Raw genomic sequence first — 57,671 nt, forward strand, 5'->3', positions numbered from 1 at the left:
CGCGAGCCCCGCGACCGTCTGCGGTGACTTCCGCGTCACCCTCGAACGTCCGCGCAATGTCGAAGAGGTGCGCCTCACCGAGGAGTTCCGCGACCTCTACAGGGAAATCTGGGAAACGCTGCGCGATCAGGTCGAGGCGGCTCGCACGAAGGGAGCGACCCGTGTCGCTTGAGACGATGACCAAGACAGCGGCCACCGCGCCGGAGGTCGAAGCCGAATCCGAGGAACAGATCCTCGCCAGGGTCAAGACGAAGAATCGCAAGTCCAAGCTGCGGGTATGGGGCCTGCGGGCCGCGCTGATCGTGCTGTGGCTGGGTTCGTGGGAGCTGGTCGCCAGCGTCTGGATCGACCCGTTCTTCTACTCCAAGCCCTCCTTGATCTGGGATCGGCTGGTCGAATGGTTCACCGAGGGAACGCAGTTCGGGTCGATCTGGCTGCAGATCTTCACGACTGTGCAGGAAGCCGTGCTCGGTTTCGTGATCGGCACCGTCGCCGGCGTCGTGCTGGGCACCCTGCTCGGTCGCAGCCGCTACTGGGCCGACGTGCTCGCCCCGTTCATCAAGGCGCTCAACGCCGTGCCCCGCATCGTGCTGGCCTCGCTGTTCATCATCTGGTTCGGCTTGGGTCTGAGTTCCAAGGTCGCGACCGTGGTGGTGCTGGTGTTCTTCGCCGTGTTCTTCAACGCCTTCACCGGCGCGAGGGAAGTCGACGGCAATGTCATCAACAACGCCCGCATCCTGGGTGCGAGTAAGCGGCAGATCCTCGGCTCCATCGTGCTGCCCAGCGCCACGACCTGGATCCTGTCCAGCCTGCACACCGCCTTCGGGTTCGCGCTGATCGGTGCGGTCGTCGGTGAATATGCCGGTGCCAGTAAAGGTTTGGGCCTGCTGATCTCCAACGCCCAGGGCACCTTCGACGCGGCAGGTATCTACGCGGGCATGATCATCATCACCGTGGTCGCCCTGATCGCGGAATCGCTCATCGGCTTCGCGGAAGGGCGCCTGCTGAAATGGCGTCCCTCGCAGGCGCAGTCGGGTCACGGGGTGTAGACGATGAGATACCGCAAGCCCTTCGCCCTGGCTCTGCTCGCGATCAGTTCGCTGCTGCTGGCCACCGGATGCCGCGATTCGCGGTCCATCCCGATGGCCGACGGCAGACCCCAGATCACCATCATGGTCGGCGGTCTGGAGAAGGTGATCTACCTGCCCGCGATGCTCGCCCAGCAGCTCGGCGCGTTCGAGGCCAACGACATCGACGTGAAGCTGCTCGGCGAACAGTCCGGCGCCAGCGCAGAAACCGCGTTGCTCACCGGTGACGTCCAGGCCGTGGTCGGCTTCTACGACCACACCATCGACCTCCAGGCCAAGGACCAGTGCCTACAGACAGTGGTCCAATTCGCCGACGTGCCAGGCGAAGTGGAACTGGTCTCCACCGCCGACGCCGACACCATCCGCTCGCCCGCCGACTTCCGCGGCCGCAACCTCGGCGTCACCTCGCTCGGCTCGTCGACCGACTTCCTCACCCAGGCGCTGGCCGGCCAGGAGGGCCTGAGCACCTCCGACTACACCAGGGTGAAAGTCGGTGCGGGACAGACCTTCATCGCGGGCATGAACCACGACGGCATCGACGCGGGCATGACCACCGACCCCACCGTGGCGAAAATGGTCCAGTCCGGTGATGCGAAGATCCTCACCGACATGCGCAACGAGGAAGGCACCCGCGCCGCACTCGGCGGCCTGTATCCCGCCTCCTCGCTGTACATGAAGTGCGACACCGTCTCCGCCCACCCGGAGATCGTCCAGAAACTGGCCAACGCCTTCGTTCAGACCCTGCGATGGATCGACATCCACAACCCCGATGAGATCGCCGCGAAGATGCCGTCCCAATACGCGGGCAGCGACCCGGCCCTCTACGCGAAATCCATTCGCGACTCGATCGGCATGTTCAACGGCGACGGCCTGATGAAACCCGAAGGCGCCCAGAACGTCCTTCGTATCCTGGGCCGATACTCCCGCAACGTGGCCCCCGTCCGGGACCGCATCGACCTCGAAGCCACCTACACCAACCAATTCGTCGAACAAGCGCACCGAACTCCGGCCCAGTAGCACCATCGACCCCTGCCGCGACTCATGGCAGGGGTCGATGCGTGTCTATCGGTAGGCGGGCTCGTTGTCTTCGCGATAGATCGCGATGGCCGATTTCATCAACCGCACCAACGACCCTCGGGCATCGCCGGTATCACCCGGTCGCGCCTCGATCACAGAGCCTCGTTCGGTGACCAGGTAGCGCCCATCCGGGAAATCCATCACATGGAAGCCCTGTCCGGGTTGTGGCCGGTTGTCCGTCGCGGCGCCCGGATAGCCCGCCACGTATACCAGCGTCGACCGGGGCCGCCCGAAGAAATCATCCGCCTTCTGCTGCGGCGTGCGCCGGTCGGCCGCCCACGGATCGTAGGCCGCTTCCTCGTCGAAGTCGTTGCTGTTCATCGAGAACACGTCCCCGCCTGCCGCCCCCGTCTTCGGCAGCCGGGCAAGGAGCTTGTCGGGCAACTGTTCGAGCTCGAGCATGCTCATCCGGATGTCACCGCCCTCGTGGTCGAGCGGCACCCGCTGCTGTTCCACCAGCACCGCCTGCTGCCCTCGCACCGCCGCGAACGACCGCAACTTCTCCCCGTCGCCGTACCCTGCGAGCTCGAATCGCGCTTCCGGCTCGAGCAGAATTTGCAGCGCCGCGTCCAGCGAGTGGTCGAACATCGGCAGAATCCGCTGGGCCTCGTCCTGCCACAGCCGGTCGTAGTCGTCCACGGTCACCGCGTCCGCCTGCGTCTGCAGCGGATAGGGGAGCACATCGCGATCCGCCGCACGCCACAGCACCGTGAATCCGAGCGCACTGAACTGCCACTGTCCCCGGCTCATGCGCCGATCACCGGCGGCACCGTCTTGGCCCGCTGATCCTCACTGAGCCCCGTGAGTTCTTCACCGTTCTCCTGATTGATCAGATAGTCCTTCGTCCCGGATTCCTTCTCGTCATCGCCCTTCCCGCCCTTCCCGCCACCGGCACCCATACCGCCCATGCCCGACATCCCGCGGCCCGAAGCGGCGGAACCCGCGCCTCCCGCACCGGCACCGCCCTTTCCCGCAGCGGCGCCACCCGGTGTGCCCGGAACGGCCGCTCCTGGAACGCCGGAACCCGGTGTCCCAGCACCGGGCGAACCGCCACCCGGAGAGCCACCGGTCCCCATCGGTGTCGTCGACCCGGGGGTGGTGCCTGTCGGCGTGGTCGGCACGGTGGACTGCGGTGTCGTCGCCGCAGGCTCCGTGCTCGACGGTGTGGTGTCGTCCCCGGTGTCGTCGTCGGACGGGTCCTCCGTCGTCGGCGTCTCGGTGGTCGGCTGTTCGGTCGTGGGCTGTTCGGTGGTGGGTTGTTGTGTGGTGGGCTGTTGCGTGGTCGGCTTCGTGCCCTCGGTGTCGCCCTTGCTGCCGTCGTCGTCGCCAGGCTTCGAGCCGGTGTCCAAGGGGTTGTACGGCTGGGGGACGAGTGGAACGTCGGTGTCCGCGATCTTGATCGCCTCGTAATAGATTCCCTTGACCACCTCCGCCCCTTCGGATTTCGCGGTATCGGCGTTATGGCTGTCCATCTTCCAGGTGGGTCCGGGGATGTAGCTCGCGATCCCGCTGAGCGTGGAGCCTTCGTGCGGCTGAACCCGATCCTTGGCGATCTGCATCGCCGACTCGACCACCTTCACCTTCTCGGCCATCATCTGCGCCGACGCCAGCAGGTTTCCCGACTTCTCGACGTAGTCCTTGATGCCCGCACCGGCGCTGGCTCCCGCGTTACCGGTCCACTTCTCCCCGATCGCTTTCCCGATTTCGGCGTCGTAGGTCTTGAAACCCTGTTCGAGCTTGTTACGCAGGGTCTCCCAGCGGGTGTGCAGCGTGTTGACATCGGTCATCGACATCGCGGAGACCCGCTCGTACAGATCCGACATCTGACTCGGTTCGTCATACGAGACGACCTGCGGTTTCTGGTAGGCGCCGTCGAATTCGTTTTTCAACTCCGCCAACCGATTCCGTGCGATATGCGCATCGGGGCTCTCGTCCGTCGAACGGGTCGGCTTGCTGCCGTCGGCGTAGTCCTTCAACGAGAGGTATGTGCTACCTCCCGGAATGGAGTTGACGACCGCCCTGCCGACCACATTGTCCAAGAATGACATTATTGACCACCATTGGGAAGGTTGGCGCCCTGTGAAGTCAGCGCTTGCGCTTGGGCTACCTGCTGGTCTTGGTACTTCTTCACCGAGATCTCGATGGTGTCGCGGATCAGTGTGAGAACCTGTATGTGTTCTTCAAAGGCTGTATTGAAATCACGTTCCCCGCCAATGGCTTTCATTCCGAGCATCTTGGACAGCTCGTCCGCTGCGTTGAAGCGACCCAAGCCGGACACCGACGAGAGAGAGCTCAGGCTCTGTTTCAGCTCACTGAACAGTGTTATCTGCCTATTGCACGCGTCACGACAACTCGTCGATACAGACGGATCCAAGTAGAGATTCCCGGACTCTGCATTGGATTTCAGAGTCTCCCAACGAGACTTCTCGTCTGCCATTCACCCCACCCTTCTGTATATGTATTTCGCTATCTACTTCGGGAAAAGCGGAACAATCGCCGCGGCCATCGGCTGCAGCCGTTCGCACGGTGGAGTTTTCCGCTCTTTGACGCCGGTGTTGAGCATGTCTAGCTGAGCAAACCCGCTAGTTGTCTGGAACACCAGCGAGCAATCCTCATCGGCATCGTGATGGCTCTGACGGAATTGAATGCCCTGACGTCCGGCGACCGTTACATCCTTGAACTCGATGTTCGTCGACTTCTGGCGCACTTCATCGACTGTGTGAATCGTCGTATAAACAGTGAGGCCGTAGCCAGGTGGGTAGGCCGAGGCGCTCCATGCGCAGATTTTCCAACCAGGCTCCTCGGCACCGAGGATGCCCGACCGCTTCGACGCCACATCCAGCCCCAGGCTGGTCAAAGTGGAATCCGGGATCTGGCTGCACGGGTCCCACAAGGCCGCAGTAGCCGCCGCCTGATCGGTGGTCGCACTTGGCTGCGCCTTCCCGCTCTCGGTAGTGGAACACCCCGCCGCCGCAAGCACCCCACACAACACCGCGCTCACCAACACAGACCGTCGCCGCACGAGCATCCTCCGTCTTCCCCGATCACCGAGCCACACCGTCCGGCCGAGCCCGCACCAACCCACGGCCGCCCGCATGCTCCCCGCACCCGGCCACCCCGTCGTTCCGCACAGCCTACGACACCATTCCACCCGATTCACCTCACCGCCCCCGCCCCATGAAACCTCCGCAACTCCAACGAGTTCCGCCGTGCGCGGGTGCTACAACCCTCGACAACCACCCACGGCGACGCCCGACGGTCACGAGTCACGCGGTCGGACATTCGTCCTCACCACCCCGCCGCATCACACTCAATCATCACTGAGATGGCACTGCTCTACACCCTTAGACGCACTGAAGCCCCTTCCGGTTCCATCGATTTCACCGCACATACCAACCCTGTCGTATCCGCTACGCTCGGCGATTGGCACTGCGTGCCGCAGGTCTGACGTACTGGTATTTCCGGTGGATGGGACCTGTTCGATCAGGTTCGACATCGCAGGTCGCGGGCAGCTATGCCCGCGGTCCTGGGGTGGTATCACACGAGGGGCGGGGCATCGAATATGACAAGCGCGGGCGGGGAACTCAGCATCTCCCCGGATAAGATCAAAACCCACGCCACCAACGTCACCTCAGCCGGTTCAGGGTTGACCGAAGCCCTCGAAGCAGCCCAGGCGGTCTCGGCGCCCTCGGACGCGTTCGGGAAATTGTGTGCCTTCCTGGGGCCGTTGTTCGTTGATTCGGTCGAGACCGATGGCATCGACGCGATCCAGGCCGCGATCGATGCTTTCGGGAACACCAGCTCGAACCTGACCGCGGTCGCGGACGCGTTCACGACCCGCGACACCACCAACGCCGCAGCACTCAAGACCCAAGAGTCCGGTCTGTAATGGCCGCCAACCCGCTCATCGCTGCGAAGGAAGACACCACCGACTGGTCCACCGGCATCAGCCTGGTCAGCTCGGTTACCGATCTGTCCGACGCGATCTCGGGTGGTTCCTGGATCGAAGTCGGCCTCGGCGTCGTCGGTCTCGGCGCCGAGGCAGTCTCCCTTGTCGTCGACCCCCTCGGGACGCTGGCCGGTTACGGCGTGGGGTGGCTCATCGAACACTGCCAACCATTGCAAGACGCCCTGGACTGGATCGCCGGCGACCCCGCGCAGATCGAGGCCTACGCCAAAACCTGGGACAACGTCGCCGCCCGGATCACCGAAGTAGCGACCGCCCAAAACGCCGCAGTTACAGCAGACGTCACGGACTGGACCGGCCAAACCGCCACCGCCTACAAATCCGCGGCGTCGAACACCACCAACCTGCTCACCGCGGCCAACACCGCCGCGACCGCGGCAGCTTCAGCGATCCGCATGGCAGGCGGGATCGTCGCCGCGGTCCGCGAAACCGTCCGTGACCTGGTCGCCCAAACCGTCGGTCGCCTTGCGGTGTGGGCGGCGGAGCTGGTGTTCTCGGTTGGTCTGGCGACTCCGCTGGTCGCGGTCCAGGCCACCGCCTACATCGCCAAAACTGTCGCGACGATCTCGAAGTTGTTCTCGAAGTTGGCCAAGACGATGTCGAAGCTGAAGCCGTTGCTCAAGCAGTTGAAGTCGGCGTTCGGTGATATCGCGAAAGCGTTCAAGAAGACCCCGTCGAAGACCTCGAAGAACGCCGACACCACCACCACGAGCCCTGCGGCTGCGAAGAACACCGATACCTCGACAACACCGTCGACCACGAAACAGCCTGACACGCCCACGAATCCGGCCAGCACACCCGACACACCGTCCAAAACGACCGACAACCCCGACACCCCGGGTAGCACGAAACCCGCGAACACTCCGAGCGATACCAGCAAGCTTCCCGACCAGTCCGGCTCCGAGAAGCCGGACCTGAACAAGACCGCGAAGCAAACCACCGACTGTGGTGACCCGGTCGACGTCGCGACCGGCGAATTCCTGCTCCCCGCAACCGATATCGAACTTCCCGGCGTACTGGCACTGGTCCTGACCCGCCGGCACCGCTCGTCGTATCGCTTCGGCCGATGGTTCGGGCCTTCCTGGGCCGCGACACTGGACATGCGCGTCGAAGTCGACCAGGTCGGAGTCCGCTTCGTCGGACCCGACGGTGAGCTGTGGCAGTTTCCCCACACCGCCCCCGACGTCCCAGTCCGGCCGGTCCACCAGGGCATCCGCGCAACCATGACCCGCACCGAAACAGGCGGATACTCAGTCCACGACCCAGACCGCGAACTCACCTGGAGCTTCCGGCCCACCGTGGCGGACGGGCCCGAAACCGCACTCGGCAACTATCCGATCACCGAGATCACCGACCGCCACCACAACCGAATCACCTTCCACTACAACAGCACCGGCCAACCCACCGAAGTCACCCACTCCGGCGGATACCGCGTCCGCATCGACACCACCGACGACCGCGTCACCGCCCTGACCGTGCTCGGAACCACCCCCACCGGCGAACCGCTGGAAACGACAGTTCGCGAGTTCGGCTACACAGCAGGTGATCTCACCACGGTCACCAACGGTGTGGGCGCGACCACGACCTTCCGCTACGACAACGAACACCGGATGTTGTCGTGGCGCGACTCCCGCGGCACCGAAATGCGCAACACCTATGACCGATCCGGTCGGGTCATCGAACAGGTCGGCACCGACAACATCCTCTCAGCCACATTCACGTATGAGGCGCTCCCGGACTTCCGCCGCTCGCGCACTCATCACACGAACTCCCTCGGCGCCACCACCACCTTCGAGTTCGACGAAGACCTCTGCCTGCGCAACATGATCGACCCACGCGGTGCGACGTCGATGACCGACTACAACGAGTACCGCCAACCGGTCCGCCACGTCGACGCCTACGCCAACACCACCGTCTACCTCTACAACGCCGACGGCGACCTGGTCCTACTCCGACGCCCCGACCAGGCAACCATCACCATCAGCTACGCCGCGCCCCACTGCCCCGCCACAATCACCGATGTCGATGGCACGACCACCACCCGCACCTACGACGACCATGGCAACCTCACCAGCGTCTCGGATGCCGACGGTGTCGCCACGGCCTACACCCATCATCGAGGTGGTGCGCCGGCCTCGATCAGTCTCTCAACAGGCGCCACCACCAGCATCGACGTCGATGCCGCCGGCCTACCTATCCGGATCATCGAGCCCAACAACGCGGTCACCATCGTCGAACGTGACACGTTCGGCCGACCCGTGACCATCACCGACCCTCTCCGCAACACCAGCACCAACCACTACTCGTCCGAGGGGCAGCTGCTCTCGCGCACCGATACCGACGGCAGCACCCAGTCGTGGACCTATGACGGCGAAGCGAACCTGCTCACCCACACCAACCAGATCGGTGCCATCACCCGCTACACCTACGGCACTTTCGACTTGGTCAGCACGCGCGAATCCGCCGATGGCACCGTGACCGCCTACACCCACGACACAGAGCGCCGTCTCACCTCGGTTACCAACCCCCTCGGGGACACCTGGACTTACGAATACGACCCGACCGGCAATGTCTGCACCGAAACCGACTACAACGGATCGGTCACCCACACCGAGCACGACCTGCTCAACCGCCCCACTACCATCACGACACCGACCGGCGTCCAACGTCGCCTCACCTACGATATTCTCGGCCGATTCATCGGCGTCAGCACAGACACGGGCGAATGGGTTGTCAACACCTACACCCCAACCGGGCTGCTCATCAACGCTAGAAATGGCGTGCACGACGACCCGATTCATTCGGTCACCTTTGTCCACTCGCCAGCCGGGCGGATACTGGCCCAGCGCGTCGACGGGCGCGCCACCACTTACGACTACGACCGTCACGGTCGCCGCACCGGGTACACAACGCCGAGTGAGGCGTCGACCACCTATGAACACACCTCGACTGGACAGGTCGCCACCCTCACCACCAACGGCCACCGATTCGACTTCACCCACGACCGCATCGGACGCGAAAACAGTTGGCACAGTGCTGGTATCGGACAGCACAACACCTATAGCGCTGGTGGATACACCCTCAGCCGTGAACTCGTACAGCTCGATCCGCACACCAGTGCGCCCATCCAACTGCTCGAGCGCGACGATTACACCTGGCGTCCGGATGGGTACGTCACGAGCCACACCACCACGACACCCACCGCAAACCGGCGCCGCGACTACACCCTCGATGCGATCGGTCGCATTACCCACATCGCAACCCCGAGCCCCGGTGCCACCGAGCAGTACGCCTACGACGCCCTGTCGAACCTCGCTACCGCCGAGATCCCCGCATCACCGGCACCATCCGATCCCATCGCAACCAACCAGAACACACCTGAACCCCCTCCCGAACAGCGCTTCGAGTACCGCAACAACCTCCTCGTCCGCGCCGGACGCACCCACTACCACTATGACACCGCCGGTCGCCTTACCCGCAAAGAGAAGACCCGGATCTCCCGTAAACCCGCCGTCTGGCATTACCGGTACAACGCCTTCGACCAACTGATCGAAGTCACGACCCCGGACAAGAACACCTGGTCCTACACCTACGACCCGTTCGGTCGCCGAACCGTCAAACGAAACGACACCAGCAACACGGTCACTGAATTCACTTGGGATGGAGTCCATCTCACCGAACAGTCAACCACCGACCATGCCGGTACCCGAACCCACACATGGACCAACCACCCAACAACCCACATCCCACTCACTGAATCCGTCGACGACCAATTCTGGGTAATAGTCACCAACCTCGAAGGCAGTCCGACCCACCTTGCCGACCCCGCCACCGGCAAAATTACCTCAACAGCCAACACTGTGCTGTGGGGCAAGACCACCTGGGCAGGTCCCGAGACACCCCACCGATTCCAAGGCCAACAATACGATCCCGAATCCGGCCTCCACTACAATCTGCACCGGTTCTATGATCCAGAAGTCGGCAGATTCCTGACTCAGGATCCGCTGGGATTGCCGCCCGCTGAAAACCCAAATTCTTACCCCAGGAATCCAATTTCTTGGTGTGACCCGCTCGGGCTGGCACCGGTTGGTTGCGCAAAGCGTGCGTGGGCGGACCGTGCGGACTTTAGTAGTCAAAAAGTTCTGGATAAGAAGTATGACGCGCATGCTTCAGTTTTCGGCCTCACCGGCAATAAGAACAATGCCAATAAGGCGGCGTTTGTCGAAGCGATGAAGCAGCACATGACGGCCCCGGATACGAAGATTTACCGATTCAATTACAGAAACCAAGGAACAGCCGTCGGATTCATCGACCCCAATACGAACAAGATGGTAATGTTGCGATCTGACGGCAAGTTCTGGTCGGCTTGGAAGCTGGGAGACCAGCAATTCGAGGGTATCGTTCAGAAGGGTTTTCTATGGTAGCTGGAACTGACGAATTCAACTTTTCCAAGCGCACTTGGCAGCGACCCCGAGATGTGGCACCGAATTCTGGCATTGGCGAGCAATTGGCACTGATGCGAAGGTTTGCCTGCTGCGAAATTGATGGTGCAGAGTTCGCGCGCAGCTGGTACGCCGCACGGAGTAGATCTCTGGAAGCGAGGGAGCGGGTGCGACCGCCTTTCGAATTCCTGCTGGATCGAGTCTTCTTTGCGCTCGAAGATTACCCGATCGATCCAGCAGATCGGGAAGACGGGGATATCACCGAGGATCAACTTCGCGCCGCAGTCCGCGATGCTCTGGTTCACCTCGATAAACTGTAGGTGCGAGGCATGGGCGCGGCGCGGATGTGACGGCGGCAGTGCTCCCGGTTGGTCTCCGTCCGGTCGGTAGTCCGAGATAGGAGCCGACATTCGACGGTACCGAAAACTGCGGCCGAGGCATTCCGGATGATGTCTCGAAAATATCTTCGAAGGAGTGCTGGAGGGTGAGCGAATAGCGCATGCACCGGCTAAGGAAAAGCTGGATTGCCGATGGATGCATTTGCGGAAGGGGTCATGATCGAAAGCAAATCTTCGCGAGCCTACTTTTGGAAACTGAATGACAAGTGGGTGCGCGGCATTCTTCCGCAGAAGGCTCGCGTCAGAGGAATTTGAGGCTGGGGAGGGTGGACCAGCGAGACTTTCGCGCAATCGAACCACGGACGCCCGGAATGCCCGCCGACCTCTGAACCCGCGCCGCGGTCAGGCCTGGTCGGCCGCGGGCGTGAGGGCCTTGGCCAGGGCAGGGACCGCGAGGGTGCGCTGCCACATGCGGGCGCCGCCGGCGAGGAGGAAGGTCTCGATCTTCGCGGACAGTTCCCCGTGCGTACCGACGTTCTTGTAGTCGGGGAGACCGTCCCAGCACAGTCGACGGACCAACTCGGGGGACAGGAGGTTCTCTACCGGGATGGAGTGTTCGGTGGAGAGTTCGCCCATGGCGCCGCGGGCGGTGGTGAGGCGGGCGGCGGCGATGGGGTCGCGGCGTTCCCAGCGGTTGACCGGGGGTGGGCCGTCGAAGGGGAGGGTGAGTGGGGGGAGTTGCTTGTCGGGGAGGGTGCGGCCTCGTTCGACGGCGGCCAGCCAGTCGCGGGAGTAGCGGCGTTGGCGGGGGCCACCGAAGACGGGGAGGGTGCGCAGTTGGGCGATCGAGCGGGGTTCGCTGGTGGCGGCGGTGACGATGGCCGAGTCGGGCAGGATGCGGGCGGGGGCGACGTCGCGGGCGCGGGCGAGTTCGTCGCGGGTGGTCCACAGTTCGCGCACGATCGCCAGTTGGCGGGTGCGGCGCAGGGTGTGGATGCCGGAGGTGCGGCGCCAGCGGTCGGCTTTCGGGGTGGGCGGGTCCATGGTGCGGACGTGCTCGAATTCCTCTGCGGCCCAGTCGAGTTTGCCCTGGGCGTTGAGGTCGGCGGCGACGGTGTCGCGGAGTTCGAGGAGTAGTTCGACGTCGAGGGCGGCGTAGTTGAGCCATTCGTCGGGCAGTGGGCGGCTCGACCAGTCGGCGGCGCCGTGGCCCTTGCGCAGGGAGCGGCCGAGGAGGTTTTCGACCATCGCGGCCAGGCCGACGCGTTCGTAGCCGGCGATGCGGCCGCCGAGTTCGGTGTCGAACAGCCGGGCGGGGCGCAAACCCAGTTCGGCGAGGCCGGGCAGGTCCTGGTCGGCGGAGTGCAGGACCCATTCGAGGTCGTTGATCGCTTCGGCCAGCGGGGTCAGCGCGTCGGTGACCGGGATCGGGTCGATGAGGAACGAGCCCGCACCCTCACGGCGGAGCTGGATCAGGTACGCCCGTGCCGAATAGCGGAAACCGGACGCGCGTTCGGCGTCGACAGCCAGGGGGCCGGTGCCCGCGGCGAGGGTTTTGGCGGCCGCGGCGACCTCGTCGGCGGTCGCCAGCACAGGTGGAACCCCCTCGGCGGGGGCGAGCAGGGGCTCTGCTGCGGTGGGTTCCTCGGCGACCGACATAAACGTGAACTCTACGTGGCGATCAAGGGCGATCGGTGCGGGTATAGGACTCCGGTCGTAAATGAGTGACCCCGGCGGGGGGTAACCCGGCGGCGAAGGCGAGCACTTCGCAGAACGCTTCGACGTGTCGGCGCATCTCGGTGGTCGTGGCCGTCCACGATGCGCGCAGTTCGAGCTGGTGCGCGCGGGGTGGGCCCGCGATATCGCCGTAGCGGACCGAACTGGTCGCGGTAACCGTGCCGCCGAGGGCGGTGAACGGTTCGCCGCGCGATTCGAGGGAGTCGACCAGCCAGCTCCACGCCACCTCGGGTAAGAGGGGATCGGCGGCCAATGCGGCGTCGATGTCGGCCTGGATGTAGGCGACGAGCCGGAACACACCGTTCCAGGCCTCGTCACCGTCGGGGTCGTGGAGCAGGATCAGCCTGCCGAACGCGTCGCCCTCGGAGTCGGTGGGCACCATCGGACTGTCGGGGTGGATGACCTCCGCCCCGAGCGCATAGGAGAACGGCGCCAACCGTTGCGGGGGACGGATCGGCGCCAGCTCGATTCGGGGGTGCACTGTTGCGGTGCCCATCGCATCGACCGCCGCCCGAAAAGAAGCAGGCTCGCGGGGCGTTCCCCCGGTCGGTGCGGCGCCGTCGCGGATGTCGAGCGGTGTCACGAGGAGGAACGGTAGACCGTGGGTGCCCGGCGCCGTCGGAGGCGCGCCGCCGTGCGCGTTGCGTACGGGTCGCGTTGCGGAGGGTGCATTCTCGGCGTCGGCGCGATGCACGATGTGCGACGTGAACGGGGTCGGCGGGTATCGGTGACTCGACCGGTTGAACGTGTGGTCGGTCCCACACCCGCCTGGGCGTGAGGTTGCCGCGGACCCGACGCTTAGGATGAACGGCGATGAGCACTTACACCCGCCGCCGGTTGACCGATGCCCCTTTCCTGGCCGCCGCCACCGGCGCGACGCCCAGCAGGCGCCCGGTGTGGTTCATGCGTCAGGCCGGCCGGTCACTGCCGGAGTACCGCGAACTGCGCAAGGGCATCGGCATGCTCGAGTCGTGCTTCGACCCGGAGCTGGTGTGTGAGATCACCATGCAGCCGATCCGCCGCCACGGCGTCGACGCGGCAATCCTGTTCTCCGACATCGTCGTTCCGCTCAAGGCCGCGGGCATCGACCTCGACATCGTGCCCGGTGTCGGCCCGGTCATCGCCTCCCCGGTACGCACCGAAGCCGACGTGCGCGCGCTGCCGCGGCTGCGGCCCGAAGAGGTCGGCGCGGTCACCGAAGGCGTCCGACTGCTCACCGGCGCGCTCGGCGACACCCCGCTCATCGGTTTCGCGGGCGCCCCGTTCACCCTCGCCTCCTACCTGGTGGAAGGCGGGCCGAGCAAGCAGCACGAGCGCACCAAGGCGATGATGCACGCCGACCCGAAGACCTGGCACGCTCTGCTCGGCGCCCTCACCGACATCACCATCGCGTTCCTGCAGGCCCAGTTGTCGGCCGGGGTCGACGCGGTGCAGCTGTTCGATTCCTGGGCGGGCGCCCTCTCGCTGGCCGACTACCGCGAGTACGTGCTGCCGCATTCGGAGCGGGTGTTCGCCGAGGTGGCCTCGGCCGGGGTGCCGCGCATTCACTTCGGCGTCGGCACGGGCGAACTGCTGGGTGCCATGGGTGAGGCCGGTGCCGATGTGGTCGGTGTCGACTGGCGGGTGCCGCTCACCGATGCGGTGCGCCGGGTCGGTGCCGGAAAAGGCTTGCAGGGCAATCTGGATCCCGCGATCCTGTTCGCCGGGTTCGACGCCGTCGAGGCCGAGACGCGGCGGATCGTGCGCGAAGCCGACGAGGCGATCACGCTCGGCGCGACCGGGCACATCTTCAACCTGGGCCACGGCGTGCTGCCCGACACCGATCCCGGCGTGCTGACGGAGCTGGTCGAGTTGGTGCACTCGCTGTAAAACCGCCCCGCTACGGTCGTGGCATGAGGATCGCGGTCGTCGGTGGCGGAATCAGCGGGCTCGTCGCGGCCTATCGGTTGCGGCAGCGGCTGGGGGACAGCGTCGATATCGTCGTGCTCGAGCAGAGCGGACGAGTCGGCGGGGTGCTGCACACCCGTGAATTGGCCGGGGAGCCGGTCGATCTCGGCGCCGAGGCGTTCGTGGGGCGCAGGCCCGAGGTGATCGAGTTGATGGGCGAACTCGGCTTGGCGGACCAGTTGGTGCGACCGGCCGGGAAGCGGCCGCTGATCTGGGCGCAGGGGTCGGCGCATCCGCTGCCGGGGCGCACCCTGATGGGGATTCCGTCTGATGCCGAGTCGCTGCGCGGGCTGGTCGACGATGCGACGCTGGATCGGGTCGCCACCGAGGCGCAGCGTCCGCTGCACTGGGAGCCGGGCTCTGACGTCGACGTGCAGACCCTGGTGGGTGACCGTTTCGGCAGGCAGGTCGTCGAGCGCAGTGTCGATCCGCTGCTGGGCGGGGTGTATGCGGGGATCAGTGCCTCCATCGGTGTCCGCGCCGCGTTACCCACTCTTGCCGCAGCACTCGACGACGGCGCGGCGAGTCTCACGGAGGCTGTGGGTGCGGCGATGCCCGCGCCCAGCTCGGCCCCGGTGTTCGGTGGGCTGCGCGACGGCTACGGCGCCCTGCTGGCCGCACTGGCCCAGGCTTCGGGCGCACGTTTCGTCACGACCACGGCCGCGACCCGAATCGCGCGCGGACCCCATGGCTGGGTGGTCGACCCGGTCGGCGCCGTCGAGGGTGTCGTCATCGCGACGCCCGCCCCGGTGACCGCCCGCCTGCTGCACTACGTGGCGCCCGAGGCCGCCCGCCTCGCCGCGGGCATCGAGCTGTCCTCGTCGGCGCTGGTCGCGATGGCCCTGCCACGCGACACCGCACTACCGGACAACTCCGGCATCCTCGTCGCCACCGGAGAACCTTTGCGCGCCAAGGCGTTCACCCTGTCCAGCCGCAAATGGCCGCATCTGGCCGAGCGTGACGTCGCGCTGGTCCGCGCCTCCTTCGGCCGCCTCGGCGACGACAAGCCGCTCTCCTGGACCGACGACGACCTCATCGCGGCGGCCGTCGCCGACCTGTCCACCGTCACCGGCATCCCGATCACCCCGATCGAAGCTGTCGTCCAACGCTGGCCCGGTGGCCTTCCGCAGTACGCCCCCGGCCATACAGAGCGGATCGCGGCTCTCGAGTCGGCTGTCGCCCCCCTCGACGGCATCGCGGTAGCGGGCGCCTACCTGCACGGCGTCGGTGTTCCCGCCTGCGTCGCCTCGGGAACCGCCGCCGCAGCACGAGTGGCTACCGCGTACATCGCGAGCACGCAGCGCTGATCCCGATTCCGGCGACAACCGGGCGTGTGCGCCGATCCGTTCCGGTACCTCGATCCGGCCTGGCTTCGCGCCGGGTCCTCGGCGCTACCTGTGCCGCGTGATCGCTGTGAGTCACCCAGCGGCACAGGCAGACTGGGACGATGCAGAGATTCGAAGCGGTGCTGTGTGATCTCGACGGCGTGCTCCGTCAATTCGACCACGACCGTCAGCGCGAGATCGAGGAGCGCTACGGGCTGCCCGTGCTGGCCACCGCCTTCGCCCCGGAACAGATCCGCCCGGCCATCCTCGGACAGGCCACCGCCGAACAGTGGCTGGCCTCGATCACCGCGGCGCTCGGCGGTCACCCGGACGCGGCCCGGGCGGTCGACGCCTTCGCCGCCGTCGACTTCTGGGTCGACGAAAAGGTCAGGGATCTGCTGACAGAGGTCCGCACGCGGGTGCCGCTGGTCTTGGTCACCAACGCGATGGACAACCTCGACGTCCACCTGAGCCGGATGCGCCTCACCGATTTCGCCGACACCGTGATCAGCAGCGCCGCCGTCGGTGTCGCGAAACCGGACCTGCGCATCTACGAGATCGCCGCCGAAGCGGCCGGTGTCGCGCCGGACCGCTGTGTGTTCATCGACGACCGGCCGGAGAACGTGGCTGCGGCACAATCGCTCGGCATGGTCGGCATCCACTACCGCGGGATCGACGATCTGGCGGTACTCGGCGCGAAGGCCTGAAACTCGCCCTCAGGTCGGCTCGGGGGACCAGACTCCGACCGCGGTTCCCTCGTCGACATGCTTGCGATACGTAACGACCTTGTTGTGGATGACGTCGAGATCGGCCGTCAGTTCGGCCAGCCGGTCGCGAACGGACTGTTCGTGAGCCTCGAGCAGGGCCAGCCTTTCTCGCTCGTTTCCTGGACCTGAGCGAACGAGCCCCGCGAAGGTCCGCAAGGTGGCGATGGGCATGCCGGACTCGCGTAGGCGGTTGCAGAGCAGGAGCCATTCGACATCGGCCTGCGCGTAGACGCGCTGTCCACCGGGAGACCGGGGGATCGGGCGCAACAGAAGTTCTTCCCGTTCGAAGTATCGCAAGGCGTGCACCCCGAGGCCGGTGGCTCGCCCGACGTCACCGATAGACAGCCCGTTCATCTCGTGCGTCCTCACAGCTTGACCTAGATCGCACTCTAGCTTCTACCGTCAGCTCATGGCGATCGCAGAGCAGCACAGAATCGGTAGCGGGTTCGGACCGCGCAGCACGGTCGACGAGGTCGTCGACGGCGTCGATCTGACAGGAAAGACGGTCCTGGTCACCGGTGGTTATTCAGGTCTGGGCAAGGAGGCCACCGCGGCGTTGGCGCGTGCCGGGGCGCAGGTGCTCGTGCCTGCCCGCCGGGTCGGAGCGGCGCGGAAAGCGCTGTGCGACATCGATAACGCGGAGGTCGCGGAACTCGACCTGGCCGATCTCGACAGCGTGCGGGTGTTCAGTGAACGCTTTCTCGATACCGGCCGGACCATCGACGTCGTCATCGCGAACGCCGGGGTCATGGCCTACCCGCGCCGGCAGGTCGGGCCGGGCTGGGAAGCGCACTTCGCGATCAATCATCTCGGGCACTTCGCACTGGTCAACCGTTTGCGTCCGGCGTTGACCCGGAACGGGGCTCGTGTGGTGGCGGTGGCATCGTCGGGCCACTTCCTGTCCGATATCCGCTGGAACGACCTACATTTCAGCCGCGACTACGACACCTGGCGAGCCTACGGTCAGTCCAAAACCGCCAACGCGCTGTTCGCCACCCACCTCGACGCGATCGGCGCGGCAGCGGGGATCAACGCGTACTCCGTGCACCCGGGCAGCATCCTCACGCCACTGCAACGCCATATCGCCCGTGCGGAACAGATCTCGCAGGGCTGGATCGGCAGTGACGGCAATCAGGCCGAGGGCTTCAAAACCCCGGCGCAGGGGGCGGCGACCGCAGTCTGGGCGGCGACCGCCGCACCGCTCGCGGGGCACGGCGGTGCGTATTGCCAGGATTGCGATGTCGCCGAAGTCGCCACCGACGACGACATGCTCGCCGGTGGCGTGAAGCCGTGGGCCGTCGACCCCGCTGCCGCCGCCCGTCTCTGGACTCTGTCCAGTGAGCTCACCGGACTTGACAGCTTCTCCGGCTGACCAGCGGCGTGTCAGCGGGCATCGGCGATAGCGGTACTGCATGATCGCCCGCTGTGACCATTGCCGGTGAGCAGCGCAACGAGCGAAGCCTGATCCTCGATCCCGATCTCGGGCCGGTCGAACTTCACGACGGTGAGGCGACGACAGTGACCTCGGTGTTCGGCAGTGACGAGTCGTCGCCGTGGCGGGCGAGCAGACCGGTAGGAGACTGAGCCCCGACAGCGGGCGAAAACGCCGCAGTGGCACCATAGATCCATGGCGCGACTCGACTACCAGGCTCTCAACTCCACCATTCGCTACCTGATGTTCTCGGTGTTCCAGGTTCAGCCGGGCGTGCTCGGTGAGGACCGGGCCGGGGCGATCAAGGAGGCGCAGGAGTTCTTCGACGGACTCGCCGACAAGGGCGTGGTGCTGCGCGGGATCTACGACGTGGCGGGGCTGCGGGCCGACGCCGATTTCATGCTGTGGACCCATGCCGAGCGGGTCGAGGACCTGCAAGCCGCCTACGCGGATTTCCGCCGCACGACCGAACTCGGCCGCGCGAGCGCTCCGGTCTGGAGCAATGTGGCGGTGCACCGGCCCGCGGAGTTCAACAAGAGCCACATTCCGGCGTTCCTGGCAGGCGAGGACGCGGGGAACTACATCTGCGTCTACCCGTTCGTGCGGTCCTACGAGTGGTACCTGCTCCCCGACGAGGAGCGGCGCAAGATGCTCGCCGATCACGGCAAGGCCGCGCGCGGGTACCCGGACGTCCGGGCCAACACCGTGAGCTCGATGGCGCTGGGCGATTACGAGTGGATCCTCGCCTTCGAGGCCCCCGAACTGCACCGGATCGTGGACCTGATGCGTGATCTGCGGGCCACCGAGGCGCGGTTGCACGTGCGCGAAGAGGTGCCGTTCTTCACCGGTCCGCGCGTCGAAATCGAACAGTTGCTCACCGCACTGCCGTAAGCGGCGCAAACACCGAAGGCCCTCTCGTGGAGAGGGCCTTTCTTCTCGGCCTGGGACGTGTGCGGTCTCGTGTGACCGTTATTCGGCGGCGGGCTTCAGGCGCAACGAGATCGAGTTGATGCAGTACCGCTGGTCGGTGGGCGTCGGGTAGCCCTCGCCTTCGAAGACGTGCCCGAGGTGGCTGTGGCAGTTCGCGCAGACCACCTCGACCCGGCGCATCCCCAGGGTGTCGTCGGGCTTGAGGATCACCGCGTCGGAATCGGCGGGATCGAAGAACGACGGCCACCCGCAGTGCGAGTCGAATTTCTCTGTGCTGCGGAACAATTCGGCGTCGCAGGCGCGACAGGTGTAGACGCCCTCGGTCTTGGTGTCGGTGTATTCGCCGATGAACGGGCGCTCGGTGGCGGCCTCGCGCAGGACCGCGTATTCCTCGGGATCCAGTTTCGCCCGCCATTGCTGCGGCGTCAGCTGGATGCGCGGCGTGGGCAACGAAGTATCGGAACTCATGGCTCCACGCTAATGGTTTCGGCCGGTGCGCGCCGTGAGCGGTGCGTCACCGGCCGATAACTACTTGAGCGCGGGCTCGCGATCCTCGACCGGAGCCACCGGATCCTCGCGAGGAGGCGCAGTGTCCTCGACCGGCGCGACGGGCGCGGGCTCATCGGTGCCGTCCCGCGAATCGGGCGCGTTCGCGATCCACGTCGGGTCGATCCCGAACTGCAGCCTGCCCTCACGACGTGCCGCCAGATACCGGTCGCCGAGTACACAGAACACGACGATGAGCAGCAGGCCCCAGCCGAAGGTCACCCGCAGGTATTCGAGATTGCGGCCGACGCCCTGCCAGCGATCGGAGAGCCACTTGTCGTAGGTCATGAACCCGAAGATCGCCAGCCACGCGGGCCAGTTACGCAACACGGAATTGCGCAGCACCACGGTCATCAGGAACGGGAACACCATCATGGAGTAGTACATCTGGCCCAGCGAGGGCAGCAGGAACCACGCGGTGAGCAACACCCCGGAGAACGTGGTGACGAAGAACAGCTCGTCGTGACGGTAGTAGCGCCACAGCAGCCACAGCGATACCGCGACCACACCGGCCATCAAGACCTTGACCAGCAGGATCAGCCATTCGGGCAATCCGTAGTAGAGCCCGTTGCCGCCCACCGAACTGTTGAAGTAGTCGCGGGTCTCAGCCAGATAGGGCATCACGTGCGTGAAGAACTTCTCGGGGTCCGCCGACAGCGGCCAGGCGATCGCAGTGAGCGCCACCGGCACACCGAGCGCCGTGATGAACACCTTCCACTGGCCGCGAACGGCTGCGACCAGCAGTAACGGCGCCAGCGTCGGTTTCACCGCGATGCTCAATCCCAGCGCCACGCCTGCCCAGAGGTCCCGGCGCGCCAGCAGGAGCGTGATGAACACCAACTCGGCCAGCAGCAGGCAGCCGTTGACGTTGGTGAAGACCAACGTATTGGTCACCGTCTCGGAAGCGAACATCGCCAGCAGCAGCGCGGGCGCGGCGATGGAGCCCAGACCGAACTTGAACAGGCGCAGCAGCAGATACCAGGCCAGCAGAATCGCCACGGCGTTGAGCCCGATGAACAGCCAGCGTGACAGCTCGTAGTCGATGATCGCGACCGGTGCTATCAGCAGCGTTCCACTCGGATAGTAGAGATAGTGCGGGTCGACCGACGAGAAGTCGGCGGTGTACAGCGGCCTGCCGTTCAGGAACTCGAACGAGGCGTTGTACACAGGCCGGTAGTCGTCGGTGACGAAACCGTTGATCGCCTTGATGAAGACGCGGTTCAGCACCATCATGACCGCGAAGGGCCAGAGTGCGAACTTGATCACCTCGGCGGAGGTGCGAGCGGTACGGGGCTCGAGCTGTCGGAACAACACTGGGGCACGGTACACCGAATCGGGTTGCGATGGTGTCGCCGGACCCGTATGACGCGCCGGAACCGGGTGGTTGCCCCGACTGGATCAGGCCGGGCAGGCACCGCCGTCGGCGGGCAGTTTCCCCTCGGCGAGGTAGTCGTTGACGGCCTTCTGCGCGCACCCGGAGTGGGTGACGACCGGATGGCCCCAGCCCTGCCAGGTCATCGTGGCATGCCGAGCGCCGGCCGAGCCGAGCGCACCGGTCACCGAGGCGGCGGCCCCGCCGACGATCGGATCGGCGGCACCGGCGAACACCAGTACCGGCAAGTCGAGTTTCGTGGGCAGCGGCGCCGCCGTGGAGACCGGCCAGGCCGAGCAGACCATCAGCCCGATGGCGGCATTGCGCCCGAATACCGGATATTTGCTCGCCCACGTCTCGCTGAGTTCACGGGCCTTGTCCGCGGTCGGGGGCTGCTGGCTATCGGTGCACCGGTTGACGAATTCGCCGTCGGAGGTGATCGCGGCGGCTTCACGCACGACCATCGCCGACAGCGGTCCGCGATCGCCACGGTCGGCGGCGGCGAGGATGTCGGCCATGGCGGTGACCCGATTCGCCTGGTCGCCGCGGGGGCTGGACAGGAAACCGGTGAGCGCGGTCGACAGGTCAGCGGCCGAGATATCACCGAGCCCGCCGCTGTTCGCCTTGTTCATCAGCGCCACGACCGCCGCCCGCGGATCGGCGCCGAGTGCGCAGTTGGCGGCCTTGCAGCGCTGCGCGAACGCGGTGAGGGCAGCTTCGGCGCCGGTGACGCGTGCCTCGGCCATGGTGGTGGCATCCGCGCCGACGGGTTCGGGGGCGTCGAGCACGAGGCGGGCCAGGTGATCGCCGTAGCGGCGGGCGTAGCTCAGAGCCACCTTGGCGCCGTTGCCTGCGCCGAGCACGTTGATCTTCTCGACCTGCCATTGCTTGCGCAGCTGTTCGATGTCGTCGGCGGCGTGCGGCGCGTCGAACGTGCCCTCGTAGGGCTGCAGGAAATCGCGGCAGGCGATGGTGGCGTCCTGGCTGAAGCCCGCGACGGCGCCGACCTGATCGGCGTTGCCCACCCCGGTCTGGCCGAGGTCGGTCATCACCGCGCGCAGCTGCGCCGGAATGCAGTCGATGGGCTGGGAGGCGCCGATGCCGCGTCGATCCACCGCGACGATCGGCTGCGCGGCCAGCAAGGCGCTGTTGGGTCCGATCGCCAGACCGGCCAGCGTCGAGGCCGACGAACGGTCCGAACCGGAGGTGAGCACCAACGGGGCCGCGTCGGTGGGCGTCTGCGGCAGGCGAGCGCGCAGGGCGCCGGCCCGGAACGTGCCGAGTACGGTGCCCGCGGTATCGATCGGGGTCGAGAATTCGGCGCAGTCGAGGACCAGGCCCGCCGGAGCGGCGCCGAAGTCGAGCGAGCTCAACGTGGCCGCGGTGCAATCACGCCAGGCCAGATCGGTTTTGGGCACCTCGGCCTTGGCCAGGTCCTGCGGTGCGGGCGCTTCGGTCTGCGCGCCGCCTGCCCCGGGACGCTCGACAGCGACGACGGGTCGATCCGACGGTCCGGCCCCACAGCCCGCGAGCATGATCGACAGTGTCGCGGCCGTTGCCGCGGCCCGAGTCCAACGCATGCGCTACACACTGCCAGGTTCGGCGCCAGGTTTCATCGACGGGCCCAACGGGCCGCGACGGTGCCGTCCTCGGCGAGCACCAGTTGCTTGCGCGTCATCGGCAGGTCGAAAGTGCTCGCCGACAGCGAGATTCGCCCGCCCGCGCCCCCGACCAGCATCGGGGCGGTGGTCAGGCAGAGCTCGTCGATCAGGCCCGCCTCGGCCAGCTGCCCGAAAAGATGCGGTCCGCCTTCACACAGCACCCGGTGCAGGCCGCGCTCGGCGAACACCCGGACCAGCGCGGCGGGCATGATCGCGGCCTCACCGGCGACCACTATCTGCGCGCCCGCGTCCTCGAGCGCACTGATCTGCTTCGGGTCCGCGTGGCTGGTGGTGATGATCAGCGGCGGCACCTCGGCGTCGGTGAAGAACTTCGACTCCGGATCGAGCTTGGCGGTCGCGGTGACCACCGCGATCGGTGGCGGGGTGCCGTCGGGGTGACCACCGATTCCGTGCCGATGGTGCGCGATGCGCCGTTGCGGGTCGGGATGCGCGCCGCCGTAGTTCTCCGCGCGCAGGGTGCCCGCGCCGATCACGATCACGTCGGCCAGTTCACGCAGGACCGTGAACACTGTATTGTCCGCCACGGTGCCCAAGCCTCCGGAAACACCGTCGATGGTGAACGCGCCGTCGATGCTGCTGACGAAGTTCGCCCGCACCCACGGACCGTCCAGATGCCGTGGGTAGGCATAGCACCTGGCCAGTGCGTCGGCGTCGAGGTCTGCGAGCTGGGTCACATTGTGGATACGCTGCATAGGGATCGATGCAACCACGTCCGTACGATTTGTCCATGCAAGAACGCCTTGTCGATCGCCATCCGGAGGTCCCGGCCGACCAACTCGTCGCGCAGATGGTGCCTCCGCCCATGTTCGACGAGGTCAGCTTCGCCTCCTACATCCCCGACCCCAACGAACCGAGCCAAGCGGCCGCGGTCGCCAAGGCCGAGCAATTCGCAGGTCAGGTGGCGAAGATCCACAAGGCCGCCTCGAAGAAGAGCCTCTTCGGCAAGAAGAAGGCCGTCTCGGGCGCGGGCCTGTATCTCGACGGCGGCTTCGGTGTCGGCAAGACCCACCTGCTCGCCTCGATCTTCCACAGCTCCCCGGCGCCCAAGTCGTTCGGCACCTTCGGTGAGGTCACCAACCTGGTCGGCGCACTGGGCTTCAACAACGCCGTCGAGCGGCTCTCGGCCAACAGCGTGCTGTGCATCGACGAGTTCGAACTCGACGATCCGGGCGACACGATGCTGGTCTCGCGGCTGCTCACCGAGCTGTCGGCCCGCGGTGTCTCCATCGTGGCGACGTCGAACACGCTGCCCGGCCAGCTGGGCGAAGGGCGTTTCGCGGCTTCGGACTTCCTGCGCGAGATCAAGAAGCTCGGCTCGATCTTCGACCCGGTCCGCGTCGACGGGCCCGACTACCGGCACCGCGACCTGCCGCCCGCCCCGGAACCCACCTCGAACGACCTGCTCGTCGAGCGTGCGGCGACCACTCCGGGCTCCACCCTCGACGAATTCGACGTGCTGCTGAAGCATCTGAGCACGCTGCACCCGTCCAAGTTCGGCGCGCTGATCCAGGGCGTGGCCTCGGTGTTCATCTCCGACGTGCACACCGTGACCGATCAGGCCGTCGCGCTGCGCGTGGTCGTGCTGGCCGACCGCCTCTACGACGCGAGCATCCCGGTGACGGTTTCGGGCGTCAAGCTCGACGAGATCTTCTCGAAGGAGATGCTCGACGGCGGCTACCGCAAGAAGTACCTGCGCGCGATCTCGCGTCTGCTCGCGCTCTCGCGCTTCGAGGCCGCGGCCGCCTGACCCCCGCGGCGGGTCAGAGCGCGCGTTCGAAGACGAAATCGGAGTGCAGCTGGTTGCCGACCGTGAAAGTCTTGGTGCCCACCTGCCGAAAGCCGTGCTTGGCGTAGAACTTCTGCGCGCGCTCGTTGGCCTGGTTGACTCCTAGCCACACCGTCTCGCCGCCCGAGTCGCGCGCGGTGTCGACCACGGCGTCCATCAATGCCGCGGCGACGCCGCTGCCGTGGTGTCCGGGCAGGACATACATCTTGCTCAGTTCCACCACCTCGCCCGCGCTCACCTGCGCGGCGACGTCGGGGTCGCTCGGCCTGCCCGCGATGAGCATGGCGTAGCCGACGATCTCGTCGCCTTCGACGGCCTTGAGCACGGTCCTGGCCGGGTCGGACAGGTATTCGCCGAAGCGTTCGCCCGACAGCATCTGGTCGAGGAAGATCTCGATATCGCTCGCGGTGGCCTCGGGCGGGCAGGCGAGCGGAAATGTCGCGGCGGCCACATCGCTGAGCGCCTCGGCGTCCCAGAGTCCGGCTCGGTCGACGATGACGGAACTGTTGGTCATCCTTCCAGTACAGCACGGGTCACCCCGGCCGCGGCGCGACTGTGGATCGCGACAGCGCGGCGGCACAACGGCTGGGTCGGGCACTGTCGCACAGACTGTGGGCTGTCCAGCGCGGTGGCACCTCACCTACTGGTCCGAGTAGTCTCCTGCGCATGACGAGCGGTAGCCGCATCGGGATCGTCGGTGCGGGAGTGGCGGGTTTGGCCTGCGCGAAGGTATTGAGTCAGGCGGGGTTCCCGGTCGAAGTCTTCGACCGGGCCCCCGACGTCGGCGGTGTGTGGAGTGCCACCCGCCGGTATCCAGGACTTCGCGCGCAGAACAGCAAATCCACGTACGCGTTCAGCGATCACCCGATGCCCGAGGATTTCCCCCGCTGGCCGGACGGCCAGCAGATGCAGGCCTACCTGGCCGGATACGTGCAGGAGTTCGGCCTCGGCCCGCACCTGCGTCTCGGCACCGAGGTGGTGGCGGCCGACCCGGTCGACAGCGGCTGGCTGCTCGAGATCCGCGACCACATGGGTGTGCACCGCACCACCTGCGATCACCTGATCGTCGCCAACGGCGTCTACAGCGACCCGGTGATGCCGGCCCTGGCCGGTGCCGCGGCGTTCCGTGCCGCGGGTGGGCGACTGTGCCATGTCTCGGAATTCCACGATGTCGAACAGGCGCGTGATCGTTCGGTGGTCGTGCTGGGCTACGGCAAATCCGCGTGCGATGTGGCCGAGGCGGTCAGCCACATCGCCGACGAGACCACCGTGGTGGCGCGCAGACTCACCTGGAAGATGCCGCGCAAGCTCGGTTTCGGCGCCGACTACGAGCGTCTGCTGCTGACCCGCGCGGGGGAGGCGCACTTCCCGTCCCGCTTCCCGCACCGCGTCGAACGGCTGCTCGACCGTCTCGCGCTGCGCCAGTCGAACATGGACCTGCTGCAGGAGCGGGTGACGCGCAAGCTGCGGCTGCGTGAGCTCGATCTGGTACCGACGAGCCCGATCTCCGAGATCGGCACCAGCAGCGCGAGCCTGGCCACCGAAGGCTTCGCCGAGCAGGTCGAGGCAGGCCGGATCAGCGTGCACCGCGACACCGAGATCACCGAACTGATCGGCGGACCGCACGGACCCGCGGTGCGTCTGGCCGACGGCAGCCTGAAACTGGCCGAGATCGTCCTCTGCGCCACCGGATACCGGCAGGAGGTGCCGTTCCTCACCCCGTTCGTGCGGCGCGCCCTCACCGACGATGTGAGCGATTTCCGGCTCTACCGCCACATCCTGCCGGTGGAGATCCCCAATCTGAGCTTCGCCGGTTACAACAGCTCGAATGTGAGCGCCCTCAGCGCCGAGGTGGGCGCGCACTGGATCGCCGGGCTGCTCACGGGCCGGTTCGTGCCGCCGATGGCCGAGCTGATGAACAACGAGATCGATGCGCGCCTGGAGTGGTCGCGTGAACGCAGCGAGGGCAACCACGCGCACGGTGCCTCGGTGGTCCCGTTCTCGCTGGCCAATATCGACGAGATGCTCGACGATCTCGGCACACCGCTGCCGTTGATGTCGCGGCTGGCGCAGTGGGTGCGACCCGTGCGGCCGTCGTCCTACCGCGGGGTGCTGCGCAATCGCGCGGTGGCGGCCCCGGTGGCGCCCGCACCGGCGCCCGTAGCGGAGCGGTAGCCGACACGCCGGATCGCCGTCGGCAACGCCGATGGCGATCGGTGCGTTGGTGATAATCCTCGCGTGGACGCGCTGGATCTGAACCTGCTGCTCGCTCTCGACGCGCTGCTCGACACCAACAGCGTGACCGAGGCGGCCAGGCGACTGCACACCTCGACCTCGGCGATGAGTCGCACCCTCACCCGGCTGCGCGAGGTTCTCGGCGATCCGCTGCTCGTGCGCTCGGGCAGACAGATGGTGCCCACGCCGCGGGCCCTCGAATTGCGCCACGATGTGGCGAGCCTGGTCGATCAGGGTCGGTCGCTGCTCACCGCCCGCGACGGGAACGGGCCGGGCAGACATCGTGATTTCGTTGTCCGCGTGGGTGATTCGGTCGGCGCGAGCCTGTCCGGTCCGCTACTGGCGGCGGTCCACGCAGAGCTGCCAGGGGTGACCGTGCGGCTGCTCGCCGCCGACGCCGCCGACGGTGCGGTGGCGCTGCGCGACGGCCGGGTCGACGTCGAAGTCGGCATGATCGGGCAGACCGACCCGGAGACGGTGGTCAAGCGTCTGTTCACCGACCGCTGGATCGGCGTCGCCGCGCCCGACCACCCGTTCGCTGTCGACCGCCCCACCGTCGCCGCCTACGCCTCGGCCCGCCATCTGGAGGTTTCGCCCACCGGTCGCACGCGCGGCCCGATCGACGACCGCCTCGCCCTGCACGGCCGCACCCGCCGCGTGGTCGCCACCGTGGCCGACCTGCCCACCGCGCTGCTCACCCTCGCGTCGACCGAATTGATCTGCCCGGCACCGGAACTCCTGTCCCGCGCCGCACGCACCGCGCTCGGCTTGGCGATGTTCGAGATCCCGCTGCCGCTGCCCGCCCCCGTGGTCGCGATGGCGTGGCATCCACGCAACACCGCCGACGCCGGTCACCGCGCTCTACGTGACCTCATCGGCACCGTCCTGCACGAACCTCCGAAGCCGGAGGCCGATCCGGGTCTGGTCCCGCTGGCGAAGCCTGCCTGACGGGGCGAGCTGTCAGCCTCTCGCGCATGACCGGTGCGAGGTGGACGCACGGACTGATGTGCACAGCGTTCGCGGTCGCGACGTTTCTCGCTGCGCCTAACCCACGTCCGGGGTCGGTGGGCCGAACACGTCGCGGCGGCCCGGCGGGAGACCGGCCGATCGTTTCAGCTCGTCGAGCATGGCCTGCAGCTTGTCGACATGGGCGCGTTCGATGTCGAAGGCACGGTAGGTGCCGGTGACGGTGATGCCGGCCGAGTCGGTGGCGGTGGGCGGAACCGGGTCGGAGGCAGCGCGTGCGAGGGGATCGGGATTGCTCGCCGATCCATCGCGTCCGGTCGGCAGGCCGAGAGTCGGTGGATCGAAGTCCGCGGACGGGTGGTCGTGGTCGGTGAGCGTCGCGTGGTTGTTGCGGGGTGCCTGGTCGGGCAGGGCGCCGGTGTTCGCCGGTCGATCGGTGCTCGGGAACGCGGTGCTGTCGCCGACACCGTTGACGTGCGATGAACCGGGGGTGCGCGCCGGTTCCGCCGGCGTCTGGTTCGGCTGCGTGGTGAGTTCTGCCGGGGGAGTGAGGCGTGGGGGCGGCCCGGAGGCGGCCGGCGGCTCGGGTGATTCACCGGTGGTCATGCGGTCACGCGGGGTGAAATCGTCGAAGAGGGATTCGGCGCGGCGCGCGGAGTCGGTGGTGAAGCCGTTGCGTGCGTGCCCGTTTCGGTCCGGGGCTGGCGACGTGGGTGCCGGATCATCGGTGAAAGACCAGTGGATGCCGTTAGCGGTATTGCCTACGGGCTGCGCATCCACCGACGTGTCCGGGCGGATTTCACCTGCCAGCGGGGAATGGGACTCGAATCCGTTGACCGGCTTGCTATTCGGGGGCGTCGCGGATCGCTCACCGGTGAATCCCGACGGCGAGTGGTCGTCGGCGGCATCGACGGGTTCCGTCGGCGCGGGCCGTGCGACACCGTTCCCGTTGGGGGACAGCTCCTCCGGCGACGGAACGCGCAGTCGGCCGTCTCCTGTCGCCGAGCTCTCCGTCGGCTTCTTCACCGGGCGAGCGCGCTCGATCACAGCATCGGGGCTGATTTCCGCCGTCAGCGGATCTCCGGGCGCCGGGCGCGCCGACTGGGCTTCGGCCGGTGAGCTCGGATCATGCTTCCTCGCACCGGAACCGAGCCCGAAGCCGTTGGGACCGCTCTCGCGCACGACAGCGCTCACCTCCGCGCTCCCCGGCAGTGGTCCGTCGGTAGCGGATGAGGCCGTGCTGTTGTCGTTGACACCTGACGTGGCCGGGCGATCCTCGGAGAGCACCGTCGCGGTGGGCTTCGTGGCTGTCGACGCACTCGTTCCCGGCGCGGGGTCGACAACAGGTGCCGTCAGCACGGTGCCGATCACCGCGGGCACCGGTGTGCCGTTTCGTGTGGACGCGATGTCACCGGCGACACCCTTCGCGGTGCCGTTGGTCCCGTTCGTCGACGTCGGATTGCCGGCCGAGACCCGCTCGCCGGTACTGCTGAGCCGCACGGGCGCGGGTCGACGGCTCGGCGGTTCGCTACCGGCGGCATTGCCGCCGACCGCGACTGCCGAATCGGTGTCGAACGACGCCGGTTGCCCCAGGGGCGCGGCCGCCGCCTCCGCCGTGCGCGGGATCGGTGTCGCGGCCAGCGCGGTGGGATCGCCGAGGTGATCGGTGGTCGGCCGGACAGGGGAGTTGCGGCGTTCGAGCGGGGGCCGGGACCTGTCGATATCGCGGTCCCGGTGCGGCGGTAAGGACTCGGGGGCCGCTTGGTGGTCGTCGAGCCCGTCGGCCGCGCGTTCGGCGGCCTCCGCGGCTTCGCGAATTTCGCGGCGGCTGGGCGTGCTCCGCGCCGGACGGCCGGAATCGGGCTCACCGTCGTTGTCGAGGGCGTCGAGCCGGGAACTCAGGCGTGAAATGTCCTGTGACGCACGAAATGCCCAGGATTCCAGCCGCCTGATCCGGGTGTGGTCGGGCAGATCCTCGTCGACCGGGAAGGTGGGCACATCGAGCTGGACCCGCGCGGCGACGATATCGAGCTTGTCGCTGACTTCGCGCAGCGCCGTGGCGATACTCGCCAGCATCGACCCGATGGACTCGTCGTGCTCAGCGTGGTTCATGCACACCCTACTTCCCGTGGTCGCCCGAGCGTGCCCGCCTCGGCCGCAGCGATCATATCCACCGGAGCAACAGCACGCGTTGTCGTGACCGCTTACGCGACGCGCCGAACTGATTCGCAATCAGGATGAAACGGACATGCAACAGGCCGGGTCTGTGTATCGAAATGATCAAGAATTGGGCGTCTTCGTGCGACGTTGGCACAATGAAATGGCTTGATATACAAGCAGAGTCGCGTTTGTGATCTCAATCACCGGGCGATGACGCACCCGAACGCGGGTCAAGGGGGCTGGCGCCTTTTCGATGGCTGCGGGAACCTGATGTCCAGGACGTGCGCGTGAGCCTACGACGGGTCCCTTGGTGAGGGAGTGATGGTGTGAGGACGAAGCGGCTGAGCGAGACCCAGGTGGCGTGTGGACGTCGAGCGCTGCTCGACGAACTGGGGATTTCCGAGGGCAGCCGCCGCGCCGTGACCGAACGCACCGGATATGGCTGTGGTTGCCCCGAATGTGCGGCGACCCAATGGAATACGCAGCGTCTCGAGCACTGGATCTGCGGCAGGCTCACGGCGGCGGGCGCCGACGAGGCCGAGGTCGACGCACAGATCGGCGACATCCCCGTCGATATCTACTGGCGCCGCGGCGACCGGCGCTGCGTGGTCGAGGTGCGCAGTGGCCCCCTCGACATCACAGCGGCCCGCGCGCACCGGAAACGCCTGCAGGCGGCCGGAATCGACGATGTGCTGTGGGTGTGCCCGCAGGGTTTCTGGGTGCCGCTGGTCCCCGCGGTCGGCATCGCCGATTTCGCGCCCGCGGCCGCCGATTACCGCATCGACCAGGGCATGCTCGCCGCGGGCAAGACCGGTTTCGCCGCCCCGGCCGGCGACAGTACCGAGTTGCGTGATTTTCTCCAAGACTGGGTGTCCGGCGAAATGCACTGGGGGCACGCGGATCTCACGACAGGAGGGTGGTCCGACGTGGGCACCTGGGAACGGCACACCGCGGCGCAGGCCGCGATGATCGAGCACCAGCGCACCGAGTTGCGCGATCAGCGGGTGGAGCTGGCGGTCTCGCGCCAGGCCGTGCGCGACAAGCAGCGACTGGTGGGCCGTCTGCACAACCGGATCGATCGGGCCGGGGTGAACGCCGACGCCGAAGCCATCACCATGGCCGGACTGCGCAGCGAGCTCCTCGCCCAGCAGCGGGTCGCGGCGGGCCTGCGCGCGAGCATCGGGCGGATGGATCGCACCCTGAATCAGTGGCAGTGGCTCACCTGCTGCGCGATGCTGCTCGTCCTCACCGTGATGGTCGGCGCGATGGTGATGCGCTGAGCCGCATCGGCAACCGGTCCCACTGCCAGTCGTAGCGGAGTACGAGACCAGCGAGGTCGAGGAGGTCGAGGCCGGTTTCCGTGCTGACCGTGGCCAGCGCCTGCCGATCGTAGGGACCTTGCTCCAGGTCTGTGGCCAGGCGTTGCTCGATCGAGGCGTCGACCGGGCGGGCTTCGAGCTGGGATGTACCGATCGCGCTCCCGGTCCAGACGAGCCAGCCCCAGCCGTGCTCGCGTGCGTAGGCGCGGCCGAGTTCGCTCTGGATCCGGTTGCGGTGGAAAGCTGTGCGGCCCAGCGGTACCACGTCGATGAGCACCGTGCGGCCGTCGGTGAGCTGTGCGGCCACGGCCGGATAGTGCACCTGGTCTTCGTCGGCGAAGCGGTAGGTCAGTGCGGTCGGTTCTTCCTGGAACGCCGCCACCGCCGGGTCGGCGTCGAGGGTTCGCAGTAGCCGGGCCGCCATGGCCGAGTCGTAGGCGACGTCGCGGCCCGCCTTCGCCAGGTAGAACCGGCCGCGGCCGTCGTCGTCACCGTCGGCCACGCGCGCCGACTCCGTGGGCAGTGGGGCGGGCGACCCGGTCGCCCACTCGACCTCGGCCAGCAGCGCCCGCAGATCGTCGGCGCCGTCCGCCGGCACCTGGAGCTTGGCCAAGATGCTGGCAGTCTTCTTCTGCCAGCCCAGGATTCGCTGCATCACATAGCCGGCCACCCGCTTGGCGTCGCCCGGTTCGTGTCCGGCCAGCCGGAGCTTGAGGTAGGACCATTCCATGGCGACCAGGTCGGTATCGGTCGCGTAGGTCTCGGCCAGCAGCATGCGCACCAGACGCAGATCGCCCGCCTCGACCGGATAGCGGTGCGCGAACACCTGCGCCGACCGGTGTCCGGCGCGGGCGGCGTCGCGCACGATCCGCCCGACCGCTTTGGCGTACAGCTGGCGGACCCTGTCGCGGGCCAGGTCGTAGCGGGCGCCGATCCGGGTGAGGGTCTCCGGGCGCTGCCCCCCGATCCCGAGGCGCAACGCGACGATCCGCGCGTCGCGGGCGGCGCGCTCGGCATGGTCGGTGAGCAGTTCGCCGACCAGATCGTCGAGCTCCTCGAGCTCGAACGAGACGTCGGCGGCGATATCGTGACCCGGTGGCCTGACGATCTCGGCACTCACAGCGGCGACCTCCCTCGCTCGATCGAGTCAGCGTAGCCGCAGGCCCCGACAACTAGAGCGAGGTCAGGTACTCGCTGTAGAACAGGCACAGCCCCGTCGCCGACGCGATCCCGGCCAGCACCCAGAACCGGATGATCACCGCGGTCTCGGGCCAGTTGTTGAGCTCGAAGTGATGATGGAACGGCGCCATCCGGAACAGCCGGGTATGCGTCGTGCGGAACACCACGATCTGCAACACCACCGACATGATCTCGGCGACGAACAGCGCCCCGATCACCACGGCCAGCAGTTCGGTGCGGCTGGTGATCGACAGCCCGGCCAGCAGCCCGCCGAGGCCGAGCGACCCGGTATCGCCCATGAAGATCTTGGCCGGCGCCGCGTTCCACCACAGGAAACCGATGCACGCCGCCGCGCCCGCCGCACTGACCATCGCCAGGTCGAGCGGATCGCGCACCGTGTAGCAGGCGCGTCCGGGACTGATCTCGCACGAGTTGTCGTACTGCCACAGCGTGATCACCACGTACGCGCCGAGCGTGAGGCTCATCGACCCGGCCGCGAGTCCGTCGAGACCGTCGGTGATGTTCACCGCGTTCGACCACGCGACCACCAGCAACACGATGAATGCCACGAAGAACAGCGACGCGAAGGTGATGGTGTTGATGTCGCGGACATAGGACAGGTTGCGACCGGCGGGCGTGAGCCCCGTAGCGCCGGGAAACCGCAGCACGAGCACAGCGAACACCACCGCGGCACCGATCTGCCCGATGTATTTGCCCGCCGCGGTCAATCCGAGATTGCGGTGCTTGCGCAGCTTGATGGAGTCGTCGAGGAAACCCACCACACCCAGTGCCGACGCCAGCAGTAGTACCAGCACCCCCGACGCGCTCGGCCCCGGCGCGTCCCACAGCAACCCGATCAGATGCGACCCGAGATACCCGGCCCACACCCCTGCCCCGATCGCCAGCCCGCCCATCGTGGGCGTTCCGCGTTTGGCCTTATGGCTGGCAGGCCCGTCGATCCGGATCTCCTGCCCGAACCCTCGTCGTGCGAAGACCCGGATCAGCCCCGGCGTGAGCGTGATGGTGACGACAAGAGCGATCCCCGCCGATAACAGGATCTGCCTCACTCGATTGCCCCTCCATGCCGCCGGTCCCACACCGGACCCGCCCGGCGATGCCGTGTGCCGATACTAGGGGAGCTCATCGGAAAACCGCGCCGAGAGTGATCTGGGTTACAGGCTCGTCTCGCTCGACCGGTAACGCAAACAAGTCAGGCCCCCTCGAAAGGGGGCCTGACTCGGTACGGTGGTGCGCGATACTGGGATTGAACCAGTGACCTCTTCCGTGTCAGGGAAGCGCTCTCCCGCTGAGCTAATCGCGCGAGGTGGAGACGGGAATCGAACCCGTGTGCACGGCTTTGCAGGCCGTTGCCTCACCACTCGGCCACTCCACCGTACAAAGGAGGATGGGGCTAGTGCCTTACCTACCTCTCGAGCGGATGACGAGATTCGAACTCGCGACCCTCACCTTGGCAAGGTGATGCGCTACCACTGCGCCACATCCGCATTTACTTCACACTTAGGGGAGCGGCTCGGCCTGGCGGCTTTGCTGCTCTCTGCGGTGCGATGAGAACATTAGCCGACGTTCGACGCAGACTACAAATCGCCTGGTAAACCGCCCTAAATATGAATTACACGCATGTCGCCCACGTCGACCCGGGTCTCCGCGCCGCCCAGTGACCCCTCGTCTCCACATCGTGAAACATAGATATGCGCATCTAGCCATGATATCGCCCGAGGGGTGAATGTGGGGACCATCGATCGCCCGCCCGCGCGCACACGCGCGCGAACGCGAGCGCCGGCCCGGCGAAGTTCCTTCGCCGAAACCCCGCTTCACAAGGCGATTTGGTGTCATCCCGGCCCCCCGTGCTAATGTTCCATCTCGTTCGAGCGGCTCCAAACCCGCCCGACACAGTGTTCGGTCCCATAGCTCAGCGGGAGAGCGTCCGCCTCACACGCGGAAGGTCGCTGGTTCGAAACCAGCTGGGACCACCTCAAAAGTGCAGGTCAGAGACTTTTCGGCGATGGCCTGCACTTTTCGTGCAACATACGTGCAATAGCGTTCGTCGCTAGGCTTCTGAGGCGGGGCCGAATCGGGTCGCCAAGGGCGTCAGAACGCCTTGTGAATGAGTGATTCCAGTCACAATGGGCTGTTGCCGCTGTCTGATGCGTCACTGCCTGACGCGTCAGTTGATCGGCCACATCGCCGCATCGATGTCTTCGATCGCGATCCGGATCTGACCGCGGAACCTGTAGGCAGCAAGCGTGCCGTCTGCGATCATCCTTCGAATGGTGTCAGTACTGACGTCGGCTCGTTCGGCCGCGAACTTGATGGAGACATAGCGGCTCGGATTGGTGGTTCGCTTGGTGCTACGCCGAGCCACGGCGCACCGACCCAACAAGCCAGCGGCCCGCGTTGTGTAGCACGCGGTATCCGCAGTCGTGGTCGCTGCTGAAGGTGACAGTCGAGGACCACGTTGAGCGAGGTGTGCTTGGTGGTTTCGACGACTGGGATCGGTGGCTCGTCGGGGGGCATGAAATATCGAGTTTGTACATCGGGCACCTAGTGGACTTGAGGCCCGATCGAGGCTCTTCTCTTCCAGGAAACCTGACATCAGGAGATTTCGCCAGCCAGGGGTAGTAATCCGGGCGCGTGCGTAGGTCACGGCCGAGGGGCCATAGAGCATCGGCACCGATGGAATGAAGGGCGTTCCGTTCCGCTCGACACGGATTCTGAAGCTTTGGGTGCTCGTCGCTGGCGGTGCGCGGCAATGGTTTTCGCTCGGCGGGCTTCAGGGGCAGGGTCTCTGTACTGCGTCGTCGTTGTACGGCGACGGTTTCGAAACGCTGACGACTTATCGGCAACTGTAGGGCTACGCTGAACGGTCGTTGACCGCGAGGAGGTCGAGACACGGCGATGGGGAGAGCGAAGTGGAACCGAGCAAGGGCGAAGTGGCTGCGCTGGTCGGCTTCGGAGGTCAGTTCGAGCTGGCAGCACGCATCGTTCTCGCAAAATTGGCCACTCTGGAGTGGATTCGAGTCGCCGACCCGAACGCCGGGATCGCAGACGACTTCCAGTTCCAGTCTGGGGGTCGCCGTCACGCGCTTCAGGTCAAATGGTCGCAGGTGCCAGGGGCCTTCACTTGGAGCGATCTCACCGCGGGGGAGAAATCCCAGCAGGGGCGACCTGCGAAGCCGGGACTGTTCACGCAGTTGGCGACGGCGTGGCAGAGGCTACGCACGACAACTGCGGGGCCCCTCACGATCTACCTGTGCAGCAACGATATTGCTTCGAATTCTCCTGCGAGCCGCAGTACTCCCCTGGGCATGGCCAGTGCGTCGGTGCCTCATACCCTGGCACGGTTTGTCATTCACGGCATCGCCCCCGTTCGGGAGGCAATATCCAACGGCTGCACGCTGTGGAGTGAACTGGTCGCTCTGCCTGCGGTCGTGGACTGGAATCCGGTCTGGGAGGCGTTGCGGGAGATGGCCCCGCTCACCGATGAGGAGTTTGTCGGATTCATCGGGGCATTGGAGCTGCGTTTCGGCGTACAGGCGGTTGATCCGCTACTTCTGCCCGACCAGGACGGTGTGGACGACGACGACGTCGAACACCTCAGGGTGACACTGTGGGACATCGTCCGCGAGCCTGAACGACCCGAGCAGCTCAGCCGTGATGAGCTGCTGAAACGACTGGGGTGGACCCACAGGCTCGCCTACCGGCATCCACACAGGTTTCCGATCCCGGCGGTCTATACCGCCAACAACGCCGCGCGAAGCGCCTTGGAACAGCGAATCACCGAGTTCGGCAGCGGGTACCTGGCGTTGATCGGCCCCGCAGGATCGGGCAAGTCGACTCTGCTGGCCAGCATGAAGCTGCCCGGCACAGTGGTCTACTACTACGCCTTCGTACCCGACTCCCCGAATCCACTCAGCAGTCGCGGCGAAGCCGAAAGTTATCTGCACGACGTTTCGCTGGCTCTGGAGACGAGCGGACTGGGGCGCCGTGGGATCGCCAATGACCTCCACAGCCGTAGAGCGGTGCTGCTCGATCAGTTGGACCAGGCAGGGCGGCGGTGGACGCAACAACGTGAACCGACGATCCTCATCATCGATGGACTCGATCACGTACCACGAGAGCAGAGCCCGACGCGATCCTTCATCGAGGAGTTGCCAACACCTGCCGCGCTACCCGACGGCGTTTTCGTTGTCCTGGGCACCCAAAGCGTGGCGATGCTGCGGCCTGAGATTCGCGCGGTCCTGGAGCAACCGGATCGCACGGTCGTCGTGCCGCCACTATCTGTTCAGGAGTCACGTCAACTCATCGAACTCAGCGGCGTCGGCTCCTGGTTGTATGACAACCAGATCGAGAAAGCAGTCGAAGCAGGCGAAGGCCATCCACTGGCCTTGACCTACCTGCTCCAGGACCTGGCCGCACTGCAAGAGCACGACCCAAACCTGCAGTCGCGCCGTGAGTCTGCATGGGTTCTGCTGCGCGGGGCTTCCGATTACGGCGGCGACATCCAAGCGCGCTACCGTGGATACTTCCTTAGTGTCGGGTCGAATCCGGAAGTTCGTGATCTGCTCGGAATGGTGGCGCGACTGCGCGTTCCTATCAATCCGGCGTGGTTGGCGACCTGGACGGACCCCGCTGTCGTCGCGACATTCACCGAGACTACCGCCGCATATTTTCGCCAGTCCGGCGACGATCTGCAATTCATCCACAACAGCTTCCGGCTGTTCCTGGCCGAGGAAACCGCCCGTGTCGGCCCTCTAGTCAGCCCAGATACTGATCGCTACTTCCACCAGCGCCTGGCCGAGGTCTGTGCCGATGCACGCGATGAGTGGCGCCTCTACGGTGAGGAGGAGATCGCACATCGATATCTGGCGCAACAACACGACCGTGTTCTGACGCTCGCGACTCCGGACGAACTCCTGCAATCCCTGGTGAATAACCTACGTCCGCTCGAAACGGTCCGCGATCACGCGATGTTAGGTATGCGCTCGGCCATCAGCATCGACGACGCGCCGACGCTGGTGTCGCTGCTGATCTTCCTCAACGAAATCTGGGTACGCGACTACGTCCTCGAGACTGCTGAGCTGGCGAAAACCATTCTCCTGAGTGACCGTCGGATCGCGCTTGACCACATCGTGCGGGCTAACACTCTGCGTGTCGAACCCGCCGAGGCGGTGCGGCTCGCTGTCGAATTCGCCACTGTGGGTGGCATCGATGCTGCACAGCAAATCGTTCGCGCCTGTGGCGGAATCGCAGGCCTGCTCGACACCGCGAGACGATCAGACACGGCGATCGCCGACTGGGCCAAGGTGACTTGGCTGCTGTCGGGAACCGACGCCGTTCTCGCCGAACTCGACCATCACCTGCCAGCAAAGCCCGCAACAGATAAAGCGGACACCACCGCTGATGTCTCAGATGATCGATTCTCCGATGACGGCGAAGAGGAAGACCGCGCATACGGCCGCAATGTCGTGCATATGGTGTGCTTGCACCGAGCGGTGGAAAGCCGTGACGAGCTGGAAATCGACCGTCTCATAGCCATGATCGACAGCGAAGCAGGACCGTCCTGGCGAGCGAGCGCTCGGCTGCGCAAAGCACAGGCGGCCTCGGATGACCAGATATCGGAGCGGGTGCTGCAGCTCGTCGGTGAGATCGCTGCCATCGATGTAGAGGACGCATCAGAGGGAGACGATGACGACGAAATTGTCACCGAGGAAGTCTCCCGCCATGCAGTAGGGCTGGGAATCCGTATTGCGTGTGCTGAACTCCTCGTCCGGCATGGATACTCCGACCGGTCCGAGCTCGACGCGCTGGTCCCGCCGGGGACGGTGCCGGCGGGACCAGCTCGAAGTTACACGCGGGAGGAGGGGTTGTCCGCTTACGATACGTGGATAGCTCTGTACCGACTGCGCCGGATGAAACGAGATCCCGCCCCGGAGCAGTCGGTGTCACCGATTGATGAGACCGATGACCCGTATCGGGAGCGCTTGCGGCAGGCACTGAAGGTGCTCGCCGATCTGGAAGGCCAGCAGCGCCTGGCAGAACTCGGACTCGATGTACCCCCCTCCGTCGCGGCGATGGCGCGTCCCATCATCCGACTCTGTGAGTTGTCTCCCGGCCACGACCAGAACTTCATGGCGCTGAGTGAATTGTCGAGTGTCTTTCGCGACTTGCAGGCTCGCGTTATCAAGGTCGCGGCTGAGTCCGGGGGATATGACGGGTTGATGCGGCTTCTCGCCGAATATGACGCTGCCTGGACTGATCGTGTCCGCCGTTCTTTTTGGTCACCCGAACAACGACAGGCGGTCATCACGGCTGCGTTGAACACCGACCCCGAGTCTCGACCATGGGCTGTGGAATGGCTGAGTGGACTCGACATCGAGATCGACGCACTTCACGATGAGCCGTACAGCCGGGCGACTCGATACCTTGGCCAGGCGCGGGCATGGGCAGCTGCGCAAGAGCACGATGCCGCGCTTCGGTGCGTCCAACAGGCTGTGCGAGCGTCGATTAGTCTCGGAGCAAGCGATCACGACCAGCAGCTCATCGAATGGGTCGACTGGCTCGCCGAGGCCACCACGTCAGGACTGCTGGAACCGATCGAGTTTGACTCGGCTGCCTGTCGGTATGCCGAACGCTTGGCGGCAGCGGCCACCGTTGCAGGGCTTCAGGCGTCCGACGCTGCCGAGCGACTCCTTGAGCTCACCTTCGCTCAACACCCGGCATTGGGTAGCGAGTTGGCTGAATGGCTGTGCAACGCTGGAGTTCTCAGTGAAGCGAAGATGATCGAGGTCATCACAGCGACCGCATGTCGACATCCCGAGATCCCGGTTGCCGATGCCGCCGCCGTAGCGGCTCGACTGCTATATCCGATCGCGACCGAACGACCTGCCCGCATCGAGGAGGCCGTGGAGTCGCGCGAGGATCTTGATGGATCGGCCATGCAGACACTGCGGGATGCTGCGGCTCTGTGCCCAATCCCGCTGCCAGTTCACGACCCAGACCCGGCCTCGTCGGAGGTGATCCCCTTGAGAACACCGCGTGTGGAATCGGACCAACCACAGATCAACTCGATCGGGTCACTTCTGACGCTGATGCGCACGGCCGATTCGATCACCGACACGGCACCGATGGGAGGCTGGGATGAGACCGTCCAGCGTCTGGCGTCGACAGGGACAGTGCCTCTGGCAACCGTGCGAGCTCTGATCGAGCACGCCACCCGTGTTGGTCTGCATGGGCCCGCATTGGGAACCCTGATCGCACTTGCAGCCCGATCAGGTGATGTAGGGGTTGCCGAACGCACCCTCACCGATGAGTTGAGCAGCACGGGCGGATGGGGATGGTTGCGCCACGCCGATGGAGGATCGCGACTGGCTTTGTTCGGCGCGGCTCTCGTCGACCGCTGTCCAGAACTTGTGCGTCTCGCACGGCACGATGTCGCCAACTCTCTGGCATCCGGCTCGCTGTCAGGGAATCTATCGCCTGAGGACATTCGACGCATCATCACAGTTGTCGCAGGGGCAGATCTCATAGCCGCAGCATGGCTACAGGTTGAGTCCCATCTCGACAGAATCATCACGCTGCCGATCGACAGGATAGAAAACCCGATCGACTTCACCACGGTCACAACAACTCACCCCGTGGTGGTGCTCGCGCGGTGGGTGACGCGATTCCTCGGCCATCCAATCCGTCCGGTCGACTTTGGCGCGCGCCGTGCGCTGCAGACTCTGCACCACCGGCACCGCGAATCAGTCCAGCCGGCCCTCGCCGAAGCGATCGACACCGGAGGATGGAGAGGGGAATCGGCTCTGTTGAGCCTGATAACGACCCGACCCGATGAGCATGTCAGCGAACTTTCGGTTGCGTTGACCGAGGCAGTGGGTAGAGCAGCGGTTGGTTCTGACGGTATCTGCCGTGACCTTGCAGCCAATATCGGCCACATCTATGGCATCCGGCTGCCTCGTCCGAGCGCCCAAGCATTGCCGACCGCCTACAACTTGGTACTGCCGACGCCTGCGGCTCGAACATTGCCCGAGTTGGATCATCGCGGCGTGCCCTACCTGGACCTACATGATCCGCGGCAGTTGGTCGCGCCCTTCGACCAAGCCCTGGAACTGCTAGCCCATTGGTCGTCGCTGCCTGTATCAGCTTTGCTCTACCGGGCAGCCCGTGTTGCCGCTTCCAGCAGCGACCGGTGGATCGCTGCTGGTCATCAGGGACAAGCTGAGCTGCTCAACGCCCGTCAACAGCGGCTCGGCTACCGGCCCTGGGCCTACATGGCCGGCCGCCGCGGTCTGGCAACCGTGCTCGCCGAACTCGCCGACGCCGGACTCCTGGACAACATCCCGTTCCCCAGGTCACATCACCTCGGCCTCATCGACGAACGTCTGGTCGGCATTGAGCCGGACTCTTGGCCCGACACGATGCCACTACCCTGGATAGCCGAAACATCACCCGTCCGTGACTTCCGACGATGGTGCGCAGAGACTGGCCAGGCCACGGAGCAATACATCGACGACTACCTCAACAGCGGCCATTACATTCTCGCCGAGCGTGGTAGCTGGCGGATTCTGGACCTGGGCCTGCCTGAGGAGGACCGCTCCCTCTACACCTTGCACGACTCATCGAGCTGGCCATTGCTTCGGCCCCGGGCACGCCCATGGGAACTGAACTTCGATGGCGCCCAGCGGTACCCCGAGTCCCCAGACCTCGAGTGGAGCTGGGAAGAACTGGTCGTGCACGGACACGAGCACTCCAGCGACGCGGTCGAGATGACATGGTTGGCCCTGCATCCTGCGGTAGGAGAACGACTGGGATGGCGACATGACACCCGGAAGTTGTTCACCTGGACCGGACACGATGGACGATGGCGCGCCCGATCACTTCTGTTCGCACAGGGCGATCTCACCCACACATCGCACAGAGACGTCGCTTCCACACACACCTGGCAGGTGCAACTCAGCGACGCCGGATACTCCGAACTGGTAGGGGTATGGCCAGTACTTCGTAGGGAACTACAGGTAGACAGGAGACTGCCACCCAATAGACGCGACGGCCGCCCTGATGAGCAACGCGGCACTTCTCGGGTGATTCTTGCTGACCGGTGAGCACCTGACACAACGGCGGCACGACCGTTACTCAGCGGCGTCGCGCCTGACCTACGGGATACCGGCGCATCCCCGGCTCAACCGATCAGATGGTGGGTGTTGGCAGCCGCTCCGGCAGCGCGTCGGCGGGTTCGATGGCGAGCAGCAGATTCGCAGATCCTGTTCAGTCCGACTCGAACCTCAGTCTGTGGGGGTCAGGGGTTCGAGTCCCCTTAGCTCCACAGTTGTCCAGGTCAGTGCGAGTTCCCGCTGCTCTTTGGCGACCTCGCTTGACCTGGCGGGGTTCGAAAACGTCGTCGCGATCAGGCAATGCTGACGAAGGACGGCGGGCGTCACAACCACGTTGCAGTCGAGGCTTTCCGGTTGAGAAGGCGGAGGACCGCAGTTTCCGCCTTGCCGTCGCAGAAATTCCGAGCCGAACCATGCCACTCGCTGACGCAGTCTGGCTTCGGCCGGTCACCGCTCGGTTGAGAACATCGGCGGCCACCCTGTGCGGGTGCCCGCGCGCCATATAGAAGCGTTGGGTCATCGCCGGGTCGGCATGGCCGAGGACGTCGGCGGTGACGCGGGCTGACAGCCCGGCGTCGTCGAGGATTGTGGCGACGGCGTGGCGGAAGCTGTGTGGGGTGACGGTGTCGGCGAGGCCGAGCGCTACCCGGACGCGCTGCCAACTGTGGCCGACGTTCTGCGGATCGCGCAGGGTCCACGAGGTAGACGGGAACACCAGGCCTGGTTCCTCGATTTCGGGATCGGGAGGCGATGTCAGTCGTCGGGCCGCCAAGGCCGCTTTGCGGCGTTCGAGGATTTCCATGGCGAACTCGGGCAGCGCGATCGTGCCGGTGTGGTTCTTCGGGTCGTCCGTCTTGGCGACACGGATGAGCCCTTTGCCTGGGATTCGGACCAGCTTCCCGGTCGGGCGCAGCGTCTGCGCGTTAACGTCGATATCGGTCCATACCAACCCGAGCATCTGGGATCGACGCAGCCCGGTAGCGGCGTACAGGGCCATCATGTCGGCGAGGTCGGTTCGTTCGCAGTACACGGCCACCGTCGGCGGGTCCGAGGTGACCGGGGTGCCGCGTTCGCGTTCGGCCTTCGATGGTGTGCGCGGGCACGGGGCCTGCGAGGTCCGCACGGCCGAGAGGATGAAGCGCAGTTCGTCGATGGTCAGGTTGGCTGCGCCGCCGGTATGGCCTTTGGGTTCGATGTTCTTCGGTGTTTGTGCTTCGCGGACCGGGTTGACCTGGAGTGGGCCCGTGCGGACGGCGTAGCGGAACATTCCGGAGAGCACAGTGCGCGCAGTTCGCATGTTCGAGGGGCCTCTGGTGTGGCCGACTTCGGTCAGGAATCCCTCGATGGCTGAGGTGGTGACTTCCATCAGTTGCCGGCCGCCGAACGCGGTCTCGAACAGTTTGGCCACGTGGTCGTAGCGGGTGATGGTGCTTGGTGCGCGGTCCTGGGTAACGAGGTATTCACGATAGCGTGCCCACAGTCGCGCGACCGTCGTCGTGGCGGACAACTCGCCGTCACCAAGATCGGCGGTGATGGTGATGGCAGCTGCCAGCACGGCGTCGAGGGCACGCTGACCGGTGCGGTCGGGGACGGGGTGGCCGCGGGAATCGAGTTTGAGTGTGGAGGTTCGTGTGACCTCGCGCCGTCTGCCCGAGGGATCTCGGACGCACACGCGTGCTTTCCAATGGCCCGGTGTCAGCTCGGTGAGCATGGGCTTGCCGGGAACCCCGATGGGCCGCGGTGGTCGCCCGCGCCTCATCGGGGCGCGCCGGACGGTAGCAGTCGAGGGAGGCAACCGTGGTGCCGAGCGCGTATCTGTCTCAACGGAATCACCTCTTTGGTTATTGCGCCGAGACCCTGCCCTCAGCCTTGGGGGCGATGACGCTCAGCGGGATCGGAGATGGGTATGGGTATCACCGCAGGTACTGGTTCCGACGGACGGCTCGGCGCGCTGATGTTGCTGGCTGGCGATGCCCTCGCGGACGACCGCAGATTTGTGCTTGGACGATTGATCGCGTTGACCCTTCCAGGAAACCGCAATTCATCGGGCTGCGCCACCATGTCTCGGCTGGCAAGAAGTCGCGGCTGTCATAGCGTCATCGCTGGCGTGGACCGGGGTGGCTGAACGGCTCGAACAGGCGATGGATGCTCTCGGCGAAGATTGTCTTTTTGCCGATGTCGGTGAAGAACTCTCGGAAGTCGTGATCCTCGTACAGAGAGTCCCTGAGCTGCTCGAATTGGTAGTCGTAGTCGCTCGGCGGCAGATCGTTGATGCTCGGCGACATCACCCCATTTTCAGTCGTGGTGTCCTCGGCGTATCGGAGGATCATCCACAAGGCGATTTGCTCGGCGTTGCAGCGCGGTTCTGGTGCCTCGCCGTGCTGAAGGTCGTCGACCAATGCGTCGACGCGCTCGATGAACTTGTCCCGAAACGGCTTACCGTGTCCTCGAAGCCTGGGTGGCAAGCATTCGTCGCCGAGTTCGTCGATCTCGTCCGAGAGGATGCAGCCTTCGGTGCGCAGTGCTTCGGCCGTCCGGGGCGTAATCGGACACGCGTGGAACGCCCAGTCGTAGTCCGGATGGTCGCTGTCGTAGTCGGCTGACTGGTCAACTCCACCGGTTGGGCCGACGGGAAACCGCATCACGCCGCAGATGGACGGCCGGAACAGCGCGTCGAGGTACCGGCCGTGGCCGGCATAGTCGCCGGTGGTGATCGCTTCGACGATTTTGTCCACTTGAGAGCGCACCGGCGCGGGGGCTGTCACGAGAGCCTCGTCCACGAACTGCGGGGCAAGCACCGTACCGGTCAAGAGTGCGTTGAGCGCATCAGCCAACCGGACTGCCTCCCAACGTGTTTCGCATGTAGCAATGGCAAGTAGGCGATCCCAGCTGCCTTGACTTTGGTGGATTGCGAAAATGCGGTGCTTCGACGGTGTCGACTGTGTCAGGAACAGTTTGTAGGGGGTGCGTAGATCGGGCATAGCGGATAATCCTGTCGATTCGGCGCGGCAGCCGAACGACTCGGGCCCAATTGTTTAGGCCAGTTGTCGGCGCTGCATGCCTTGAAGGTGGATCCGCACTGGTTACCGCGGTTCGTCCGCCGGTCCCGTAGTGGGTGATTCCACGGTAGCACGGGACTTTTCACGCGTCCGAGTGTTTTGAAGAGGGCCAGGAGTGCGTGGCAGGGACCTGGCGACCTCGCGATTGTGGGCGCCGTGCCGGGTCGGGTCGATGTAGCGGGTATTGATGAGAGCGGTGGCCAGGAATACTTGCGTGCCAGCGCGAAGGATCTGCTGGTTAGGGTTGGTCCGCGGAATCCCCGCTGTCGCTGCTGGCCAGCTTCGCGATGTTGTCAGCCAAGGCTTGTGCGCGTCCAGCGCCGACTTTCTGGTAGCGCATCGCGGCGGCGGGGGTCTTGTGCCGCAGGCGTTCCATGATTTCGGCGAGCGTACCGCCCGCTTGCGCGGCGACGGTTCCTCCGGTGTGTCGTTGCTCGCCGGGTCGGAAGTCGGGGCGTCCGATCTTGACGCACGCCGCGTTGAAGATTCGGCGGTAGACCCATTCGCGCATGGTGTCGCCGGTCTCCGGGTCGGGGAATAGCAGTGAGTTCGTCGGGGAATCGACGTACCGGTCGAGATGGGTGCGGACCGCCGCTCGGATATGGCTGGGGATGACCACCGGGCCCGTCGAGCCAGATTTAGGGCGGCCGATCTCGATCTTTCCCTCGCGGTAGGTAGCGGCGAACGAGACGGTCATGACCGAGCAGTCGGAGTTGAAGTCGCGTCGACGCAACTCGAAGGTTTCGGATGGGCGAAGCCCACACCAACCGGCGAGCAGCACTGAAACGGACAGTGTTTCGGGCATGGCGGACGCGAGGTTGCCGATCTCGGCAGGGCTCAGAACGGTGGGATCGTGTGCCGGCTGGACCGCTGTCGCGCCCTTGATGCGACACGGGTTCTTGACGATGAGTTCGTCTTCGACGGCGACGTTGAGCACCATCCGTAGGACCTCGTAGGCCCGTGCCCTCTGCGTCGGGACTTCGGTGTGAACTTGGTCGGGATTGGACTTTCGTCCCCGTTTGCGGACACGGGAGACGTTGCTGTACCAGTCCCGGACCATCGCCAAGGTGATGTCTTGCACCGGTGTCGATTCGAAGGTGGGGTTGATGTGCAGGCGAAGCAGCGACTTGTAGGACTCCATGGTGCGTCGGGAGAGGGGTTGGCCTCTCCGGGAGACTCGCGTGGCAATGATGCGTGCGGCGTAGGCGCCGAAGAGGACCGGAGGCGCTGGCTCTGAGACGGCGATCGGCAGGTTTCGGAGTGCGGGAGGCTCCCATGTTTCGAGATCTATCAGAGTGCGTTCGGCTGAAAGCCAGCCTTCCGCGCGTGTTTTGGTGTCGAAGGTTTGGGCCGCTTTGTGCAGGCCGGTGTCCGGGCCGATATAGCTCGCGAGCCAACGGCCGGAAGGCAGTTCGCGGATTCTGCCGAAACCGCGACGGGTTGTCGCACGCGAGCGGGACTTCTTCGGTGGCACTGGACCTCCTCGTGGTCGAAGATGCGCGGGATAGATGGGCTTGGAGTTCGTGCTCGCGAGTGAGAGCTGGGTCGTCGAAAACGTGGGAGCGGCGACGCTTCTCGACGCTGGCAAAGATCAGCGACCGCGTCGGAAGCTCGTGCGGATGATGTGGCACCGTTGTGCGTCGATCTGGCCGTGGCTGGCGATCGTGCGCGAAGGGTCGGGCGACGGTGTCGTTCTCAAGGCCGACGTCTACCGCCCTGTCTGTCGCATCGGTCGGTGAGCGCAGTAGAAAGCCGACCCCCTGACTAGGAGGTCGGCTTGGAGCGCGGCGACGGGATGTGGGTGTGGTCGGGCAAGACTCGCGGCTCGCTGTGGGTGGCCCGCGTCAGGCATAGGTCGGCTCCATCGTGCGGACCTGGCGCTTCTCGGCTACAGCGGATGGTCTCTACACGCTGGGGATACCGAGCCGATCGTCGGGGTGTCAGCGTTGACTTATGTTGTCCAGCCAAAGAACTCGGTGCGATGACTGTCGTCGGGGTCGTCGACGACGCGATCCGCATCGGCCACGATTCACACGACAGGAACACCTGGACCAGCGTCTGGCGGCGAAGCGCGAGCTGACGAGCGATCCAACGGGCCACCGCACTGAGAGTTGTTGCCTCATCAGGACGAACGTGTCGGCCGGTACGGGTGAATGGATCTGAGTATGAAGGCATGAACTCACCTGGGGTCACGTCCCCTGGTCAACAGCTCTTCCTGGCCCAGTGTAAGGGCAGCGCCGTCCGCCGTCGAGCCGGGCACTGATCCAGCGGTTCCGCTCCGTTGGGGACGTAGTGGTCGTTGCGCACTTTCGCTGCAGATTTCCCGGCGATGCCCTCGGTGCTCGCAGCGATCGCGGTTCCGAGGTTCGCTGGTTCTCATTCGAGGAACGTGAGAAGATCGTACGGGATCTCGGTTCGAGTCGATCAATTCTGGAACGAGTGAGCCGTCGCGTGCGGTGCTCCGGCCGTGAAATCGAATTCGCGTCGTTGCTTCCTTTTCTGATGCTGTCAGGGCACCTCTGATCTTGATGCGGAGTTCTACCGGCCTGGAGTCGCGTCGGGTTCGAGTGGTACCGGATCGCACGATCGCGTCGTGGGCGGGTTGGACGGCGGTGGCTCCTTTGAGTTGGCAGGGGTTGTTGGTGATGTGGCCGTCCTCGACCGCGACGTTGAGGACCATGCGAAGGACCTCGTAGGCGCGGGCTCGTGTAGTGGGCACTGCGTCGTCGGCGTCGATCGTCGTGGATTTGGCTCCTCGTGGGCGAACGCGTGTGACGGTGCTATACCAGTCGCGGACCATCTTGAGGGTGATGTCGGTGACAGGTGTCGTTTGGAATGTCGGGTTGATGTGATCGCGGAGCAGGTAGTTGTAGTAGTCGATGGTTCGCCTCGCGAGGGGTCGCCCACGTCGGGACACTCGGGTTGCGAGGACTCGTGCAGCGTATTGCCCGAACAAGATCGGAGGCGGTGAAGGCTCGGTCGAGGTGCGGCTGTCTGGGGGGGGGGAGTCCAGATGCCGCGTTCTATGAGTTCGTGTTCGGAGGCGACCTAGCCTTCCGCACGTATTCGGGTGGCGAATTTTGTCGGGGCTTTGTGGATGGCTTTGTCGGTGCCGGTGTAGTTGGCTTGCCATCGCCCGGAGGGAAGCTTGCGGATCCCGCCGAACGTGAGGTTCCCCCGCTGAGCCGGAGAGCAAATTACCTGGTTCCGGCTGGAACCCGGCCATGGTAGCTGGCTTCGTACTCGTCGGGTGACCGCCAGCCGAGCTTCTTCTGGATCCGCTGGGTGTTGTACCAGCCATCGATGTAGGCGAACAAGGCGTTCTCGGCGTCTTCCCGTGTCCGCCAACTGTTTCGATACACCAACTCGGTCTTCGGGGTGGAGAAGAAATTCTCCATGAGAGCGTTGTCGTAGCTGTCGCCGACTGAACCCATTGATTGAGCGATCCCGTTGTCGGCCAACCGGTTAGCGAACCGGATCGCTGTGTAGGTCGACCCGCGATCGGAGTGGTGAACCAGCTGCCCATCGCGCACGTCTCGCGTCCAGACCGCGTACTCCAACGCGCCGAGGACCAGCTCGGTGTCACAACGGTCCGAGCACTTCCAGCCCACGGTTCGGTTCGAGAACGCGTCCCGGACCGCGGCCAGCCAGAACACACCCTCACCGCAGACGATGCGGGTGGCATCGGCGACCCACAACCGGTCCGGCTCGCCGGCAGTGAAGTCACGATTGACCAGGTCTGGGGCTGGGGTGGCACGCCGATCCTGTCGGGTCGAACCCAGCCGCCACTTCTTCCGCAGGAACGTGCCCTGCAAACCCGCACCCCGCATCAACCGCTCGACGCGTTTGCGGCCGACAGAGAACCCGCGCCGGGCCAGCATCGCGTGAACCCGCGGCGACCCGTAAGACCCGCCGGAGCTGGTATGGATATCGTCGATCTCAGCCAGCAGCTCTTGGTCGGCCAGCTTCCGCCGTGACGGCGCCTTCGCCTGCCGCAACCAGCCGTAATACGTCGAAGACGCGATCCCCAGAACCCGTAATACGAGCTCGACCGGGTGCTGCGGATATTCATTGACGAACCGCACGATCACCGCCGGGTCTGGCTGAGCTCCGAGGCGAAATATGCACTCGCATCGCGTAATACATCGTTGACCCGCTCCAGCTCGGCGACTCGTTTACGGAGTTGCTTGTTCTCCTCGGCCATGTCGGTCGTCGGGCGGTCGTGGCGGTGGCCGGCATCGGCTTCGGCTTGGCGGATCCAGTTCCGCAATGCCTCGTGATGCACCCCGAGTTGCTCGGCGAGCTTCCGGATCGTCGGCTTGGGATCGGACTCTCGATACAACCGCAAGGCTCGAGCCCTCAACTCGTCCGGATATTTCTTCGGTGCTGCCACTGATCGACTCCTTCCGGTCCTATCGGACCACGGGTTGCAGCTCTCCGTGAAAGCGGGGGAACCTCACCCAGCAGCTCACCCGCTGACCGGGCCATGTCGTGTGCCTGCCGGTCGCTGATCAGCGACCGGACCGCAGTCCGAAACGCTTCAGGCCGGGCCGCAGGCTCGGCGGCCAATTGAGGCTATTCTCATGTCATGGTTTCGATCATTCGACTCGATGATGCTGAAACACGAAAGTGGGCATGGAGTCTCATCGATGAAGGCCGTCGAAAGATAGCAATTGAGCTGTTGGGTGCCGACCGGGCGCTTGTCGAACTACCGGCAGCGCTGACCGTCTTCGTCGCCGAGCTGGCGAGTCTGTATCAGACCTCGTTCGCGAGCTGGTCGCTCCGGACTGTCGAGCCGTCCGGGCTAGTAGTGATCGCTGTCGGTCAGACGAAGTCGGGCAGAAGGGTGAGTCAGGTCGACTGGCGGCACACGGTTAGTCCTGTTGCCGTACTGCGTAATCCGATATGGCTGGACGAACTTCTCGCCGACTCAAAGTATGTGAGTCTTCGGCAGGAGTTGGTATCGGGAGAGCGAATTGTTCGCCTCAGGAGTTGGGATAGTGCTGGCTTTGTGTCCGCCTTGCTGGCTGCTTGCGATGAGACGGATCGGGTCAGCGCCAAGGCTGTCGTCCAGGCGGCTGTGCAGGAGTCGGATTCTAGTCACGTCTCCAATATTCTGGCGCAAGAGCGCGATGCAACGATATCGGCAATGAAGATATCGGGAGTGGTCGACAGCTTGGCGAATCTGCAGAACGTTCCAGTCGACAGCGGAGATCCCACACCGTTTCTGGGGCGGGTTGAATCGGCGGGCTCGGGTGGCCGTGAACGTGGGGTGCCGCTGATCCGGCAACATGAGGACTCGATCATTGGACTGGATGCGCGGAACGTGCTCGATTGGGTTGGGCGTGAAACCGAGCACGCGGCGGCGATGGTTTTCAGTAATCGCGATGGGCGTCAACTCACCGTGATCAACGCGAACCGGCTGGGGATCGAACAGGCTGTCGGTGCCGACCTCGTGTACTATAGCCCTTCTTATCGAGCGTATGTCCTTGTGCAGTACAAGATGATGTCTGCTGGGCAAGGGAGTCGAATCGATCCTTCTAACTGGAGATTTCGTCCGGATAAGCAATTCCGAGACCAGTTGGTCAGGATGCGGAACGTTGAAAGCAGTCAGCGTCAGGGTGATGACTGTGAATCGGCGCATGATAGCTATCGCCTCGGACAGTCATTGACCTATTTTAAGTTCTGTCGGCACGACACCGGGCTGGACGCGAAAACTCAACTCATGAAGGGTTCTTATGTATCGACAGAATTCGTCGACGTTCTGTTGGCATCCACTCAAGGGCCTCGCGGTGGACAAGTAGTCGATGGCGGAATCCTCCGAGATCGCGGCTTAGACAACGCCGCGTTTATTTCTCTCGTGCGCACATCTTTGATCGGATCCAGCGGGGCGACCTCGGACGAGCTGCAGCGTGTTGTAGCAGCCTCGCTGGCGGGAGATCGGAGTGTGGTATTTGCTATGCCGCATCAAGATTCGACGTCGTGAAGCGACCAAGCAATCATCGTCGAAGTGTGACAAAGGCGCTAAACAACGGTATCTGCCTGCGGCCGATGGTGTGAGTCCATCATTGTTGGCACTGAACCAGACTACTGCACGATCAGGTGACAGCGGGGCCTGTCCCACTCTTCGGGTTTCCACTTCGGGTGGCTAACTGACAGCCTGCACGAAAGGCTGAACACCGTGACTATCCTACGGAGTTCCGTGCCTGCGCGATCGCACTGGTCCGTGCAGGCAAGCAAGCCAAGCGGACCGCCGTGTCGGTGCCAGAGATGGCACCGGACGCTCCGAAAGTGGTGTGGGCGTTGCACTTCCAGTTTGATTTCACCGTCGACGGGCGGGCGGTGAAGATCGCGTCGATGATCGACGAACACACCCGCGAATCGTTGCTGCACGTGGTGGAACGCTCGATCATCGCCGATCGGCGCCGAGCTGGAGAAGGCGTTCGCCACGGCGGGCGGGCCACCGAAGGTGCTGCGGATGGACAACGGGCCGAGTTCATTTGTATCGCACTGCAAAGGTTCTGCACCGACAAGGTCGGTCTCGTCTACATCCCGCCCGGCACTCCCTGGAACAACGGGTTCGTCGAACCGTTCAACCGTAGGTTGCGGACGGAGTGTTTGAACCGCAACCACTGGACCAGCTTGCTGGAGGCCCGAGTGGTGATCGGCGATTTCGAGGCTGACCACCACCGGCGGCATAGAAATTCGGCACTGGGCTACCTGACGCCGGCCGAGTGCGCTGCGGCCTGCACCTGCACCCACCACCCGGTGGCCCGCGGGACCAACTGAACACGAAATGACATCACCTGGCTCTACTCCTGGGTGGTCTCGTCATCGGGGACTGCTCACCAGGGAGTACGCAGAAGTCGCTAGAGGCGCCGTCGCGGAGGGTCGGGTAGCCTGCGCGGAATGCAGGACAGTCTCACGCCGTCTCCAGCTCAGTCGCGCCGCGACCTCGTCATGTCACTGGGGCTGGGTCTCGTCGTTTTCGGTGCGCAGGCTCGGGGCCTCACCGTCGACGGGCGTCTCACGGGCGACCAAGTTCGTCGGCTCCTACCAGCTGGACTAGTTGGAGCGATTGGTGGCGAACTCGTTGCGAGTGTCATGCATCTCGCGCAGGGGCGATGGGCTTACGCCAGCGCTGCGCTTGTTCGCCAGCTGGTCGAGATCGAGTACCTCGCTTGGGCGGTAACAAACGATCCAGACGATGCGTGGGAGTGGTTCAAGTCGGACAGACGAACCCGCCTACAGCGCTGGCAGCCGGGCAAGATCCGCGAGCGTTCGGATGGGCGATTTCCGAACAAGGACTATCACGATCACTGTGAAATTGGCGGCCATCCCGTTCCGGAACCCGCGATGAACGTCCTGGATCATCGCGACGAATGGGTTGAGGTCACCCTGTATGAAACTGTTCTGCACGGGGTAGCTACCTGGCACTACTTGCTGTGTGCACTTGAGGGAATCGATCCGATCTCAGAAGTGGAGCGCCACCATCGGCTTATCGACCGAGCGTACGAGGCTTGGCGAAGAACGGAAACCATGGATAGCGGACTGCGAAGCAAAACAGCAATCAGTGACGTGAATCCGCGTTAACCCGGATCTTTCGTGGGGTTGATGGCCCGGCCTGATCGGTTTCGGATTGGTTGTTTCCCTGATCGGGGCGGCGTCAGCCACCCAGATCAGCGGGGATGGCTGCCGGGTCCACGGCCCCGGTTGAGGTTCCTTCCATGTCGTTGGGGTGGGTTTGTGCTGCTCAGGTGGTGTTGAGGCGGGCTAGTGCGGTGGTGAGCAACTCGGTCCAGGGGTGGTGGCTGGGCAAACGGAGGTGGGTGCGTTTGGGGTCGCGGGCCAGGCGGGCGGCGATGGTGAACAGTCGCAGTCGCAGTCGTTTGGGTTCCCAGCGTCGGGCGGGTGTCCGGCCAGCGCGATCATCTGGGTCAAGCCAGCAACGGATGATGCCCGAACCCCTTCTTGAACGTCGGGCGGCCTTCCCCTCGTCCGAATGCGCGCTGACCAGGGTCGCGTCGATATCGATCACCAGCGGATCTTCGACGGTTAGGCCGCGATCCGGTCCGTCCGTGCCCGCCCGTTTCCATACCGCCGATCGCGCTGCCGCGCGTGCGGTCCTGATGGCCTTCAATGCTTTTCGTGGATCGGCGGCCAACGTGGCGGTCAACCGGGAGGCAGTCGGGTCCGAGGCGACGGGCCCGAACACTGCGGGCTCGACACGAAGCAACGCGAGATCGGCCAGACAGTCCCCGCCGATCGCCGCGGCCACCGCCAAGTCCATCACGATCTTGCCCGGATCATGAACCGCCAACGGCTTGCGCCAAGGCCGCAACGCTGTCGATAACGCCGTGACCAGCCCCGATGCCTCAGCTGTCCTCAACAGCACGGCCGCCCCGGCATGGGAAACGATTCTTGAACCGGACCCGCCGGTGAGCGACCTCGGGTACGGCGACGTAGACTTCAACACCAGAAAGGTGCCCTCCGCGACTCGATGATTCAGACTTCAGCAATCCGAATTATCGCCGCTCAGAGCACCTTTCGCTATCTCAAGCCACCCGGCCATCACCAGCCGGATGAAATCTCCGGGCTAGGGGCACGCCCGGTGCACGACCAAACGGGGATTATCGAGGGAAATGCCCTCGCCTGTGCGCGACGTGAGCGATACATGCCAAACGGACTGATTGCCGCTGGGGGTGACCATGCCAGTCGCCGATCTGTCGAATCCGCTCGGATGAGAAGTAGACGGACGTGCCGACGGAGCGCGGCAGGGCTCTGGAGTTGGCCATTGCGGGCGATCGAGTAGGCGGCGTGCCCGCGGCCAACGATGTCGACGACACCGTCAGACACCGGCTGAATATCGATGCTGATGCCCGGCGACCTGCGCAATGAGCCGAATCATTCGCCACCTGTTCCGAGCAGATCTGTGATAGCCCGCCTGAGGCCGGTGAAGTCGCTGTCCGATGTGCGGAGTAGACCTCGATCGCTCCGGCCATCACGTGAACAAGACGCCGGACGAGCAGCCGAACGGTTGGGAATGTCAAGTTGGACCGTCAGGCCCCAACTCGGTGCCGCGTGAGGTGACCCATGACCACCTGGTTCGCCTGCCAGCCATCCGGGAACTTCGCTGGCACCGAGAGATGGATCGGCTCGGTCGACGGGTGGCTGTCCAACAGATCGACGATGCCCGCTCGGCCGACCACGATGCAGGCCTGACGATGCCGGGAGGTGAGAACACAGAGCCGGCCGGACTCGAGGTGGAAGGAGGTCGCGTCACGCCGACCGGACAGCGGATGCACGACGACCATGACTTCGTACTCGCGTCCCTGAAGGCGGTTAGCGTTGTCGACGGTGATGCTTCGGGCTTCCGGGTTGCGTGATCGGCGGAGCGCGGCGCGGACGAGGTCGGCCTGATCGCGGTGTGCGACACCGATCGCGATGTCGCCGGCCCGGAGTTCACGGCCTTCAGGCGCGTGCTCGCAATGACCGGTGGTGCCGCGATCGAGCAATCTCGTGGCGAGATCTGCCGCCGATCGGATGGTCTCACCGTCGGTTCGCGGGACATGACGACGGGGGAGTTCGTGGAACGCCCACCCAGTCGCCGCAGCCATCTCAAGAGTTTCGTCGAGTGCGGTGGCACCGAGACTCCGGGCCCGGAACCGCAGAGACCGTGCGCCTTCTTCTGTGCCGGAGGTGAATTCGGTCAGCGGATAGAACGCCTCCTGAACAACGGGCGAAGCCGACGCCGGGAGGCGCCAAGACACGGGCAGCGAGTGTACCGGAGTGTGCGGATTGTGTTGCAGCATGACCCCTACGCCGTTCTTGGTCGGGTCGTGCGGCAGGCCGGTCCACCGTTCTGATTCGGTGATGGTGAAGGGGTCGAGCTGGCCAGGGTCCCCGACAAAGAGCCCGCGGTCGAACCGTCCGACGATCTGGAGAAGTTTGTCCGAGCGCATCTGGTACGCCTCGTCCAGAATTGCCCAACCGAACGAATCGCCGTCGACCACCGCCCATTTCGCGGAGGTGCCGACGACGATGCGAAATGCGGAAAGGTCCTTCAGGGTCAGTTTGCTGGTGCAGATGTCAGAGACTTCGGATGTGGGCTGATATTCGCTGCCACTGAGCCGACCGAGCGGAATTCCCGGGTGTGCTTGAGTCAGACGCCGGATGAGGTCGTCGACCTGATTGTTGGTCTGGGCGACGATCATCACGCGCTCGCCGCCAGCTACGAGCTCACCCGCGGCGCGGACGACGAGTGTGCTTTTGCCGGCTCCGGGCGGAGAATCGACCACGACAGCCCGGTGGTCGGAGCCCGCCATGTCGGTCATGACCTGTTTGATCACCGCTTCGGCCCGGGGGGCTGGACCGTCGATCGGGTTGTCAGTCGGCATTGCCCCACTCCTCCGTGCTCGCGGTGGTCGAATTCGAGATGTCCGGATCGGGTGTGGTGCTGATGTGGGTCCACAGCGGTTCGTCGGCGCCAGGGAATCGCGGTTTGGTCCGCCAGCCCGGATCCGGCAGGTAGGCGAGAGTCTGCCCGACCTCGGGGATCGCTCCCGGGGTCGGTTTCGTAGGTGTACCCATCCCGCCGGTGACCTCGATTGTGACGAGGCTGGAGTCCAGATCGTGCTCTGTTGCAATGATCCTCGATTTGTGGCTGGTCGGCATGGAGGGGCTGATCAGGGTGGTCCCTTCAGCCAGACGAGTGGGATCGAGGGTCCGCAGGACGAAGCGAGGCCGCAGAATCAGCTGGTTCTTGTCGCTGATGACCACACGGTCGGCTTCCACGGCTTCGACCTTGCCGGCGAACGCTTCGCCGTCGCTTCGCCGGTCGGCGAGTACGAAGGGATCGTCGAAGGCCTTGTCGGCGTTGAATTGTTCGATGGCCCGCTCAAGGCGGCTCAGTCGCCTCGCGGCGCCGACCGCGTTGTCCCGCGCGCGTTGAGGCAGTGCGGTGCCGGTGTCCTGGTAGTCGGAAAAGGCGGTGAATTGCGCGCAGTCGGCTTCGAAGCGTTTCGTCGCTCGGGGGGCCTCCGGGACAGCGCTCAATAGCGCTATCGCGTCCCACATCATTCGCCACGTCGGTTTGATCTGCTCGCCGATCAAGTCGTGCAGCTCCTGCCGCGCGAGGTCGATGGCTTCGGCGACCCCGGAACGGCGGGCGGTGTCGAAGTCTCGGATCGCTGGCTGCAGTTGCCGGTTGTCGAATTCCGGGGATGTCGACGGTCCAGCGGGCGGACAGATGATCGGATTCTCAGCGTCGAGCAGTGCCTGCTCGACGCTGACGTTCCGGGGCGGGTCGATCCACGCCATGACCGACGCCAGGTTCTGGTCCTCGAGGGTGCTCTGACCGGTGGCCCAGTGTTCGGTGAGGAGATCGGTGACGGCCAGCAGCATCGAAGTCCCGGCCTGCTCCGCGCTGTCGGCCAGCTCCGTCAACCACCTTCCCAGCTCCGGTACAACCGCGGGCACTGGATAGTCGCCGGTCGTCTTGCGGAATCGGCAGGTGCGGCCCAGATCCTTCAATGTCTGGATCCCGCCGCGGTTGGGCACCAGAATCTGTGGCGCGGAGACGAACTGTGACCTCGACTCTTTGTTCTTGGTGCGAATTTCGCGGCGGTTCGTTCGAAATTCGTTGATGTACTTCATCATGATGTCGCCGAATTCGGCTGCGAAGCGGAAACGCTGGTCGGGATTGCGCGGCTGCCCGACGATGATCAGCCGCCCCGAACGCTTCGCGGATCCGACCATCATCGCAAGCGGTGATCCGGCCTCGCCCGCCATGACCAGCGGGATGACTACCAGCGGCTTCGGTGACAGTCGCCGGTGCCGGTACTGCGTGACCGGCACCGCCTGCGTCGATTCCATCGCTTCGATGCGCGCCAGCGCCGAGACCCGACTCATTGTGCGCCCCCTGCCGATGTACTACGGGGGCTGGTCAATTCGGCCCGCAGCCAAGCCGCATGCCGAAGAGCCGCTGCGATTTCCACCTGCTCCTGGCTCGGCTCGAGCCGTTTGTGAGCGAGCCCCAGTGCCATGCTCGTGGTGTCGATTCCACCCAGCGGCTCCGTGACTACCGGACCCAGGACATCGAGACTTCTACATGCCCGTGCTCGCGATCGACAGAAGAAGGCCATTTCGCAATGGTTGAGGCAGTCCGGCCGGTACGCTGCCGGCACGAGCTCAAGCGCCTTCAGCAGCTCCGACTGTGGGCGCCGTGGCCTTCCGCGTTCGTCCTTGTCGAGATCGAAGGTGATCCCGTCGGGCAGCAGGTCGAGCTGGCTGCTGACTCGTTCGATGCGCTCCAGCTGCCGGGCGAGGTTCTTTACCTGATTCTGGGCGTCGACGAATGCTCCGGTCGGACGGTTGGTGAAGTTCTTCGGCCCAACGAGAATGATCCGGTCGGACACGATCTCGGGGTGGACGCCGTGGGCGGCCAGCATCGAGCGCAGCGCGAGGATGTAGGCGCAGGCCTGCGTCGTGGCGGACTTCACCAGTGCGGGATCGGCCTGGCCGTCGACTACCGGGAAGCTCTTGATCTCCACGACGTGGAGTTTGTCGCCGAACTTGAAGGCGACCAGGTCGGGCTCCAGGAAGACGGGCTGACCACCGACCTCCAACCGCAGCAGGGGATGGTCGTAGAGCAGACCGTCGCCTTCGCCGTTCACTGCCGCGACCAGCTTTCGCGCGGTTTCGCGATGACGGACCGAGGGACTGCTCACTCCGCTGACCTCGTCCAGGTCGTGATATCCGACCTGCGAAATCGGGAGGTCGAGCACCTCGCGGAGGACACGGAGTAACTCGGCGCATCCGTCGGCTTTCACCATCTTCTCGAAGGTGTTGCCACGGGTGATGGCGAAGATGGACTGTCCGAACTGAGTTCGATAACCGGCGTGTTCCGCGATGTCCTGCTTGTTGGAGCCCGATGCGTCCAGGACAGATCGCAATGTACAGCGCGGATTGTTCTCGAGCGCGGCCAGCGACCGGGCGTTGAAGTTCAGACGGGTTGCTGACCCACGCAACGCATCCAAACGATTGTCGGGAGCTACCTTCACGGCAGTGTGATTCCTCAGTGAGAAGGGGCAGGAGGGTCTGGCGAATTCAGTGTCAGGATTCGGCTTGCTTGAGCCGGATCTGTTGCAGCTGGGATCCGAACAATTGCTGCTCGTCGTTCAGTTGC

47 protein-coding genes, 4 tRNA genes and 1 pseudogene (2 of these 52 only partly in view) are annotated in these 57,671 nt (G+C 65.1%); 22 read left to right on the forward strand and 30 right to left on the reverse strand.

Translation table 11 applies throughout. The features are described 5' to 3' along the window. The 3 genes in view from ACFTS5_RS02015 to ACFTS5_RS02025 are tightly spaced (at most 3 nt apart) and all read left to right on the forward strand, a layout consistent with a single transcriptional unit that may run on beyond the window. On the forward strand, positions 1 to 172 hold the end of the coding sequence (locus ACFTS5_RS02015; RefSeq protein WP_378626708.1) for an ABC transporter ATP-binding protein. It extends 635 nt beyond the left edge of the window; only the last 172 of its 807 coding nucleotides appear in the window; its start codon lies off the left edge, out of view; its stop codon occupies positions 170 to 172. Beyond that, complete coding sequence (locus tag ACFTS5_RS02020) at positions 162 to 1,049, forward strand: ABC transporter permease (protein ID WP_378626710.1); 888 nt, start codon at positions 162 to 164, stop codon at positions 1,047 to 1,049. The genes ACFTS5_RS02015 and ACFTS5_RS02020 overlap by 11 nt, the downstream gene beginning before the upstream one ends. Positions 1,050 to 1,052: 3 nt before the next feature. Next, positions 1,053 to 2,105, forward strand: coding sequence for an ABC transporter substrate-binding protein (locus tag ACFTS5_RS02025; protein ID WP_378626712.1), 1,053 nt, complete (start codon positions 1,053 to 1,055; stop codon positions 2,103 to 2,105). 45 nt (positions 2,106 to 2,150) lie between these two features. Here ACFTS5_RS02025 and ACFTS5_RS02030 read toward each other — a convergent pair whose 3' ends face one another. The 4 genes from ACFTS5_RS02030 to ACFTS5_RS02045 are packed head-to-tail and all read right to left on the reverse strand — an operon-like array spanning position 2,151 to position 5,166. Next, positions 2,151 to 2,915 carry an ESX secretion-associated protein EspG gene (locus ACFTS5_RS02030; protein ID WP_378626713.1) on the reverse strand — a complete coding sequence of 255 codons (765 nt, stop codon included), beginning with the start codon at positions 2,913 to 2,915 and terminating at the stop codon, positions 2,151 to 2,153. Beyond that, entirely contained in the window at positions 2,912 to 4,213 is a 1,302-nt protein-coding gene (locus tag ACFTS5_RS02035) for a hypothetical protein (protein ID WP_378626715.1), read from the reverse strand. The genes ACFTS5_RS02030 and ACFTS5_RS02035 overlap by 4 nt, the downstream gene beginning before the upstream one ends. Further along, on the reverse strand, positions 4,213 to 4,602 hold the full coding sequence (locus ACFTS5_RS02040) for a hypothetical protein (RefSeq protein ID WP_378626716.1): 390 nt from the start codon (positions 4,600 to 4,602) through the stop codon (positions 4,213 to 4,215). The genes ACFTS5_RS02035 and ACFTS5_RS02040 overlap by 1 nt, the downstream gene beginning before the upstream one ends. Before the next feature lie 33 nt (positions 4,603 to 4,635). After that, positions 4,636 to 5,166, reverse strand: coding sequence for a DUF3558 domain-containing protein (locus tag ACFTS5_RS02045; RefSeq protein WP_378626717.1), 531 nt, complete (start codon positions 5,164 to 5,166; stop codon positions 4,636 to 4,638). Between the two features lie 561 nt (positions 5,167 to 5,727). Between ACFTS5_RS02045 and ACFTS5_RS02050 the strand changes: the two genes are divergently transcribed. The 3 genes from ACFTS5_RS02050 to ACFTS5_RS02060 all read left to right on the forward strand — a co-directional run bounded on the left by ACFTS5_RS02050 (position 5,728) and on the right by ACFTS5_RS02060 (position 10,894). Continuing rightward, positions 5,728 to 6,054, forward strand: coding sequence for a type VII secretion target (locus tag ACFTS5_RS02050; RefSeq protein ID WP_378626718.1), 327 nt, complete (start codon positions 5,728 to 5,730; stop codon positions 6,052 to 6,054). A gap of 662 nt (positions 6,055 to 6,716) precedes the next feature. Beyond that, a complete protein-coding gene (locus tag ACFTS5_RS02055) occupies positions 6,717 to 10,556 on the forward strand; it encodes a DUF6531 domain-containing protein (protein WP_378626720.1) in 3,840 nt (1,279 codons plus the stop codon). A 92-nt stretch (positions 10,557 to 10,648) separates the two neighbouring features. Continuing rightward, complete coding sequence (locus tag ACFTS5_RS02060; RefSeq protein ID WP_378628284.1) at positions 10,649 to 10,894, forward strand: hypothetical protein; 246 nt, start codon at positions 10,649 to 10,651, stop codon at positions 10,892 to 10,894. 420 nt (positions 10,895 to 11,314) lie between these two features. Here the strand turns inward: ACFTS5_RS02060 and ACFTS5_RS02065 are convergent, their stop codons facing one another. Both ACFTS5_RS02065 and ACFTS5_RS02070 read right to left on the reverse strand, forming a co-directional pair. Continuing rightward, a complete protein-coding gene (locus ACFTS5_RS02065; protein ID WP_378626721.1) occupies positions 11,315 to 12,571 on the reverse strand; it encodes an HRDC domain-containing protein in 1,257 nt (418 codons plus the stop codon). A 22-nt stretch (positions 12,572 to 12,593) separates the two neighbouring features. Then, positions 12,594 to 13,145 carry a DUF3000 domain-containing protein gene (locus ACFTS5_RS02070; RefSeq protein ID WP_378628285.1) on the reverse strand — a complete coding sequence of 184 codons (552 nt, stop codon included), beginning with the start codon at positions 13,143 to 13,145 and terminating at the stop codon, positions 12,594 to 12,596. 317 nt (positions 13,146 to 13,462) lie between these two features. Between ACFTS5_RS02070 and hemE the strand changes: the two genes are divergently transcribed. From hemE to ACFTS5_RS02085, 3 genes are all read left to right on the forward strand, one after another. Further along, positions 13,463 to 14,518 carry a uroporphyrinogen decarboxylase gene (gene hemE, locus ACFTS5_RS02075; protein ID WP_378626723.1) on the forward strand — a complete coding sequence of 352 codons (1,056 nt, stop codon included), beginning with the start codon at positions 13,463 to 13,465 and terminating at the stop codon, positions 14,516 to 14,518. Between the two features lie 23 nt (positions 14,519 to 14,541). Continuing rightward, entirely contained in the window at positions 14,542 to 15,903 is a 1,362-nt protein-coding gene (locus tag ACFTS5_RS02080) for a protoporphyrinogen oxidase (protein WP_378626724.1), read from the forward strand. A 140-nt stretch (positions 15,904 to 16,043) separates the two neighbouring features. Next, positions 16,044 to 16,628: an HAD family hydrolase gene (locus ACFTS5_RS02085; RefSeq protein ID WP_378626725.1), complete on the forward strand. Its 585-nt coding sequence runs from the start codon at positions 16,044 to 16,046 to the stop codon at positions 16,626 to 16,628. A gap of 9 nt (positions 16,629 to 16,637) precedes the next feature. Here the strand turns inward: ACFTS5_RS02085 and ACFTS5_RS02090 are convergent, their stop codons facing one another. Then, positions 16,638 to 17,042 carry a MerR family transcriptional regulator gene (locus tag ACFTS5_RS02090; protein ID WP_378626727.1) on the reverse strand — a complete coding sequence of 135 codons (405 nt, stop codon included), beginning with the start codon at positions 17,040 to 17,042 and terminating at the stop codon, positions 16,638 to 16,640. Between the two features lie 55 nt (positions 17,043 to 17,097). On the opposite strand from ACFTS5_RS02090, the gene ACFTS5_RS02095 reads away from it, so the two are divergent. Genes ACFTS5_RS02095 through hemQ form a run of 3 tightly spaced genes read left to right on the forward strand, consistent with a single transcriptional unit; the run spans position 17,098 to position 19,011 of the window. Then, complete coding sequence (locus ACFTS5_RS02095) at positions 17,098 to 18,060, forward strand: oxidoreductase (RefSeq protein ID WP_378626728.1); 963 nt, start codon at positions 17,098 to 17,100, stop codon at positions 18,058 to 18,060. 53 nt (positions 18,061 to 18,113) lie between these two features. Continuing rightward, positions 18,114 to 18,272 (forward strand): hypothetical protein, encoded by a 159-nt coding sequence (locus ACFTS5_RS02100; protein ID WP_378626730.1) that lies wholly within the window; start codon positions 18,114 to 18,116, stop codon positions 18,270 to 18,272. Between the two features lie 43 nt (positions 18,273 to 18,315). Then, a complete protein-coding gene (gene hemQ / locus ACFTS5_RS02105) occupies positions 18,316 to 19,011 on the forward strand; it encodes a hydrogen peroxide-dependent heme synthase (RefSeq protein WP_378626731.1) in 696 nt (231 codons plus the stop codon). Positions 19,012 to 19,089: 78 nt separating this feature from the next. Here the strand turns inward: hemQ and msrB are convergent, their stop codons facing one another. The 4 genes from msrB to ACFTS5_RS02125 all read right to left on the reverse strand — a co-directional run bounded on the left by msrB (position 19,090) and on the right by ACFTS5_RS02125 (position 23,342). Further along, a complete protein-coding gene (gene msrB / locus ACFTS5_RS02110) occupies positions 19,090 to 19,518 on the reverse strand; it encodes a peptide-methionine (R)-S-oxide reductase MsrB (RefSeq protein WP_378626732.1) in 429 nt (142 codons plus the stop codon). A gap of 60 nt (positions 19,519 to 19,578) precedes the next feature. Continuing rightward, positions 19,579 to 20,910, reverse strand: a complete 1,332-nt coding sequence (locus tag ACFTS5_RS02115; RefSeq protein ID WP_378626733.1) for a glycosyltransferase family 87 protein — start codon at positions 20,908 to 20,910, stop codon at positions 19,579 to 19,581. 84 nt (positions 20,911 to 20,994) lie between these two features. Further along, positions 20,995 to 22,548 carry an alpha/beta hydrolase gene (locus tag ACFTS5_RS02120; protein WP_378626735.1) on the reverse strand — a complete coding sequence of 518 codons (1,554 nt, stop codon included), beginning with the start codon at positions 22,546 to 22,548 and terminating at the stop codon, positions 20,995 to 20,997. A gap of 32 nt (positions 22,549 to 22,580) precedes the next feature. Then, entirely contained in the window at positions 22,581 to 23,342 is a 762-nt protein-coding gene (locus tag ACFTS5_RS02125; RefSeq protein WP_378626736.1) for a pyrimidine reductase family protein, read from the reverse strand. A 35-nt stretch (positions 23,343 to 23,377) separates the two neighbouring features. Between ACFTS5_RS02125 and zapE the strand changes: the two genes are divergently transcribed. Continuing rightward, positions 23,378 to 24,397: a cell division protein ZapE gene (gene zapE / locus ACFTS5_RS02130; protein WP_378626738.1), complete on the forward strand. Its 1,020-nt coding sequence runs from the start codon at positions 23,378 to 23,380 to the stop codon at positions 24,395 to 24,397. Between the two features lie 13 nt (positions 24,398 to 24,410). Here zapE and ACFTS5_RS02135 read toward each other — a convergent pair whose 3' ends face one another. Then, entirely contained in the window at positions 24,411 to 24,950 is a 540-nt protein-coding gene (locus tag ACFTS5_RS02135) for a GNAT family N-acetyltransferase (RefSeq protein WP_378626740.1), read from the reverse strand. A gap of 152 nt (positions 24,951 to 25,102) precedes the next feature. Between ACFTS5_RS02135 and ACFTS5_RS02140 the strand changes: the two genes are divergently transcribed. Together ACFTS5_RS02140 and ACFTS5_RS02145 are read left to right on the forward strand one after the other, a co-directional pair. After that, positions 25,103 to 26,611: a flavin-containing monooxygenase gene (locus ACFTS5_RS02140; RefSeq protein ID WP_378626742.1), complete on the forward strand. Its 1,509-nt coding sequence runs from the start codon at positions 25,103 to 25,105 to the stop codon at positions 26,609 to 26,611. Between the two features lie 63 nt (positions 26,612 to 26,674). Then, positions 26,675 to 27,619 carry a LysR family transcriptional regulator gene (locus ACFTS5_RS02145; protein WP_378626743.1) on the forward strand — a complete coding sequence of 315 codons (945 nt, stop codon included), beginning with the start codon at positions 26,675 to 26,677 and terminating at the stop codon, positions 27,617 to 27,619. 96 nt (positions 27,620 to 27,715) lie between these two features. Here ACFTS5_RS02145 and ACFTS5_RS02150 read toward each other — a convergent pair whose 3' ends face one another. Next, a complete protein-coding gene (locus tag ACFTS5_RS02150; protein WP_378626745.1) occupies positions 27,716 to 29,749 on the reverse strand; it encodes a hypothetical protein in 2,034 nt (677 codons plus the stop codon). A gap of 374 nt (positions 29,750 to 30,123) precedes the next feature. On the opposite strand from ACFTS5_RS02150, the gene ACFTS5_RS02155 reads away from it, so the two are divergent. After that, the gene (locus ACFTS5_RS02155; RefSeq protein WP_378626747.1) at positions 30,124 to 31,077 is read left to right on the forward strand and encodes a hypothetical protein; all 954 of its coding nucleotides are present in this window, start codon (positions 30,124 to 30,126) and stop codon (positions 31,075 to 31,077) included. Here ACFTS5_RS02155 and ACFTS5_RS02160 read toward each other — a convergent pair. From ACFTS5_RS02160 to ACFTS5_RS02180, 5 genes are all read right to left on the reverse strand, one after another. Beyond that, positions 31,043 to 32,236: a hypothetical protein gene (locus tag ACFTS5_RS02160; RefSeq protein WP_378626749.1), complete on the reverse strand. Its 1,194-nt coding sequence runs from the start codon at positions 32,234 to 32,236 to the stop codon at positions 31,043 to 31,045. The genes ACFTS5_RS02155 and ACFTS5_RS02160 overlap by 35 nt on opposite strands. 52 nt (positions 32,237 to 32,288) lie before the next feature. Beyond that, positions 32,289 to 33,362 (reverse strand): phospho-N-acetylmuramoyl-pentapeptide-transferase, encoded by a 1,074-nt coding sequence (gene mraY, locus ACFTS5_RS02165; RefSeq protein ID WP_378626751.1) that lies wholly within the window; start codon positions 33,360 to 33,362, stop codon positions 32,289 to 32,291. Between the two features lie 179 nt (positions 33,363 to 33,541). Continuing rightward, positions 33,542 to 33,616: transfer RNA gene (locus ACFTS5_RS02170), tRNA-Val, on the reverse strand. A gap of 1 nt (position 33,617) precedes the next feature. After that, positions 33,618 to 33,688 (reverse strand) — tRNA-Cys (locus ACFTS5_RS02175). Positions 33,689 to 33,728: 40 nt separating this feature from the next. Continuing rightward, a tRNA-Gly gene (locus ACFTS5_RS02180) sits at positions 33,729 to 33,800 on the reverse strand. 414 nt (positions 33,801 to 34,214) lie between these two features. On the opposite strand from ACFTS5_RS02180, the gene ACFTS5_RS02185 reads away from it, so the two are divergent. Further along, positions 34,215 to 34,286 (forward strand) — tRNA-Val (locus tag ACFTS5_RS02185). A 194-nt stretch (positions 34,287 to 34,480) separates the two neighbouring features. On the opposite strand, the gene ACFTS5_RS02190 is transcribed toward ACFTS5_RS02185, so the two are convergent. Further along, positions 34,481 to 34,981, reverse strand: a complete 501-nt coding sequence (locus ACFTS5_RS02190; RefSeq protein WP_378628286.1) for an excisionase family DNA-binding protein — start codon at positions 34,979 to 34,981, stop codon at positions 34,481 to 34,483. A 244-nt stretch (positions 34,982 to 35,225) separates the two neighbouring features. Here ACFTS5_RS02190 and ACFTS5_RS02195 point away from each other — a divergent pair, with 244 nt between their 5' ends. Beyond that, positions 35,226 to 41,417, forward strand: a complete 6,192-nt coding sequence (locus ACFTS5_RS02195) for a hypothetical protein (protein ID WP_378626753.1) — start codon at positions 35,226 to 35,228, stop codon at positions 41,415 to 41,417. A 163-nt stretch (positions 41,418 to 41,580) separates the two neighbouring features. Here the strand turns inward: ACFTS5_RS02195 and ACFTS5_RS02200 are convergent, their stop codons facing one another. The 3 genes from ACFTS5_RS02200 to ACFTS5_RS02210 form a co-directional block, all read right to left on the reverse strand. Beyond that, entirely contained in the window at positions 41,581 to 43,185 is a 1,605-nt protein-coding gene (locus tag ACFTS5_RS02200) for a tyrosine-type recombinase/integrase (protein WP_378626755.1), read from the reverse strand. Positions 43,186 to 43,522: 337 nt separating this feature from the next. Beyond that, positions 43,523 to 44,260, reverse strand: a complete 738-nt coding sequence (locus ACFTS5_RS02205) for a hypothetical protein (protein ID WP_378626757.1) — start codon at positions 44,258 to 44,260, stop codon at positions 43,523 to 43,525. Positions 44,261 to 44,723: 463 nt separating this feature from the next. Next, a complete protein-coding gene (locus ACFTS5_RS02210; RefSeq protein WP_378626759.1) occupies positions 44,724 to 45,959 on the reverse strand; it encodes a tyrosine-type recombinase/integrase in 1,236 nt (411 codons plus the stop codon). A gap of 40 nt (positions 45,960 to 45,999) precedes the next feature. On the opposite strand from ACFTS5_RS02210, the gene ACFTS5_RS02215 reads away from it, so the two are divergent. Then, positions 46,000 to 46,224: a hypothetical protein gene (locus ACFTS5_RS02215; protein WP_378626761.1), complete on the forward strand. Its 225-nt coding sequence runs from the start codon at positions 46,000 to 46,002 to the stop codon at positions 46,222 to 46,224. A 1,458-nt stretch (positions 46,225 to 47,682) separates the two neighbouring features. Here the strand turns inward: ACFTS5_RS02215 and ACFTS5_RS02220 are convergent. Further along, positions 47,683 to 48,570 carry an IS3 family transposase gene (locus ACFTS5_RS02220; RefSeq protein WP_378626762.1) on the reverse strand — a complete coding sequence of 296 codons (888 nt, stop codon included), beginning with the start codon at positions 48,568 to 48,570 and terminating at the stop codon, positions 47,683 to 47,685. A gap of 2 nt (positions 48,571 to 48,572) precedes the next feature. Continuing rightward, entirely contained in the window at positions 48,573 to 48,878 is a 306-nt protein-coding gene (locus ACFTS5_RS02225; protein WP_378626764.1) for a transposase, read from the reverse strand. Positions 48,879 to 49,073: 195 nt separating this feature from the next. Here ACFTS5_RS02225 and ACFTS5_RS02230 point away from each other — a divergent pair, with 195 nt between their 5' ends. The 3 genes from ACFTS5_RS02230 (at position 49,074) to ACFTS5_RS02240 (ending at position 52,078) form a co-directional block, all read left to right on the forward strand. Next, positions 49,074 to 50,471: a hypothetical protein gene (locus ACFTS5_RS02230; protein WP_378626766.1), complete on the forward strand. Its 1,398-nt coding sequence runs from the start codon at positions 49,074 to 49,076 to the stop codon at positions 50,469 to 50,471. 284 nt (positions 50,472 to 50,755) lie between these two features. After that, positions 50,756 to 51,274: an integrase core domain-containing protein gene (locus ACFTS5_RS02235; protein ID WP_378626768.1), complete on the forward strand. Its 519-nt coding sequence runs from the start codon at positions 50,756 to 50,758 to the stop codon at positions 51,272 to 51,274. A 120-nt stretch (positions 51,275 to 51,394) separates the two neighbouring features. After that, positions 51,395 to 52,078 carry a hypothetical protein gene (locus ACFTS5_RS02240; RefSeq protein ID WP_358113329.1) on the forward strand — a complete coding sequence of 228 codons (684 nt, stop codon included), beginning with the start codon at positions 51,395 to 51,397 and terminating at the stop codon, positions 52,076 to 52,078. Between the two features lie 160 nt (positions 52,079 to 52,238). Here the strand turns inward: ACFTS5_RS02240 and ACFTS5_RS02245 are convergent, their stop codons facing one another. The 6 genes and pseudogenes from ACFTS5_RS02245 to ACFTS5_RS02270 form a co-directional block, all read right to left on the reverse strand. Beyond that, positions 52,239 to 52,442: a transposase gene (locus tag ACFTS5_RS02245; protein WP_378628288.1), complete on the reverse strand. Its 204-nt coding sequence runs from the start codon at positions 52,440 to 52,442 to the stop codon at positions 52,239 to 52,241. Further along, positions 52,426 to 52,961: pseudogene (locus ACFTS5_RS02250) on the reverse strand (transposase); the annotation flags it as partial. The gene ACFTS5_RS02245 and the pseudogene ACFTS5_RS02250, both read right to left, overlap by 17 nt. Before the next feature lie 583 nt (positions 52,962 to 53,544). After that, complete coding sequence (locus ACFTS5_RS02255; protein ID WP_378626769.1) at positions 53,545 to 54,882, reverse strand: AAA domain-containing protein; 1,338 nt, start codon at positions 54,880 to 54,882, stop codon at positions 53,545 to 53,547. Beyond that, positions 54,872 to 56,395: a hypothetical protein gene (locus ACFTS5_RS02260; RefSeq protein WP_378626770.1), complete on the reverse strand. Its 1,524-nt coding sequence runs from the start codon at positions 56,393 to 56,395 to the stop codon at positions 54,872 to 54,874. The genes ACFTS5_RS02255 and ACFTS5_RS02260 overlap by 11 nt, the downstream gene beginning before the upstream one ends. Further along, on the reverse strand, positions 56,392 to 57,546 hold the full coding sequence (locus tag ACFTS5_RS02265; protein ID WP_378626771.1) for a hypothetical protein: 1,155 nt from the start codon (positions 57,544 to 57,546) through the stop codon (positions 56,392 to 56,394). Before ACFTS5_RS02265 ends, ACFTS5_RS02260 begins: the two co-directional genes overlap by 4 nt. 52 nt (positions 57,547 to 57,598) lie before the next feature. After that, on the reverse strand, positions 57,599 to 57,671 hold the 3' end of the coding sequence (locus tag ACFTS5_RS02270) for a hypothetical protein (protein ID WP_378626773.1). 761 nt of this gene lie beyond the right edge of the window; 73 of the gene's 834 nt are visible here — the last part of the coding sequence; the start codon falls outside the window, past its right edge; its stop codon occupies positions 57,599 to 57,601.

This window comes from Nocardia sp. NPDC056952, assembly GCF_042674185.1.
Classification (GTDB): Bacteria; Actinomycetota; Actinomycetes; order Mycobacteriales; family Mycobacteriaceae; genus Nocardia.

What these genes read in the sequence shown, in the direction of transcription:
- ACFTS5_RS02025 (WP_378626712.1), top strand. Translation starts at nt 1,053, where the DNA reads ATGAGATACCGCAAGCCCTTCGCCCTGGCTCTGCTCGCGATCAGTTCG.
- ACFTS5_RS02030 (WP_378626713.1), bottom strand. Translation starts at nt 2,915, where the DNA reads ATGAGCCGGGGACAGTGGCAGTTCAGTGCGCTCGGATTCACGGTGCTG.
- ACFTS5_RS02035 (WP_378626715.1), bottom strand. Translation starts at nt 4,213, where the DNA reads ATGTCATTCTTGGACAATGTGGTCGGCAGGGCGGTCGTCAACTCCATT.
- ACFTS5_RS02040 (WP_378626716.1), bottom strand. Translation starts at nt 4,602, where the DNA reads ATGGCAGACGAGAAGTCTCGTTGGGAGACTCTGAAATCCAATGCAGAG.
- ACFTS5_RS02050 (WP_378626718.1), top strand. Translation starts at nt 5,728, where the DNA reads ATGACAAGCGCGGGCGGGGAACTCAGCATCTCCCCGGATAAGATCAAA.
- ACFTS5_RS02060 (WP_378628284.1), top strand. Translation starts at nt 10,649, where the DNA reads ATGCGAAGGTTTGCCTGCTGCGAAATTGATGGTGCAGAGTTCGCGCGC.
- ACFTS5_RS02065 (WP_378626721.1), bottom strand. Translation starts at nt 12,571, where the DNA reads ATGTCGGTCGCCGAGGAACCCACCGCAGCAGAGCCCCTGCTCGCCCCC.
- ACFTS5_RS02070 (WP_378628285.1), bottom strand. Translation starts at nt 13,145, where the DNA reads ATGGGCACCGCAACAGTGCACCCCCGAATCGAGCTGGCGCCGATCCGT.
- hemE (WP_378626723.1), top strand. Translation starts at nt 13,463, where the DNA reads ATGAGCACTTACACCCGCCGCCGGTTGACCGATGCCCCTTTCCTGGCC.
- ACFTS5_RS02080 (WP_378626724.1), top strand. Translation starts at nt 14,542, where the DNA reads ATGAGGATCGCGGTCGTCGGTGGCGGAATCAGCGGGCTCGTCGCGGCC.
- ACFTS5_RS02085 (WP_378626725.1), top strand. Translation starts at nt 16,044, where the DNA reads ATGCAGAGATTCGAAGCGGTGCTGTGTGATCTCGACGGCGTGCTCCGT.
- ACFTS5_RS02090 (WP_378626727.1), bottom strand. Translation starts at nt 17,042, where the DNA reads ATGAACGGGCTGTCTATCGGTGACGTCGGGCGAGCCACCGGCCTCGGG.
- ACFTS5_RS02095 (WP_378626728.1), top strand. Translation starts at nt 17,098, where the DNA reads ATGGCGATCGCAGAGCAGCACAGAATCGGTAGCGGGTTCGGACCGCGC.
- hemQ (WP_378626731.1), top strand. Translation starts at nt 18,316, where the DNA reads ATGGCGCGACTCGACTACCAGGCTCTCAACTCCACCATTCGCTACCTG.
- msrB (WP_378626732.1), bottom strand. Translation starts at nt 19,518, where the DNA reads ATGAGTTCCGATACTTCGTTGCCCACGCCGCGCATCCAGCTGACGCCG.
- ACFTS5_RS02120 (WP_378626735.1), bottom strand. Translation starts at nt 22,548, where the DNA reads ATGCGTTGGACTCGGGCCGCGGCAACGGCCGCGACACTGTCGATCATG.
- ACFTS5_RS02125 (WP_378626736.1), bottom strand. Translation starts at nt 23,342, where the DNA reads ATGCAGCGTATCCACAATGTGACCCAGCTCGCAGACCTCGACGCCGAC.
- zapE (WP_378626738.1), top strand. Translation starts at nt 23,378, where the DNA reads ATGCAAGAACGCCTTGTCGATCGCCATCCGGAGGTCCCGGCCGACCAA.
- ACFTS5_RS02135 (WP_378626740.1), bottom strand. Translation starts at nt 24,950, where the DNA reads ATGACCAACAGTTCCGTCATCGTCGACCGAGCCGGACTCTGGGACGCC.
- ACFTS5_RS02140 (WP_378626742.1), top strand. Translation starts at nt 25,103, where the DNA reads ATGACGAGCGGTAGCCGCATCGGGATCGTCGGTGCGGGAGTGGCGGGT.
- ACFTS5_RS02150 (WP_378626745.1), bottom strand. Translation starts at nt 29,749, where the DNA reads ATGAACCACGCTGAGCACGACGAGTCCATCGGGTCGATGCTGGCGAGT.
- ACFTS5_RS02190 (WP_378628286.1), bottom strand. Translation starts at nt 34,981, where the DNA reads ATGCTCTATGGCCCCTCGGCCGTGACCTACGCACGCGCCCGGATTACT.
- ACFTS5_RS02200 (WP_378626755.1), bottom strand. Translation starts at nt 43,185, where the DNA reads ATGAGGCGCGGGCGACCACCGCGGCCCATCGGGGTTCCCGGCAAGCCC.
- ACFTS5_RS02230 (WP_378626766.1), top strand. Translation starts at nt 49,074, where the DNA reads ATGGTTTCGATCATTCGACTCGATGATGCTGAAACACGAAAGTGGGCA.
- ACFTS5_RS02235 (WP_378626768.1), top strand. Translation starts at nt 50,756, where the DNA reads ATGGCACCGGACGCTCCGAAAGTGGTGTGGGCGTTGCACTTCCAGTTT.
- ACFTS5_RS02240 (WP_358113329.1), top strand. Translation starts at nt 51,395, where the DNA reads ATGCAGGACAGTCTCACGCCGTCTCCAGCTCAGTCGCGCCGCGACCTC.
- ACFTS5_RS02255 (WP_378626769.1), bottom strand. Translation starts at nt 54,882, where the DNA reads ATGCCGACTGACAACCCGATCGACGGTCCAGCCCCCCGGGCCGAAGCG.
- ACFTS5_RS02260 (WP_378626770.1), bottom strand. Translation starts at nt 56,395, where the DNA reads ATGAGTCGGGTCTCGGCGCTGGCGCGCATCGAAGCGATGGAATCGACG.